This window comes from Pannonibacter sp. XCT-53, assembly GCF_009915765.1.
GTDB classification, from domain to species: domain Bacteria; phylum Pseudomonadota; class Alphaproteobacteria; order Rhizobiales; family Stappiaceae; genus Pannonibacter; species Pannonibacter tanglangensis.
In genome coordinates this window covers 3,115,349-3,170,323 of sequence record NZ_JAABLQ010000001.1, presented here as the reverse complement: position 1 = coordinate 3,170,323, position 54,975 = coordinate 3,115,349, and the positions used below count along the sequence as shown (strand labels likewise).

Here is a 54,975-nt window from a genome sequence, read left to right as displayed (position 1 = left end):
GGCAAGCAAGGCCATTGACGAGCTAGAGGAGCGCGGCTGGATTGTTGCGCAGTCGGTCGGAATGCAGATGAAAGGCCCGCTTGATAAGCGCGCGCCTCGTTACGCGCTAACGACTTGCTCCCCGGACGGAAAGTCCCCGGCTGAATTGAACTTCTACCAGTACCTGCCGCATCCCTCCTAAAGCATGCCGGTTAGACGGCCCAAATATGAACCGTCAACGGCCCAGATATGAACCGTCGACGGCTCAAATATGGACCACAGACGGCTCAAATATAAGCCAAAGACGACATGAGGGGAGGGCAGTTCGGAGCGTTCAAGCCATTGAAATAAAGGAAATTTCGCCTTTTGCTATGTCCCGGCCTGAACGGCCTTACGACACCTATAGTTATAGGCTACTGGCTTGCACCCAGACGGTTGGTCAACGCGCCGATGCAGGCAAACAGGCCGTCCATGTTATCAAGCGCCCCCATCTGAACGCCTTCGCCGGTCGTTTCTCTGACGGTAAGGTCGATGCTGACGAGTATGTCGGAGCGCCCATTGCCGACATTGAAGCCGATAACCAGCGGTCTTGAGACGGTAGCGTATCCCGATTGTCTGGTGACCAATCATCGCCGCAGGCATGAACTATGACAAGGCACGTTCTGGTTTAGGGACGGATTGAGGGACTGCCCCAAACTGGGCTCAAATATGCTAGCGAAATCAATAAAGTACTGAAAAATAATGGCGGAGAGGGTGGGATTCGAACCCACGGTACGGTTGCCCGCACAACGGTTTTCGAGACCGTCCCATTCAACCACTCTGGCACCTCTCCGCGGAACCTAAGATGAATGGGTCTCAAGTGGCGCGGAACATAGACAAGGGTTTTCGGGCCCGCAAGAGGCAATTTCGGATTTTTTCCGGATAAGCATCCGGGCCTGCGCGGCCAGTGGATAACCGGTGCACATCAGTGGGTTGTCGGCATCTGCGGGGCAGCCGGGCACCGGGGCGACGACGCGGGGCCAGCCCGCGCGGCGGGGCTGGCGGACGCCAGCGGCTGCGGCTCCGGCGTCATGCGCCATCCAGCAGCCCCATCAGGCGGCCTCCATCAGACTGCTTCCATCAAACCGGCCTCCTTCGGCACCGTCCGGCCAGAGCGCAGCCGGCCCGCCGACAGCATGGGCCGTGCCCCGGCCGCCTCCGACGCAGTCCGGCGGGCTTGGTCCGGGTGCCGGTTGCCGCCAGGATCCGTCTCGTGATCCGGCTGAAAAACCTGTGCCGGCGAAGGCTGTACACGTTGACTTTTGCCCCGGGGCGGGGGTATACAGCAACCGCTCGATGGACTGGGACACGTGTGCCCAGACTTTCGGCTGTCCGAATCTCCAGCCTTTGAGGCTTCTGCCGCGTGATCGGCAGCGCCTGAAAGTTCCCGAAAACCGGTTCTCGTCACAGACGCTCAGGAAACCCTGCGGCGTCGGAGACGCGGTCGACGGCAGTGGGTTGCGGATGCGTCATCAGAACGAAAAAAAGGACGTGCGAGACATGTTCGCAGTGATCAAGACCGGCGGTAAGCAGTACACCGTCGCCCAGGACGACCTCCTCAAGGTCGAAAAGCTCGACGCCGAAGCTGGCGCCACCGTGACCTTCGACGAGGTCCTGATGGTCGGCAACGGTGAGGAAACCACCGTTGGCGCGCCCTTCGTGGCCGGCGCCACCGTGACGGCGGAAGTGGTCGATCAGGCCCGTACCCGCAAGATCATCATTTTCAAGAAGCGCCGCCGCCAGAACTCGCGCCGTCGCAACGGTCATCGCCAGGCCTACACGCTCGTGAAGGTGACTGGCATCGTGACCGGCGACGCGAAGCCGGCGAAGAAGGCGAAGAAGGCAAAGGCCGAGGAAGCTGCTGGCGAGTAATCGCCGCCACTTCGGTTCCAACTGAACAGCAGAGACGAGGAGTTTCGTCATGGCACACAAAAAAGCAGGTGGCTCGTCCCGTAACGGCCGCGATTCCGCTGGCCGCCGTCTGGGCATCAAGAAGTTCGGTGGCGAGGCTGTCGTCCCGGGCAACATCATCGCACGTCAGCGCGGCACCACCTGGCACCCGGGCACGGGCGTTGGCATGGGCAAGGACCACACCATTTTTGCAACCGTCGAGGGCAAGGTCGTGTTCCAGCCGAAATCCAACGGCCGAACCACTATTAACGTGCTGCCGGTAGCGGTGGCTGCGGAGTAACGCCGAGTGAATCATCGATCGCCGGCGTCCTAATCGACCCGGCGGTTCGTGTGAACCGGTCAAAGTTCAAGGGGAGATGGGACGCCATCTCCCCTTTTTCTTTTCACTTTGACCGGAGGAAGCCATGGTTGTCGAAAGCGAAGGATACTTAGACGAAAGCAGTCTCAGCGCGGCCGTGATGCCGCAGGAAGGTGTCCGCGTGCGGCTCGACCTGCCGCGAACGGACGATCTGGCAGACATCGTCTTTCTCGCCAACAACCGCAAGATTGCATCCCACCTGGCCACCATGCCGCATCCCTTCTCGCTGGAGGATGCCCGGCGGCTGGTCCAGCGCAGCCAGCTGGTCAGCGCCGGCCATGCCAGCTTCGCGATCCGCATGAATGCCACCGGCCGGTTCATCGGTCAGGCCACCTGGTCCGCTCTCGAGCCGGGCGGTCCGGTTCACGTCGGCTACTGGCTGGGCGAACCCTTCTGGGGCCAGGGCTTTGCCACCGAAGCGCTGCAGAGGCTGGTCGATCATGCCTTCGGCCAGGGCGAAATGCGCGAGCTGCTGGCCGACTGCCGCGTCACCAACGCCGCCTCCCGCCGGGTGCTGGTCAAGTGCGGCTTCCAGTACAGGGACCAGAGCATGGCCCGCTCGCTCGGTGCCGGCGGCAGCGTCCCTGTCGAGCGCTATGGCCTGGAACGCTCGGTCTGGCTCGCGCTCAAGCGCTGGGGGAGGGCCGCATGACCCTGCCCGTGCTGCGCTCGCGCCGTCTGGTCCTGCGTCCGCTCGGGGACGGCGATGCGGAAGCCATCGCCACGCTCGGCGGCCGCGATTTCGAGATCGCCCGCTGGATGACCAGCTTTGCCTGGCCCTATGAAGAGGGCGCGGCCGAGCAGCTTGTCGCCCGCCAGCAGGGCATCAATCCGCTGACGGACCCGGCCGTCTTCGCCATCACGCTCGGGGGCGTCTTCATCGGGCTGATCGCCATTGACCCGCCGGGCGACCTGACCGAGGCGGCCGACTGCCCGACGCTCGGCTACTGGCTCGGGCGTCCTTTCCAGGGCTTCGGCTACACCACGGAAGCGGCCCAGTGCGTGCTGGCCTGGGCCTTCGAGACGCATCGCTGCGTTGCGGTGGCCGCCCGTGTCTACGAGGACAACGCGGCGTCGCGGGCGGTCCTGCGCCGGCTTGGCTTCCTGCCGACCGCCGTCACCGAGCGGTTCGCCCGGCCGCTGAACCGCAAGGTCCGCAACATCGTGGTGCGCCTCGACCGGGCGTCCTTCGAGGACCGGAGGCTGCCGGCATGACCCTCGGCATCGCGTCCGGGCGGCTGCGGCTGCGGCCGCTGGCCGCCACCGACATCGACCGGGTCGCCCGCTTCCTGGGCGACTTCGAGGTTGCCGGCATGCTGGCGCGGGTGCCGCACCCCTATGACCGCGCAGACGGGCTGGAGAAGCTGCGCGCGGCCGAGGCGGCAGCGGCCCGCTGGCCGGACGTCGAGGAAATCGGCTTTGCGATTGACCATGACGACGGACTTGTCGGCGCGATGTCCTTCCGGGCATTGCGTGCGACACCCGTCATCGGCTATTGGCTTGGCCGCCCTTACTGGGGGCAGGGGTTGATGAGCGAGGCCGTGCGGGCCGCGCTTGGCTGGCTGTTCACGGCAACCGGTGCGGCTGCGGTGGAGGCCTCCGTCATGCAGGACAACCCGGCCTCGTCGGCGCTGCTGCGCAAACAGGGCTTTGACGTCATCGGCCCGGACGCCTGCAGCAGCCTCGCGCGCTGCGGCACGGTGCCGGCCATCCGCATGCGCCTTGAGCGCGCGGCCTTTCTGGGATCAAGTAACGCCTGACGCGCGACGCGTCAGGGGAACGGACAGACGATGAAATTTCTCGACCAGGCCAAGATCTATGTGCGCTCCGGCAATGGCGGCGCGGGTGCCGTCTCGTTCCGGCGCGAGAAGTTCATCGAGTTCGGTGGCCCGGACGGCGGCGACGGCGGCCGCGGCGGCGATGTCTGGATCGAGTGCGTCGACGGCCTCAACACGCTGATCGACTACCGCTACCAGCAGCATTTCAAGGCCGGAACCGGCATCCACGGCATGGGGCGCAACCGCACCGGCGCCAAGGGCAAGGACGTGACCTTGCGCGTGCCGGTGGGCACCGAGATCCTGGAAGAGGACAACGAGACGCTCATTGCCGACCTGACCGAGGTCGGCCAGCGCCTGCTGCTGCTGCGCGGCGGCAACGGCGGGTTCGGCAATGCCCAGTTCAAGTCCTCGACCAACCAGGCCCCCCGTCATGCCAATCCCGGCCTCGAGGGCGAGGAAAAGTGGATCTGGCTGCGCCTGAAGCTGATTGCCGATGCCGGGCTCGTCGGCCTGCCGAATGCCGGCAAGTCGACCTTCCTTGCCTCCGTCTCCTCGGCCAAGCCGAAGATCGCCGACTATCCCTTCACCACGCTGCATCCGAACCTCGGCGTGGTCGAGCTGGATGGACGCGGCTTCGTGCTGGCCGACATTCCGGGCCTGATCGAAGGCGCCCACGAAGGCGTTGGCCTGGGTGACCGGTTCCTGGGCCATGTCGAACGCACCCGCGTGCTGCTGCATCTGGTCGACGGGTCGGGTGTGGAAGACCCGGGTGAAGCCTACCGGATCGTGCGCGGCGAACTGGAAGCCTATGGCAATGGGCTTGACGAGAAGCCCGAGATCGTCGCCCTGTCCAAGGCGGACGCGCTCTCGCCGGAGCTGCGCGAGGAACGGCTGGCCTCGCTTGAGGAAGCCTGCGGTCACAAGCCGCTGATCCTCTCTTCGGCCAGCCGCGAGAACGTGGACACGGCGCTCCGGATGATCATCCGCGCCATCGACAAGGACAAGGAAGAGGCGGCCAACGAGGTTCCGGCCCGCCCCGAGGAGGAATGGCGTCCGTGAACGAGTTGCGTCAGCTTGCGGACCACAAGCGCATCGTCGTCAAGATCGGCTCTGCGCTTCTGGTCGAACAGGGAGACCTGCGCCGCGCCTGGCTTGAAGCCATCGTCGATGACATCGCGGCCCTTGTCGAACGCGGCTGCGAGGTGCTGGTGGTGTCCTCCGGCTCCATCGCGCTCGGGCGTGGCGTGCTGGGCCTGCCCCGGGGCGCCCTGAAGCTCGAGGAAAGCCAGGCTGCCGCTGCCGTCGGCCAGATCGCGCTGGCCCAGGCCTATTCGGAGTATCTCGGTCGCAAGGGGATCCGTGCCGGCCAGATCCTTCTGACCCTTGGCGACACCGAGGAACGCCGGCGCTATCTCAACGCGCGCGCCACCATCGGCACGCTGCTGCGCCTTGGCGCGGTTCCGATCATCAACGAGAACGACACCGTCGCGACCTCGGAGATCCGCTACGGCGACAATGATCGCCTCGCCGCCCGCGTCGCCACGATGATGAGCGCCGATTGCCTCGTGCTGCTGTCGGACATCGATGGTCTCTACACCGCCCCTCCCGCGACCAATCCGGACGCCGTGTTCCTGCCCGAAGTGCCGCGCATCACGCCGGAAATCGAGGCGATGGCCGGCAGTGCCGGGTCGGAGCTGTCGCGCGGCGGCATGAAGACCAAGATCGACGCGGCCAAGATCGCAACCTCCGCCGGCACGATCATGGCGATTGCCTCGGGCAAGCGCATGAACCCGCTCAAGGCCATCGACGACGGTGCCCGCTGCACCTGGTTCCTGGCTGCCTCGACACCGGCGACCGCGCGCAAGGCCTGGATCAACGGGCATCTGGAACCGCGCGGCGAGATCCGTCTCGACCAGGGCGCCGTCGACGCGCTGAAATCCGGCAAGAGCCTGCTGCCGGCCGGGGTGACCGGCGTGACCGGAAACTTCTCGCGCGGCGACGCGGTCAAGATCCTGTCGCCGGAAGGTCGCGTGCTCGGTCGCGGACTTGTTGCCTATGATGCGGCCGAGGCCCGCATGATCGCAGGCCGCAACAGCCGCGAGATCGAGGCCATCGTCGGCTATCCCGGACGGGCGGAGATGATCCACCGGGACGATCTTGCCCTCGACGATGCGCCGTTCGAGCGACCGGCCTGAGGGGCAACCGGATGGGATGGGCCACGGGCGGCCCGCGCTGGCAGGAGCCCTCGGGGCGGGCCGGTTCTGACGAAGCGGATGGGGACGCAGGGATGCTGGACAAGGCAAGGGACGGAACCGGTGTGACGCAGGCGCAGCAGGATGTGCCGGCGCTGATGGCAGACATCGGCCGGCGGGCGCGCGCGGCCGCGCGGCGTCTGGCGCTCGCCACCACCGAAACCAAGAATGCGGCCCTGCGCCAGATGGCAACGGCAATCCGCGCCGCGACGCCCGACATCCTGGCCGGCAACGCCCTCGATCTCGAGGCGATGCGCGCCGCCGGTCAGACCGACGCCTTCCTGGACCGCGGCACCCTGACCGAGGCCCGTATCGAGGCAATTGCCCGGGCGCTGGAGGAGATCGCAGCCCTGCCGGATCCGGTCGGCAGCCGGATCGCGGCCTGGGACCGCCCCAACGGACTCAGCATCGAGCGCGTGCGCACGCCTCTCGGTGTCATTGGTGTCATCTACGAGAGCCGGCCGAATGTCACGGCCGACGCCGGCGGCCTGTGCCTGAAGGCCGGCAATGCCGTCATCCTGCGCGGCGGCTCGGACACGCTGCAGTCCAACCTGGCGCTGCACCGCGCGCTGCAGCAGGGGCTGGTCGCCGCCGGCCTGCCGGTGGATGCCATCCAGCTCGTGCCGGTCGCCGACCGGGCTGCCGTCGGCGAGATGCTCGCCGGCCTTGGCGGCACCGTGGACGTGATCGTGCCGCGGGGCGGCAAGAGCCTGGTCGCCCGCGTCCAGAGCGACGCCCGGGTCCCGGTGTTTGCGCATCTCGAGGGCATCGTCCACATCTTCCTCGACCGCGCGGCTGATGCTGCAAAGGCACGGTCGGTGATCGTCAACTCCAAGCTGCGCCGGACGGGGATCTGCGGCGCCCTGGAGACATTGCTCGTTGACCGCGCCATCGCCGCGACGCTGCTGCCGGACATCCTGGCCGACCTTGCCGGGCGCGGCTGCGAGATCCGGGGGGATGCCGAGGTGCAGGCCCTGTTCCCCGCCGCCCTCCCGGCCACGGAGGAGGACTGGTCGACCGAGTATCTCGACAGGATCCTGTCGGTGCGGGTGGTGGCCGGCCTCGACGCGGCGATCGACCACATCGAGACCTATGGCTCGCATCACACCGACTGCATCCTGACCGAGGATGCTGCGGCAGCGGAGCGGTTCCTGGCGGAAGTGGATTCGGCCATCGTCCTGCACAATGCCTCGACGCAGTTCGCCGATGGCGGCGAATTCGGCATGGGCGCCGAGATCGGCATCGCCACTGGCCGCATGCATGCGCGCGGTCCGGTCGGCGTCGAGCAGCTGACGAGCTTCAAGTACCGCGTGCGCGGGGATGGACAGATCCGGCCGTGAGGCCCGCGACCGCGAGGGGTGTTGCCGCGATGAGCGAACTGGCCGGTTCCGGTCTGCCGCGTCCGAGCTGGATGAACCTGCCGCATGCCGAGCCGGGCAACCGCGTCGGACTTTTCGGGGGCTCCTTCAATCCGCCCCACTCGGGCCATCGTCTGGTGGCGGAGACGGCGATGCGGCGGCTCGGGCTCGATCAGGTGTGGTGGCTGGTGACGCCCGGCAACCCGCTCAAGGATCATGCCGAGCTTGCCCCGCTCGCCCGGCGCATCGCGCTGACGGCGGCCACCGCCAACCATCCGCGCATGCGCGTCACGGCCTTTGAAGCCGTGCTCGGAACAAGCTATACGGCCAGCACGCTGGCCGGCATCCTGCAGCGACGGCCCGACCTGTCCTTCTGCTGGATCATGGGCGCCGACAATCTCGCCGGCTTCCATCGCTGGCAGAACTGGCGCGACATCGTCAGGGCGGTGCCGATTGCCATCGTCGACCGTCCGGGCGCCTCGCTTTCGCCGCTGTTTGCGCCTATGGCTCAGGCATTCGGCATGGCAAGGGTGCCGGAGCCGGAGGCGGCCACGCTGATGCAGCGCCGGGCGCCGGCCTGGGTCTTCCTGCATACGCCGCTGGACGCCGCATCGTCGACGGCCTTGCGCCGGAAGGCAGCCCGGGCGTAAACCGGCATTAACGACACGAGGGGCTCTGTCTTGAAATTGTCAGGCCCCGGTGACTATCCTTGTTGGCAGGTGGCAGGCAAGGTCTGAAACACTGCCACCCCGTTGGTGACTGGCGGCCCGCTTGATTGAACCGCCACAACTGTTTTGAAAGGCAGAACACCTGAACATGACCTTTGAAAGCGAGGGGCAGGCCGTGACCGCTCCTCTTCAGTCCGCCCTCGGCGCAAAAGCGAAGGGCACCCTGATCGAAACGGTCCTCGCCAGTCTTGACGACGCGAAGGCGGAAGACGTGGTCTCCCTGCACATTGCCGGAAAGAGCGCCCTGGCCGACTACATGGTCATCGCCTCCGGCCGGTCGCACCGTCACGTCGGCGCCATCGCCGATCACCTCCTGCGCGATCTCAAGGAAGCCGGTTACGGCAACCCGCGGGCCGAGGGCCAGACCCATTGCGACTGGGTGCTGGTCGACGCCGGGGACGTGATCATCCACGTGTTCCGTCCGGAAGTGCGCGGCTTCTACAATCTCGAGAAGATGTGGGCCGCCGATCCGAGCGACGCGCCGCATTACGCCGGCTGAGGCAGGGCAACGCCGGTCCGCAAGGCCGCGCTGCGGGAGCCCGGTGGCCCGGCCAGATGCAGGGCCGATGCAAGCCGGCTTCCGGCCAGCCTCACTCCGCTCTCAGGCCAGCAGTGGATCTGGAGCAGGGCAGGGTTGCCTGGCACCGGCGTGTGGACCCTGGCCAACCGGCACTGGACTGACATTGCCATGCGCTACGTGATTGCCGCCGTCGGCCGGATGAAGGCCGGGGCGGACCGGGATCTTCTGGACCGCTATCTCGACCGCGCCCGCAAGACGGGCAAGGGGCTCGGCGTCAGTGCCGTCGACATGCTCGAGCATGCCGAGAGCCGGGCCGCCCGGGCCGAGGATCGCAAGGCGGACGAGGCGGCAGCGCTGCTGCAGGCCCTGCCGGCACGCGCCCGGCTCGTGGTGCTTGACGAGACGGGAAAGACCATGACCAGTCCGGCGCTGGCCGAACGGCTGCGTGGCTGGATGGACGAGGGCACTCCGGAGATCGTCTTTGCCATCGGCGGTGCCGACGGCCATGGCGATGCCCTGCGCGACCGCGCCGATGTGGTGCTCGCGCTCGGCGCCATGACCTGGCCGCACCAGATCGTGCGCATCCTGATCGCCGAACAGATCTACCGCGCCTTCACGATCCAGGCCGGGCATCCCTATCACCGGGTCTGAGGGCATCGGCTGGCGCCTGCATGTTGCCGCAATTGCCGCCCATCACAGGAAACGGGGGAAAGACCGGCCTCCGCAGCCCGTTCTCAGCTTGGTAAACGCTTCGTTAACGACCATCGGCGGAAGCTGGCTGAAGCTCCGGCAACGGCAGTGAGTCTCCCGGCAAGGCCGGGACAAGCAAGGCACGGTAACACAGGGCGTGACACACGGGAGAGCACCGACCGGCGATGGGCCGACAGCGGGAGCACGGGCAGCGCGGCTTGCCACGTGGGGGCTCGCCTTTGGCCTGCTCGCGCCGGCTCTCATGCCCCGGACCGGGCTTGCGCAGGAGCCGGTGACCACGGCGGTCGAAACCGCGCCGGCCGCGCCGGCCACGTCGCCCGCCGAGGCGGAGGCGCTGAAACGCAAGGCAGAGCGCGAGGCCGAACTGGCCGCGCTCACACGCGATCTTGAAGTCTCTGCCTCGCGGCAGCGCGAGATCGAACAGGAAATTGCCGCGATTGACCGCGATACTGCCGACATCAATGCGGCCGTCCTGCGGACAGCGGGCCGGATCAAGGGTCTGGAAGCAGACCTTGCCAACACGGAGCGGCGCTTGCAGCGGCTGGCGGAGAACGAGGATGCGGTGCGCGCCTCCCTCTGGGAGCGACGCGGCACGCTGGCCGAGGTGCTGGCCTCGCTGCAGCGCATCGGTCGCCGTCCGCCGCCGGCCCTGGCGGTCCGCCCGGCCGACGCGCTGGCGGCCGTGCGCTCGGCGATCCTGCTCAATGCCATCATGCCGGACCTGCGCATCGAGGCCGAGGCGCTCGCCTCCGATCTGGAGGAGCTGACGCGGCTGAAGATCTCGATCACCGCCGAAAAGGACCGTCTTGCCGGAGACTCGATGCGCCTGGTGGAGGAACAGTCCCGTCTGGAACTGCTGATCTCGGCCAAGCGCCAGCAGCGCGTCACGTCGGCCGACACCCTGTCGGAGGAGCGTCGACGCTCGGAGGAACTGGCCGGCAAGGCCGGTTCTCTCAAGGAATTGATCGCGCGCCTGGAGGCCGAGATCGCCTCCGCCCGCAAGGCGGCCGAAGAGGCGGAGCAGGCCACGGAACAGCGCAACGCCAACGGCCGGCGCCCCGGCGATCCCTTCGCGGACCCCGGTCGGCTGGCGCCTGCCATTGCCTTTGCGGAGGCAAAAGGCCAGCTTCCCCGCCCGGTTGCGGGCACGATGCTCAAGGATTTCGGCCAGGCCGACGACTTTGGCGGCGTCACCGAGGGCCAGTCGATCTCCACCCGCGCCGGCGCAAGGGTGACGGCCCCAAATGACGGCTGGGTGGTCTATTCCGGACCCTTCCGGTCGTTTGGCCAACTCTTGATCCTGAACGCCGGCGACGGCTATCATGTCCTCCTGGCTGGTATGGACAGGATCGACGTGGAACTGGGGCAGTTTGTGCTGGCAGGAGAGCCAGTGGGCGTAATGGGCTCCACGCATTGGGCAAGCGCGTCGACCATCGGTTTGGGATCGACCGGCCCCGTCCTGTATGTTGAATTCAGAAAAGATGGCAGTGCGATCGACCCAACCCCGTGGTGGGCCCGCACCGAGGAAGAAAAGGTACGCGGATGATTCGGAAAGCTACCCTGCTGTGCACCGGTATCCTGGTCGGCGCCATCGCAGCATCGACGGTCGCCAACCTGCCTCAGTCGCTGAGCGGGACGGCCAACGCGGCTGCCTCTGACACCTACCGCCAGCTCAACCTGTTCGGCGACGTGTTCGAGCGCGTGCGCTCCGACTATGTCGAGGTGCCGGATGACGCCCAGCTCATCGAGTCGGCGATCAACGGCATGCTCACCTCGCTCGACCCCCATTCCAGCTACATGTCGCCGAAGACCTTCCGCGACATGCAGGTGCAGACGCGCGGCGAGTTCGGTGGCCTCGGCATCGAGGTCACCATGGAAGAGGGCCTGGTCAAGGTCGTCTCGCCGATCGACGACACGCCGGCCTTCAAGGCGGGCGTACTGGCCGGCGACTACATCACCCACATCGACGGCGAGCAGGTCCAGGGCCTGACGCTGAACGAGGCGGTCGAGAAGATGCGCGGCCCGGTCAACACCGACATCGAGGTGACCATCCGCCGCGAGGGTCGCACCGACCCGCTCGTGCTCAAGATCACCCGTGACGTGATCAAGATCCGCTCGGTTCGCTGGCGCGAGGAAGGCGACGTCGGCTACGTCCGCGTCACTCAGTTCAACGAGCAGACCTTTGACGGGCTGCAGAAGGGCATCGAGGAGATCACCTCCAAGATCCCGGCCGACAAGCTCAAGGGCTTCGTGATCGACCTGCGCAACAATCCCGGCGGTCTGCTGGACCAGGCGATTGCCGTGTCCGATGCCTTCCTGGAGCGCGGCGAGATCGTCTCCACCCGCGGCCGCAATGCCGAGGAAACCCAGCGGTACAATGCCCGCTCCGGCGACCTGACCAAGGGCAAGCCGGTGATCATCCTCGTCAACGGCGGTTCGGCCTCGGCCTCCGAGATTGTCGCCGGTGCGCTGCAGGATCATCGCCGCGCGACGGTGCTGGGCACGCGGTCCTTCGGCAAGGGCTCGGTCCAGACCATCATTCCGCTGGGCGCGAACGGGGCGATCCGCCTGACCACGGCGCGCTACTACACGCCGTCGGGCACGTCGATCCAGGCCAAGGGCATCACCCCGGACATCGAGGTGCTGCAGGACCTGCCGGAAGACATGCAGGGCCGCGCCGAGACCAAGGGCGAGGCCGGCCTGCGCGGCCACCTGTCCTCCGAGAACACCGAGGGCAAGGAAGAGTCCGGCAGCCAGGCTTACGTGCCGGCCGACCCGAAGGAAGACAAGCAGCTCAACCTGGCGCTTGATCTCCTGCGCGGCGTGCAGGCCAACAGCGCCTTCCCGCCGTCGGCCGGCAAGGCCGCCAGCGTTCCGAACTGAGAGGCTGCGGGCGCCCTGTTTCCCTGTGTCGCGTTCCGGATGCAGGGCCCCGTTCCGCATGAAACCGAAGGCCGGCGCAAGCCGGCCGATCGACCCTGAAGCCCGGCCGGCGGTAAACGGCCCGGTACGGGCCCCGAGGACTGGCAAGACGCGACATGGCCGGAAATGACCTGACAGCCCCACTTGGCATGGGCAAGCGGACCATCTTCCGCATGCCCTTCGGACTTATCGGGCTGGGCATCATGACCGTCATCGTCACCACGGGCCTGGTCTGGATCGGCGTGGTCGAGGATCCACTGGGCGGCGAGCCAACGGCCGTCGTCCCGCTGGAACGGACCGTCGAGGGCCTTTCCTCCCGCGACATCGCGGTGGTCGAGATCAACCCGGACATTGCCGGCGACTCCAAGCCGGACTCGCCCGAGAAGAGGCTGCCCACGCTCGGCCCCCGCTTCGAGGAGCCGCCTGTCGGCAGCGAACCCAATCTCGCCTCCCGCCGCGAACTGACCTCCCTGCCCGACGACCGCGTCGTCGAACGCGTCGATCATGGACTGATCCCGAAGGTCGGCATCGACGGCATCCGTCCGCTCGACCTCTATGCCAAGCAGATTGCCGCAGAACCGGCCTCCGCGCCCAAGATCGCCATCATCATCGGCGGCATCGGCCTGTCCGAGGCCGGATCCCGCAATGCGCTGGAGAACCTGCCCGCCGATGTGACCTTCGCCATCGCGCCCTATGGCGACCGGCTGGACCGCTGGATGCGTCAGGCGCGGGCCGCCGGACACGAGATCCTGCTGCAACTGCCGCTCGAGCCCTTCGACTTTCCCGACAACGATCCCGGGCCGCATACGCTGCTGGTCAGCCTGCGCGGCCCGGAGTTCCTTGACCGGCTCTACTGGCTGATGAGCCGCTTCACCAACTATGTCGGCGTGATCAACACCCAGGGGGCGCGGTTCACCGCGACGGAGCCCTCGATGCAGTATCTGCTGGAGGAGATCACCAAGCGCGGCCTGATGTATGTCGACGACGGCAGCTCGTCCCGGTCGATCGCCCCGACCGTGGCCAACGCGGCCCAGACGCCCTTCAGCCGGGTCGATGTCGTGCTGGATGCGGTCCCGAAGGCGGACGAGATCAACGCACGCCTGCTGCAGCTGGAGGCGCTTGCCCGGTCGCGCGGCATGGCCGTTGCCGCCGGATCGGCCCTGCCGGTGACGATCAAGGCCCTGGAAGACTGGTCACGCGATCTCGAGCAGCGTGGCCTCATGCTGGTGCCGATCAGCGCCACGGTGGACCGTCCGACCGAGGGCTGACCTCCTGTCACATATCGCAGCAGGATAACGGAATCCGGTGCCATCCGCCGGTATCGGGCAAGCGGAAATGCGGCTAGGGTAAGCGCGCGCCGGAGGCGCAGCTGCTTGCGAATGAGGTCTGACAGTGCAAGGTCCGCTCTACGATCCCGCCCGCCCCAAGGCCATCGAGGGCCTGCCCTATCGCCCCTGCGTCGGCATCATGCTGATCAATGCCGAGGGGCTGGTCTGGACCGGTCGCCGCCATGACGGCCATGGCAAGGTGGACCCGGGGTACGCCTGGCAGATGCCCCAGGGCGGCATTGACGCCGGCGAGGACCCGCTCGAGGCCGCGCGGCGCGAACTGTACGAGGAGACCTCGGTGGCGAGCGTCTCGCTGCTGGCCGAGGCGCCCGACTGGTTTCTCTACGACTATCCCGCCGATGTCATCGCCACGGCCCGTCGCGGCAAGTTTCGCGGGCAGGCCCAGAAATGGTTCGCCTTCCGCTTCGAGGGCGATGACAGCGAGATCAACATCCTCACGCCGCCCGAGGGGCATTCGCAGGAGTTCAGCGACTGGCGCTGGGAAGACGCCAGCCGCCTGCCCGGCCTGATCGTGCCCTTCAAGCGGCGTGTCTATGAGGAAGTCGTTGCCACCTTCGCCCATCTGACGCGTTGACAGCCGCGCGCCCAGGCTGAACCATCCTGCCGGGAGAGGCCGGACGGCCCGGGAGGAGAGATGGATCTGGGAGCGATGATGCGCGGCCGGCGCGTGCTGGTGACCGGCGCCTCCAGTGGCCTCGGCGCGCATTTTGCCCGCCTGTCGGCCCGCCATGGCGCCGCCGTGGCCGTGGTGGCCCGGCGGCTGGACCGACTGCACGATCTGGCAGGCGAGCTGCGCGCCCTCGGCGCGACAGCCGTTGCGGTCCGCGCCCTCGACATGGCGGATGCCGATGCGCTCGATCCGCTCGTTGCCGAGCTCCACGAAGAGCTTGGCGGCCTCGACGTGCTCGTCAACAATGCCGGCACGGCGGACGAGGCCCCGGCGCTGGAGGTCTCGGCTGCCGCCTTCGATGCGGTGATGGACGTCAACCTCCGCGGGGCCTTCCTGATGGCAACCGCCTGCGCCCGCGCCTGGACGGCAGCCGGCGAGCCGGGTGCCATCATCAACATCGCCTCGGTCCTCGGCATCGGTGTGACCCAGGGCGTGGCCCCCTATGTCATCTCCAAGGCCGGCGTGGTGCAGATGACCCGCGTTCTGGCGCTGGAGTTTGCCCGCCACCGGATCCGCGTCAATGCGCTCGCGCCGGGCTATTTCGAGACCGAGATCAATGCAGGCCTGTTCGAGACGGACGCCGGACGCAAGCTTCTGGCACGGGTGCCGCTGCGCCGTGTCGGCGACCATGCCGATCTCGACGGACCCTTCCTTCTGCTCGCCACCGAGGCCTCCCGCTTCATGACCGGGGCGATTGTCCCGGTCGACGGCGGGCACCTCGTTGCCTCCCTCTGAGCGTCCGGAGACCCTGATGGACTTTACCGCTTCCGACCGGATTTCCGCCCTGCTGCCCCGCCTGCGGCAATTCGTGGCCGAGGAAATCCTGCCGCTCGAGGCCGATCCGGCCAGCTATGACGGCCACGAGAACATCCGACTTGACCTGCGCGATGCGGTCCGGGCCCGGGCGCGGGCTGCCGGGCTCTACGCGCCGCAGATGCCGGAGGCGCGTGGCGGGCTCGGGCTGACCATGGCCGAACAGGCGGCGTTCTACGAGGAGACCAACCGCTCCATCTTCGGCCCGAGCTGCTTCAATTGCGCGGCCCCGGACGATGGCAACATGCGCTGCCTCGAGATGACGGCAACCGAGGACCAGAAGCGCCGCTGGCTGCAGCCCATCATCGACGGCACGGTGAATTCCTCCTTCGCCATGACCGAGCCGCATCCGGGGGGCGGATCCGACCCGGGAATGATCCGCACCCGCGCCGAGCGGCACGGCAGCCGCTGGCGCATCCATGGCCACAAGTGGTTCATTTCCGGCGCGGCCGTTGCACGGCATTTCATCCTGATCGCCCGCACCGATCCGGACATGGGCGAAACGCGCCGCCACCTCACGGCCTTCCTGTTTCATGCCGACCAGCCAGGCTGGCGGATCGTGCGGCGGATCGGCAATCTGGGGCCGGACGAGCATGGTGGCGTCTGCGAGCTGGAATTCGACGGGCTGGAGATCGACGATGGCGACCGTCTCATGCAGGTGGGGGACGGCCTGCGGCTCACCCAGATCCGCCTCGGCCCGGCGCGCCTCACCCACTGCATGCGCTGGCTCGGACTGGCCAAGCGGTCGATGGAGATCGCCAAGGCCTATGTCGAGACCCGCGAGGGGTTCGGCCTTCGGCTGTCCGAGCGCGAAAGCGTGCGCATCAAGCTTGGCGAGGTCGCCCACGACATCCAGATCGGACGCCTTCTGACGATGCATGCCGCCTGGAAGCTCGATCAGGGCGATCTGGCCCGCAAGGAAGTGTCCTCGGCCAAGATCCATGTGGCAGATACCCTGCACAAGGCAGTCGACACCGCGATCCAGCTGTGCGGTGCGCGGGGGTACTCCACCGACACGGTGCTGGAATGGATCTATCGCTACGCCCGGGCGGCCCGGCTCGTGGATGGTGCCTCCGAGGTGCACAAGATGGTGCTGGCCCGCTTCTACGAGAAGGAAGGGAGCGACTACTGGCGCTGGGGCTGACCCAGCACTGCGGCCCATTCGGCGAGGACATCCGCGTCGGTCTCGCCGCCGGCGCGGGCGGCCCCGAGCGCCGCGAGATCCCCAGCCGGCAGCAGCCGGCCGAGCGCCCAGACCGCAGCGCCCCGCACGAGTGCCATCGGGTCGTCCAGATGCACGGCGACCGCAGGGACCAGGGCGGCGCTGCCACTGTTGCCGGCCGCAATCAGACAGTTGCGCAGGAACCGGTCGCGACCGATCCGCTTGACCGGCGAGCCGGAGAACATCTGACGGAAGGTGGCATCGTCCAGCGCCAGCAGGGCCTGCAGCGGCGGGTCGACCAGCTCCGGCCGGGCCGCAAGCTTCGCCTCCCGCGCCACCTGCGCGAACTTGTTCCAGGGGCAGGCCGCAAGGCAGTCGTCACAGCCATAGATCCGGTTGCCCAAGGCAACGCGGAATTCTGTCGGGATCGGGCCGGCATGCTCGATGGTGAGGTAGGAGATGCAGCGCCCTGCATCGAGCCGGTAGGGTTCCGGGAAGGCATCTGTGGGGCAGGCGGCAAGGCAGGCGCGGCAGGAGCCGCAATGGTCCCGTTCGGCCGCGTCGGGCGCCAGCTCCGCCGTGGTGAAGATCGAGCCGAGGAAGAACCAGGATCCCAGCTCCCGGGACACGAGATTGGTGTGCTTGCCCTGCCAGCCGAGCCCGGCGGCGGCAGCAAGGGGCTTTTCCATCACCGGCGCCGTGTCGACGAAGACCTTCACGTCCGCGCCCGTCCGCGACACCAGAAAGCCGGCCAGTTCCTTCAGCTTGCCCTTGATGACGTCGTGGTAGTCGCGATTGCGCGCATAGACGGATATGCCGCCGCTGCAAGGGTCGGTCAGGTGCGTGAGGGGATCGCGGTCGGGCCCGTAGTTCATGCTGAGCAGCAGGATCGAGCGCACCTCCGGCCAGAGGACGCGCGGATCGGCACGCCGCTCCTCGGTCTCCGCCATCCATCCCATCGATGCATGATGCCCGGCATCGAGAAACTGCCGCAGCCGCTGCGGTGCCTCGGGGATCGCCTCCGGATGCGTGACGGCGAGCGCGCTGAAGCCGAGGGCGTGCGCCTTGGCCTCCAGCGCGGCCCGGAGCTTCGCTGGCGACAGGGGAGAGACGGGGGCGCCGGGCGTCCCGCTCAGAAGTCGAGATCCGCGTAGCTGAGCGAGGGCGGCATGCCGAGCATCTTTTCCGCCAGCAGCGGGCGGAAGCTCGGGCGCGACTTCACCCGCGCGTACCAGGCCTTGACGTTTTCCTCTTCCGCCCACGGAACCTCGCCCAGATAGTCGGCGCAGGAGAATTCGGCAGCCAGCGCGAAGTCCGCAAAGCTCAGGCGGTCGCCGGCCAGCCATTTGCGCGAGGCTGCAAGATAGCCGAAATAGCGCATGTGGTGGTGAATGTTGGCGCGCGCGATGCGCAGGATGGCCGAATCCGGCTCGCCGCCGCCGACCGAGCGCGGCATGTCCTGCTTGTAGATGCGCTCGCGCACGAAATGGCCCACGACCTCATCATCGAACTTGCGCAGCGCCCAGTCCACGAGGCGCCGCGTTTCCGCGCGCCGGTCGGGGTGGTCGGGCATCAGCCGCCGGTCGCCCATCGCATAGCCGCGGGTCTCGTCCAGATACTCCATGATCGGCAGCGGTCCGCAGATCGGCGGACCATCGTTCTCGATGAGCACGGGCACCGTGCCGGCCGGATTGAGCATCAGGAATTCGCGGTGCCGCTCCCAGGGGTTGACGGCTTTCAGCTCGAAGTTGGCGCCGTATTCGCCCAGCACCAGACGCACGAAACGGGAAGACGGAGAGAACGGATGATGATAGAGCGTGAGCATTAAAGTGATTTGGACCTTCAGCGCCGCGGCCCCCCAGCGCGCGGACACCAGCTTAGTAGGATAAGGTTAGCATCCTGTTTCTGGCGTGCCGCATGCAGGCCGCCGCGAAGCCCGCATAGATCACGCCGCGACCGCCGTTTCAATCCCATCTGTGAAAGTCTTTTCAAGGAGACCTTTGCCATGACCAGCGACACGATTGTCAGCGCCTTCATCCTCGGGATCGTCGAGGGTTTGACCGAGTTCATCCCCGTGTCCTCCACTGGTCACCTGCTGCTGCTCGGGCACTTCCTGGGCTTTGAAAGCACGGGGAAATCCTTCGAGATCCTGATCCAGCTGGGCGCGATCCTGGCCATCCTGTCGGTCTATTTCGGCCGGCTGTGGAAGGTGTTCGTGGCCCTGCCGCATGACCGGGCGGCGCGGCGTTTCGCCGCCAGCATCCTGCTCGCCTTCTTTCCGGCGGTGATCATCGGGATGATGGCGCATGACTTCATCAAGACCGTCCTGTTCGAGACCCCGGTCCTGATCTGCATCACGCTGATCCTCGGCGGTTTCGTGCTGCTCATCGTCGACCGGCTGCCGCTGACGCCGCGCTACACCAACGCGATGGACTATCCGCTCGGCCTGAGCCTTGCCATCGGCTTCTGCCAGTGCCTGGCCATGGTGCCGGGGGTCTCGCGCTCCGGCGCCACCATCGTCGGCGCGCTGCTGATGGGCACCGACAAGCGCTCGGCAGCCGAGTTCTCCTTCTTCCTCGCCCTGCCGACCATGGCCGGTGCCTTCACCTATGACCTCTACAAGAACCGGGACGCGCTCTCGATGGACGATGCCACCATCATCGCCATCGGCTTCGTCACGTCGTTCATTGCCGGTGCCTTCGTCGTCAAGACGCTGCTCGACTTCGTCAGCCGCCATGGCTTCGCGCCCTTCGCCTGGTGGCGCATCATCGTCGGCGGCATCGGCCTCGCCGCGCTCTACGCCTTCGGCTGAACCGGGACAGGGCCTGCCGCGTCGCACCGGGACGGGCGAGACGGCCCCCCGGATGTCAGGCGATGCCGAGCATCCGCAGGCCGGCCGTGGTCACCGCCGCGCCGATGACGATCACGGGAAACGGCATCTTCGCCAGACAGAGCCCGGCCGCCACGGCAACCCCCAGCGGTCGGGCCCACCCGGCGAACTGGTCCCCGTCCAGCATGGATGCGCTGACGACCAGCGACATCAGCATGACGACCGCCGCCGTGGTGAACAGCGTCTGCAGGGCCGGCGACAGGGTCAGCCGGTCGCGCAACAGCGGGCCGGTGACGCGGAACGCATAGGTGCCTGCAGCAAGGGTCAGGATCGCCGCCAGGGGCATGATGGTCTGGCTCATTCGGCCTGCTCCGGGGGCTGGTTCGTGGTGGGGGCCAGTGTCTTGGTCTTCGTCTGGGTCTGGGTCTGGGTCTGGGTCTGGGTCTGGGTCTGGGTCTGGGTCTGGGTCTGGCGTCGGCCGAGCAGGGCAACAAGCCCCACCAGCGAGACCAGGACCGGCACACCCGCCGGCAGGTAAGGGGTCAGCGCCAGACCGGCGGCCGCGCCCATGCCGGCCGCACGCCGTGTCCGCGGATCTTTCAGCGCCGGCAGCACCAGTGCCAGCAGCACGGCGGGAAAGGCGGCGTCGAGACCAAGGCTTGCGGCATCGCCCAGCGTCTCGCCCATCACCGCGCCGACGGCCGTGCCGGCATTCCAGGACAGGAACAGCGTCAGCGCGCAGGCCCAGTAGAGCGCGCGGCTGCGGTCCGGGTCGCTGTCCTTCAGCGCGAAGGCGAGGGATTCGTCGGTCAGCACATGCGCGCCCACCAGTCGTTCCAGCAGGCCGCCGCGCAGGTGGCCGGCGACGCTGAAGCCGAAGGGCAGGTGACGGGCATTGAGGATCAGGCCGGCCAGGACCGCAGCGAAAGGACTGCCGCCGGCCAGGATGACGCCGATGGCAGCGAACTGTGACGCGCCGGCGAAGACGACCAGCGACATCACGACCGGCACCCAGACCGGAAAGCCGCCGCCCGTGGCAATGGCCCCGAAGGACAGGCCGACGATGGCCGCAGCCACGCCGACGAGGCCCACGTCGCTCAGGTCCCGGCGGGTGAGCGGCCGGAACAGGTTTGGCACCCGGACTGTTTGAAATATCGTACGCATGTTTGCTAAACTGAACGAACGTGGATCGTTCGTCAATCAGAACGATCGTTCTACATAATGAACGGAGATTGCCGCTGACCGCCGCCGACAGTTCCCCTGCCGCGCCGCAGGGCCCCGACGACCTGATGAGCTGGATCTCCTGCGCGCTGCGGCAGGAGCGGGAGAAGGCAGGCCTCAGCCTGAGCGAACTCGCCCGCCGCGCCAGCCTGTCGAAGTCGACCCTGTCGCAGATCGAAGCGGGCACCGGCAATCCCAGCGTCGAGACGCTGTGGACCCTGGCGGTCGCGCTTGGCGTGCCCTTCAGCCGTCTCGTTGACCGTCCTCGCCGCAGTCCGGTCCGACTTGTCCGGGCGGGCGAGGGCCTTGGAACCCGCTCGGAACTCGCCGACTACACCGGAACGCTGCTGAGCGCCGGCGCGCAGGGCGTCCGTCGGGATCTCTACCGGCTGGATATCCAGCCCGGCCGCGCGCGCCGCTCGCCGGCGCATATTCCCGGCACCGTCGAGCATGTGATCGTCGCCACGGGGCGTGCGCTGGTTGGCCCGCTCGACGCGCCGGAGGAGTTGCGCCCGGGGGATTACTACAGTTATCCGGGCGACGTTCCGCACAGCTACGAGGCGCTGGAGCCGGACACGGTGGTCGTGCTGATGATGGAACATGCCTGAGGCGGCAGTCGGTTAACGCTGACCGCTAACCGTTTCTTGTCCTCTGCACGCTAGGGTGGTCGCCATCCTGCGGCGTATCAGCCGCCCCGCCCAAGCTGTCGAGGTCTTCCTTGCTGTCTGTCGTCCTGACCGCCCGCCGCCTGATCGCGGCCGCCACCGCCGCCCTTGCCCTGATGGTCGCGCCAGCAGGCGCAGTCGCCGCCGACACGGCTGCCAATGCCGCGCCTGTCGCCATCGGGGGTGGCATTTCCTATCAGCTGATCGGCCGCTGGGATGTCGACAAGCTGAACCAGATCCTGACCAAGGATACGCCAGCCTTCGCCGGCATCGCCGAGACCTATACCCCGGCCACCAATGCCGTCCGTCTCTACCGCGTGACCTATCCGTCGGTGATCCCGGAGCGCAACAGCCGGCCCACCGTCGCAACCGGCCTCGTCGCTGTCCCCGAGATCGCCGCGACGGCGCTGCCGCTGGTCTCCTACCAGCATGGCACCGTCTACGGAAAGCAGGAGGTGCCGTCCTATCCGGACCAGTCGCCCGAAACCCAGCTGATGATCGCGCAGTTCGCGGGGCAGGGCTATCTGCTGATCGGAGCCGATTACTTCGGCATGGGCGCCTCGACCGAGCAGGAAGGCTACATGGTCAAGGCAAGCCACCAGCAGGCAACGACGGACATGCTGACGGCCAGCCGGGCGGTGCTGGCCGACATGAAGCTCTCCGACACCGGGCTCTATCTCGCGGGCTGGTCGCAGGGCGGGTTCGTCACCATGGCGATGCTCGAAAAGCTTGAGCGGGACGGTGTGCCGGTCAAGGCAACCGCCACCGCCAGCGCGCCGCTCGACGTCTTCGCCGCGCTGAACGGGTTCCTCAACTTCCCGCGCCAGAACGACGCCGTGTGGGTCAACAGCCTGTTCATCCTCTCGAGTTTCTCCTTCGAAACCTACTACGGGATCCCGGGTCTCGCCCGCTCGCTGTTCACCGATGACACCTACGAGCTGGCGAAGAAGGCCTATCTGCGGGAACCCTTCGATCCGGCCGCCATCCCGACCGACCTGAAGAAGCTGATCCGTCCGGAGTATTTCGACGCCCAGTTCTTTGCCGCCTCCGCCTATGGCCGTCTGATCGCCGAGACCCAGGCCTATCGCTGGGTCATCCGCACGCCGGTGCGCAACTACTACGGCGAGGCCGACGAGGCGATCACCGTGGGTGTGGCGAAGATGGCGGAGACCTGGCAGCGGGCCATGGGCGCCGGCAACCCCATGGCCGAGGCCGTGTCGACCGGGCCCACCAGCCATCGCGGCACCTTTGCGCGCGCGGTGCCCCAGTGGAAGGTCTGGTTCGACGGCAAGTAAGGTCAGGTCGCCAGAGCGTTTGCCAGACCGCTTGCCAGACCGGTTGCCAGACCGGTTGCCAGACCGGTTTCCAGGCCCCTTGCTGGCCCAGTCGGCGCTTGACGGCGATTGGTTACATTTGCAATCAATCTCTCCCTGTCCAGCCAGACCGGGAGAGCGCCATGGGCGAAGTGGTCCTGCATACCTATTTCCGCAGCTCGACGTCCTTCCGGGCGCGCATCGCGCTGAACCTCAAGGGGGTCAGCTACCGTCCGGAGTTCCATCACCTCCGCCTCGGCAAGCATCGGGATCCGGCCTATCTTGCGGTCAACCCGCAGGGGCTGGTTCCGACGCTGGTGTGGTCAGATGGCATGGTGCTGGCGCAATCGCTGGCGATCATCGAGTTCCTCGACGAGGTGATCCCCGAGCCGGCCCTGCTGCCGCGCGATCCGGCGGGTCGTGCCCGCGTGCGCGCGCTGTCGCAGATGATCGCCTGCGACATTCATCCGGTGAACAACCTGCGCATTCTCAACGCCCTGCGCAGCCGCTTCGGTGCCGATGACGCCGCCGTCACCGACTGGTTCCGCACCTGGGTTGCCGAGACCTTCGGACCGCTGGAGCAGCATCTCGCCAATGATCCGCAGACCGGCCGCTTCTGCCACGGCGATACACCGACGATGGCCGACATCTGCCTGGTCGCGCAGGTCGCCAACAATGGCCGCTTCGGCGTTGACATGGAGCCCTACCCGGTGATCCGGCGCATCCACGCCGCCGCCATGGAGCTCCCTGCCTTCATCGCCGCCGCGCCGCAGAACCAGCCCGACGCGGAGTGATCCGCGTCAGTCTGCAGTGGTCTGGGCCGGACGGCGTCCCGCAGCCTTGCGAAGATGCGCAAGCACAGTCTGGCGGGCCCTGATCGGGGTCAGGTTGTGATCGGTCCCGTCCAGGAAGGTCACGCTCAGTCCGGGATAGCGGGCCGCATCGCGGCCGTCCGGTCCAAGCGCCGGGGCAAGGAAGGCAAGCCCCGGGTCGCCCTCGCTGTAGATCAGGTCGAGGCGCAGTCCACGCCGCGCCAGGCCGGCGAGCTCCGACTGGACCTGGCGCCGCAGCCGCGACGACAGCGTCAGCCCGAGGGCATAGGGAGCCGTGGCCCGCTCCAGCTTGGTCCATGCCCGGCTGACAAGGAAGCCGAGCAGGGCCGCCACCGGCACCTCTCCCTTGATGAGCCGCAGCAGCCTCTCCCGGTCGAACAGCTTGCGGGCATAGGCGACCGTGTTGTCATGGTCGAAGCGCAGCAGGTTGCCGATCTTCTCGCGCGGATCCCAGAGGAACCGCTGCAGGTTGACGCAGACCGCCGCTTCGATGCGCGGATCGGCGATGGCCCCGCGCAGGGCGAGATAGGCCCCGCTGCAGGCGCCCGTGGCAATGACGCGGGCATGGCCGCGCGCCGCCAGCAGGTCAAGCGCGTCGGCCAGGTCCTCCAGCTGGCGCGGGTGATAATGCTCCGGAACCTGGGCGCCGGGGACGGCCGAACTGTCGCCGATGTCGGCAAGATCCAGCCGCAGCGAGGTAATGCCCTCCCGGGCGAGCGCGCGCGCACTCTCCCGCATCGACAGCGCCCACCCGGCGCGCGGCGTGCCGCCCGCTGTCAGGAACAGCACCGCAGGATCTTTCGCCGTTTCGGCGCCCGAGCCCGGAAGGGTCGGAAGGCACAGGGTGCCGACGAGATTGCCGCGCCGGCCAAGGACAAGGACTTCTTCCTCGTACCCCTCTCCGCCAATCCTGCCGCTGGCGCTCACCTGTGCCAGAGACGCGGACGGCGCCCGAGACGGTGCGGGCGCGGCGGGCAGGGGCTCGGGCGCGTGATGGCGCAGCAGCCAGTCGCGCACGACCGCAAAGTCGGCCAGCGGCGGCTCGGCGAGGGTCGGGTCGGTGATCAGGTCGTCATAGCCCGAGAAGCCGTGCGAGGCGGCATTCGGATTGCCGGCCAGCAGGGCGGCGGCAAACTCCTCCTCGCCGCTGCGGCCGGGGCGCGGCAGGATGAGCACAGGGAAGCCGTCGGGAATGGCAGCCTCGCCGAAGCTGCTGCCGCGGATGTCGGCGACAAGGCCCGGGCCCATGCTCAGTCCGGCAACGGTCACGCTGCCCGCCTGCCCGGCCTCGACAGGCACGCGCGTGCGCTCGGCAATCATGGCGGACCGGATCTGGGCCTCGCGCAGCGCCAGCCGTCCGGAAATCATCGGCGCCATCAGGACAAGCGCGGCAACATCGCTGCGGTTGCGCACCGCACGCCGGACGGCCAGCAGGCTGCCCAGACCCATGCCGGCCAGCACGATCCGTCGGCAGCCGCCCTCTTCCTTCAGGGTGGCGAGGGCGGCATCCGTTGCCAGGTCCAGATCCGCAATGCCGACCAGCGCCTCCGGTGCGCGGGTCGAGCCGCCCATGCCCGGCAGATCGGCGCGCAGCACCGGATAGCCTGCATCGGCCAGCAGCTCGGCGAGCATGCGGAAGCTGCGCCGGGCGCAAAGGCCCTCATATCCCCAGTCCTCGATCAGCAGCACGCCGGTCTGCCCGGGGTCTCCGAGCAGCAGGCCGGGCTCCTGCCCGATGAGGACCGGCCGTTGTCGCCGGCTGACGTTACTGAGGGCGTCCATTGGGTGCATCCGGACGGTTTGGACCGCGCAGCGGCCAGAAGGTGAGCGGGTCGAGCGACGGACACTCGGCGATGACTGGTTGTCCGTCACGGATCAGCGGTTCAAGAACTTTCATCTGCGGCCGGTCCCGGCCAGCCTCGTCCGGCTGGATCGACAGCGGGTAGTCCCCCCACCAGTCACCGGCGGCCCAGTAGGTCCAGCCGATCCAGGTGTCCGGATTGCGGTTCACGAACACGGCCATGTCGCGGATCGCGTCCAGGCAGTCGGGCGACGCGGTGCCGCCGAACTCGCTGAGGATGGCCCTGTTGCCGGTGGCCTTCAGCCAGTCCGTGACCCGGGCCAGCGCCTCGAGGGCGGTGTCCTTCGCCGGGCAGGTGCGGTTGGTGCCGGAGAAGTCCGCGTCCGGATACTGGTGGATGTCGATGGCATAATTGTTCAGCGGGTCGATGATGCCACGCATCACCTCGGCGTTGCTGCCCCCGTTCTGCTCGGCAAACCAGTGATAGGCGCTGGTCCAGATCGTGCCGGGAACGAGGATCAGGTTGTCGGCGCCGGTCCGGCGGATGGCGGCGATCCCCGCGTTGGCCGACGGCAGCCAGAAGGCAGCGTCCATGTAGTCCGGCTCGTTCTGCAGCAGGAAGATGATGTCGCTGTCACCGGCATAAAGCTTGGCAAGCCGCGTCCAGAAATCCTCGAAGGCCGAGGTCGGCACCTCGGGCGAGCCGATCTGCTTGCCGGAGTGGCGCGCGTTGGTATGGGGCGACAGGATCACCTTGAAGCCCATGCGCTTGGCTGCGGCGATGCTGTCCACCAGCGGCGTCAGCTCGGCGAGATCGAAGGGCTTGTAGAGCACCGGCTGCAGGCGCTCCCACTTGAAGGGGAAGCGGACCACGTTCATGCCCTTGCCCGCGAGGTAGCGCAGCGTCTTTTCGGTCGGATAGAAATGCGTATGGCCAAGGCGGCCGATGGTGTCTCCGAACTCGGCGCCGGCGACATTCGCGCCGCGCAGGCACGTCAGGGCCTGTGCTTGCCCGGCGGTCAGCAGCAGCGCCGACAGGCTCGCAGCCGCAGCCAGGCCGCGCCCCGCCGCGCGCAGGCGTGCCCGCGTCCTCGTGCCATGATCCTGTGCCTCATCCATCGGATCGCTCCCCTGCCGCTTCCGGTCCCCCACGGCCGCGCCAGTGCCGGATGGCCGCGATCACGGTCGTCGCCATGTTGTCGACCCCGACATGCGCCAGCGTCCAGTTCCGGCAGAGGAGCAGGATGACGAAGCTGTGCACAAGCCCGACGACCGCGATGCCGATCATGCCGAAATAGACACCGAACAGGATCAGCGCCGCGATGTAGACCACGAAGATGAGGCTGCGCATCCAGAGGAAATAGCGTTCACCGCCGCCGATCATCATCAGGTTGGTGCCGGGCCCGAAGAAGGCGTGGGCGACAGGCGACAGGCACAGCACCACCAGGACCGCGTAATGGTCGGCAAAGGAGGGCTCGAACAGCGACAGGGCGAGCTTGCCGATGGCGATCATGAAGCAGAAGGCCAGCAGTGTTCCGGCAAAGCTGCCGGCCGACAGCACCGAGATCAGATGCTGCGCGCCGGGAATGTCGCGGGCCTGCAGCCTGGCCGACACCATCGGGATGCCGATCGTGTCGATGATCGACACCGGCAACATGAGCAGTGCCGCAAGCCGGAACGCCACGAAGTAGAAAGCGGCCGCCTCGAGGCTGAGGAAGATGCCGATCAGGATCGTCTCGAGATAGAGTGCTGCGGACACGAAAAAGGCATTGGCGGTGAAGAACAGGCTCTCGCGCGACCAGATCGACCGTGTCTCCGCGTCCATGTCCACGCGGCGGCTGCGCAGGAAAACGCGACCCTCGATGCCGACCATCCGGATCGCCTGGTAGCCGACGACAAGCGCAAGCAGCACTGTCGTCACCTCCATCGCCCTTGCGCCGGTCGTCATGAAGCCGGTGTAGGCAGCGACCGGGAAGGCGGCGAGGGTTAGGATGCGCCAGATGTTCTCGCGCGGTGTCAGCGCCAGTCCGATGTTGCCGCGCACCCGGAAATAGTACTGGAAATACTCGCTCAGGGCGAAGACGCAGGAGAACACGAAGGCGATCGGCAGCGCGTCATAATGGTGCGGAAAGTCGACCGCAAAGATCTGGATCGCCCCGGCCACCAGCAGCGCAACGGCAATTCCGCTGGCGATCCAGCGGAAGTTCATGGCCAGCAGGGTCCGGTTGGCCTCTTCCTCTGCCGTGTCGGGAGACGTGCGGAAATGCTTCATCAGCAGCACGTTCTGGCCGAGCACGAGCACAAGCCCGACCGAAGAGCCGACCGAGAACAGGAAGTTGTAGAGGCCGTATTCCTCGATGGAGAGCGTGCGGCTGGCCATCAGCAGCACGGCGAAGCTCAGCAGCGGAGATGCAATCCGGCTGAAGAAGGACCAGACGAATTCCTTCAGATCGACCTTCGCCAGTAACTGCCGGGCCAGTGTCATGCAGGATGAACCTCTGTCTTGCGCTGCAGCCGTCGTTCGCTGCGGGCACGGACCGTTTCCAGGAAGGAAGAGAATTCGCGGCCCAATGTGTCAGGAAGATAGCCATGCGCCGCCGCAAGCGCCCCCGCGGAGAGGCGCTCGTAGGTCGCCGGCGCCAGCGCCATGCGCAGGATTGCCTCCCGGATGGCTCCGGCATCGCCAGGTGGCACGTGATAGCCGTTCACGCCATCCGTGATGTTCTCTGCCACGCCGCCGATGCTTGTCGATATCACCGGAACTGCATGCGCGAAAGCCTCGATCGAGGCCCGGCCGAAGGCCTCGCGGCCGATGGACGGATAGACAAGCACGTCGATCTCGCGGAGGTAGTCGTCCGCCTTGACCCAGCCGTAGAAGCGGGTGCTCGCCGCGGGAAAGCGACGGCGGACTTCCTCGCCGAAATTGTCCCGCTCCGCGCCTTCGCCGGCGATATGAAACTCGACATCGGGCATGTCTGCCATCATCTGCGCCGCATCGGCCAGATGGGCAATGCCCTTGAAATGACTGTGCAGCCCGAGAAAGCCGACCCGGAAGGGCCGGCCCGCCGGGAAACGGCGACCGGCCTCGGCATGGAGGCGCGGCAGCACCGCCGGAATGCGCTTCATGACCGCATTGGGGAAATAGCCTTCCGCCATGTGGCGGTTCAGTACGTCCTGGCTTTCGCCAATCACCCCATCGACGTAGCGCGTGAAGAATTTCTTTCCAAGCGAGGTCGTGCGGCAAGAGCTGCACTGGCGGCTGCAGTTTTCCGAGTCGCGCTGCATCACCGAGTTCCAGCACATCAGGAACGAGTTGAATGACGTGTGCGCGACCGGCAGGCCGGCGAGCTTTGCCGCAGCCCAGCTGGCGACATTGATGTTCTCGATGCTCACGGTGAGCAGCAGGTCCGGCCGGACGGTCCTGATCTGCCGGCGCATGGCCGAAAAGGCGAAGGGGTTGCCGTTCTCCAGAAGGTGCCAGATCGGCTTCTTCCAGTTGGGGCGGCGCTTCAGGTAGTCCCAGTAGATGTTCGGGCTCTTGATCCGGTGAACCCGCAGCCCCTGGACGTCCTCGACGCCTGCAACATCGCCCACATTGACGACGGTGATGTCGGCCCCCTGGGACTGCAGCATCCTGGCGAGCATCAGCGACGAGGTCTGCGCGCCGCCGGGGAGGTTTGGCGGAAAAGCGGCACAGGCCATCAGGATACGCATTGGACACTCCCACCCATCGTTGTTTCGGTTCTTGATAGGAGTGCTTTCCTTGAAGAACGGTAAGTTCCCGAGTGATGGACACAAATTGAACCAAATGCGACCAAGCCTTGGTTACAGAAGAATGAGGCTCCGACGATGAGGTCCGTGCTTCGTTAATCTTACCGCCAAATTAAGGTGCACCCGGTCTGCAGCGGGAAGCAATCCTTAAAAGCACCCACCGAGAATGCGGCCCACACACAGGAAATTGATCACCATGGCGCGCGCCGGCCGCCATGCCCCGGGAGCCCCAGATGCTGACCATCGTCCCCAAGCCGTCCGGATCCGCCGGTCTGAAGGAGATGGTGCGCGCCGGGCTCTCGGTGGCCGCGACCGCCTCCGGCGTCTCGCGCCTTCTGGCGCGGCGTTATGCCGGCCGGGGCGTCATCCTGATGTTCCACGAATTCACCCGTTCGCCGCGCGCCCTTCTGGGGCAGGGCTGCCACATCGACGACTTCGATGCGATCCTCACGGCGCTGCGGGCGGCGGGGCGCGACTTCGTCTCGCTCGACGAGGCGCTGGAGCGCTGCGCCGATCCCGCTGCCGCGCCCTTCGCGGTCCTGACCTTCGACGACGGCTACCGGAGCAACATTGAGCTGGCGCTGCCGGTGATGGAGCGACATGGCGCGCCTGCCACGATCTTCGTGCCCACCGGCATGGTCACCCGTGACATCAATGCCTGGTGGCTCGGTCTCCGGCAGCTCGCCCTCGACCTGGCGCAGATCGACATGGAGCCGATGGGCGAGCGTCTCGTGACCGGCACCTGGGCGGAAAAGAAGGCGGCGCTCGACCGGATGACGGCCTGGGTCTGGGCGGATTTCGCGCGGGCATCGCTCTTGCCCGAAATCTTCCGGGGGCACGGCATCGCACTGGCCGATGTCGTCGACCTTCATGTCCTCGATGCAGCCGGGATCGTGGCGGCCGACCGGCACCCGCTCCTGCGCATCGAGGCCCATACGACCACGCACCGGGCGCTGCGGCTGCTGGACGAGGACGCCCTGCGCGCCGACATCGGGGCCAACAAGATCTTCCTGGAGGAGCTGCTCCAGCGCCCGGTCCGCTGGTTTGCCTACCCGTACGGCCGTCCCTCCATCGGCGGCACGCGGGAGGCGGAGGTCGTGCGCAGTCTCGGCTTCCGCGGCGCCGTCACCACCGATCCCGGCGGGCTGTTTCCAGCCCATCACACCCAGTCCTTCCTGCTGCCGCGCCAGAACGGGGAAGTCCGGCTTGCCCCCGTGGCCCATGCCCGTGCCGGCGCGGATGGCCTGTTCCGCGCCCTTGCCAGCCGCGGCGGCACCCCCTGCCTTCTGCCCGGAGACTTCTGATGATGCATGAGCGCATCCTTCCCGTCGCACCGGCCGCCGATGACGGCGCCACGGCCCCTTTCGCCGACCGGTCCATCGTGCATGTCGTGCGCCAGTTCTACCCGATGATCGGCGGACTGGAGGATTTTGTCCGCAACCTGGTCGGTCGTCAGGTCGGCCGCTTCGGCAGTGTCCGCGTGGTCACGCTCGACCGGCTGTTCATCGAGCCCGACCGGCAGCTGCCGGCCCGTGACCTGATCGACGGGGTCGAGGTCTGGCGCATCCCCTTCCGCGGATCGCCGCGCTATCCGATCGCCCCCTCTGTCCTGGGCTGTCTTGGCGGTGCCGACATCATCCATGTGCATGCGGTCGACTTCTTCTTCGATGTGCTCGCCGCGACCTCGCTCACGCGGCGCACGCCGATGGTCGCGACCACCCATGGCGGGTTCTTCCACACCGCCAAGTTCCGCCGTCTCAAGTCGGCCTGGTTCAACACGGTCACCCGCGCCACCGCCAGCCGCTACCGCGGCATCGCCTGCTGCAGCGAGAGCGATCTGGCCACCTTCCGCCAGATCGCGCCCTCCCGTGTCCGGCTGATCGAGAACGCGGCCGATCTGGACAAGTTCGGCGATGCGGCTGCCCGCCGGCCGGCCCGCAGCCTCATCACCATCGGCCGCTTCTCGCGCAACAAGCGGCTCGATCATCTGCTCGACATGATGCAGGTGCTGACGGCGAGCGATCCGGCCTGGCATCTCCACATCGCCGGCTCCGCCTCCGACTGGAGCGAGGCCGACATCCGCGCGATGATTGCCGCGCGCGACCTCCACTCCGCCGTGACCTTGCATGTGGGGCCGTCGAATGCCGACATCCGGGCGGTCATGGGCGCCTGCAGCCTGTTCGTCAGCGCGTCCGAGTACGAGGGCTTCGGCATTGCGCTTATCGAGGCGCTGAGCGCCGGGCTCCTGCCAGTCGTCGAACCGAATGCCGCCTTCCGCTCGCTGTCGCGCAAGCACGACATGGTCCGGCTGGCCGGTTTTGCCGACCCGGCCGGCGCGGCAGCGGCCGTCGAGGCCGCGCATTCGGCGCTTTCGGAGCGTCCCGAGGCCTTGCGCCAGGCGGCAATCACCTCCGCCCGCCAGCATGGCTGGGAGACGACGGCCCGGCTTTACGAGGATCTGTACCGCGACGCGCTCGGCTGAGGCAGCGCGCCGACCCGGGCGGTCACCCGCCGCCGGCCCGGGTCTCGCCCGGCCAGGCGCTGCCAGGTGCCGGCTGCCGCCAGTCGCGCCGGCCCCCCGACCGGCGGGGAGCTCCTTGGCGTCGCGCTCCGGGCGGCCGGATCGTGGCCCCGTCGCCAGGCATCGACCGCGCCGGCACAGAGCCAGAGAAGTCCGCCCGTCTTGATGGTCGACAGCGAGTAGGACACGATCATCAGCAGGCAAATGTAGACCACCAGCAGGACCTTGAACTTCCAGGCCTCGTCCGTGTTGATCGGGGCATAGACATAGAGCGCCCAGAGAGCGAGCAGTCCGATCGCCCCGGTCTGGAACAGGGCAAAGGCATAGCCGCTGTCCGACAGGTAGGTGGTGTTGGTCGAGATGCCGAGGATGCCGCGCCAGTCGAGTTTCATCAGCAGCTGGCCGGAAAACAGCCACCGCCCCGTCAGCGTGTCATCCCAGCCGATGCGGTTGGCGGCGGTGGCATAGATCATCAGCGCCACCACGATGGCCACCGGCGCCAGCAGCATCAGCACGCGCGGCGCGGCGCGGTAGAACGGCGCCACCGCGAAGAACAGCAGCGACACGAACATGCCGAAGCGGGCATCGCACAGGATGATCAGCGTGAAGGCAATGGCCAGCAGCAGCCAGCGACGGGCCATGTCGCGGCGGAACACGCCCCACAGGACCAGGAAGGCGCCGAAATTGCCCATCGAAACCGGCTCGAGGAAGACCGACGAGACCCGGTGATTGCCGAGAAAACCGAAGAAATTGCGTCCGCCATACCGCACGCCGCTGTGAAACAGGGCGTTGTCCTCGCCGAGGAAGTTGGTGTCCGCCGTGATCGTGCCGCGCGCAACGTAATAGTCGAAGATGTTCACGTTCGCGGTGTAGAGCTCCAGGAAGAGGAACTCGAACAGCCCCACCACCAGCACGGCAATGGCCGACCAGAGCACGATCAGGTCGACCTGCCGGATGTCCTGGATCTGCCGGCCGACGAAGTAGAAGATGATCGGCACCAGGGCGTCGCGGATCGACTTGAGGTCCATCTCCGCGCGGATCGCCATCAGCATCAGCATGTAGGTGATGTAGAGGGTGATGACCACGTAGAGGCTGGCGCGCCGCGTCATCGCCAGCCCCAGCGCCAGTCCCGTCAGCGCAAGCTCGCACAGCACCACGTGGTTCTGGGAAATGCCCATGACCCGGGTGTTGAGGAAGGCGAGCCCGAGGTTGAAGAACAGCGTTCCGGCAATCACCAGCCAGACAAGCGCCATCCACTCCGGGCGCCGCTCGTCCAGCGGTTTCAGGCGGGGCGACAGCAGCAGTCGGTCAAGCGGCCTCGAGAACGACATTGCCGATCACCCGTTCCTGCCAGGGCTGCAGATAGGCCAGCGTGCGGTCCAGATCGGTCATGCGCGTGCTGCCGATCTGGCTGACCAGAATGATCGCGTCGCAGTTCTTCAAGAGCACCGGCAGGATCGGGTTGCTCTCGGTCGAGCCGCAGTCGATGACGAGGAAATCGCGTGCATCCCCGTCGAAGTCGGCCGGACCGGCGTATTTGCGGGCATCGTTGACCCGCTCGACGCTGACATATTTCGACAGGGCCTGGCCGCGACCGGGACCGAGCTCGCGACCTCTGCTGCCCCGTCGTCCGCCCTGGCGGCCGCGATCGTCGAGCTGACGCATGTCGGTCTCGCGGCTGGCTCCGGGCAGCGCGCGGGCCAGCAGGACCTCTTCGTTCATGTCGTAGAGCGACGTGGCGATCCCGCGGGTCACCGGCAGGGTCTCGATGCGGTCGGTGGTCTTCAGCACCAGCACGTTTGCCGGAAGATCCTCGCCGAGCGCATAGCGCAGCGCATAGGCGACCCGGGTCAGTCCGAGTTCCGCCTCTTCCGGCAGCCGCTCCGGCCGGGACGCCTCTCCGCGACCGAACAGGCCCTTGCGGGTCGAGGGCTGCGCCAGAGCCGGCAGGTTGGTCAGCACGGGAGCCCCGGTCCATTCGACCAGCTCGCGCTCCGAGTTCAGGCGGCCGCTGACGATTTCAAGCCCGACGGCACCGCCGGCTGCCAGCGCGAAGCCGAAGATGCCGGCGGCGGCAATCAGGATCAGGGCAGACGGCCCGCCCGGCGACAGGGGCGGCTGGGCTGCCGAGAGGATGCGCGAGTTCGTGGCCTCCACGTCCTGCTGTTCGGACAGTTCCTGCGCCCGCTTGAGGAACAGCTGGTAGACGCCGCGCTTGGTTTCCGCATCACTTTCCAGCTGCCGCAGCTCGATCTGCGCCTTGTTCTGGTCGGAGTTGGCGACCTTCAGCTGGGCGATGCGGTTCTCGAGGCCGGAGAGATTGGCCTGGGCCCGCTCGAAGTCGGTGCGGATGTTGCGCTGGATGCGCGACAGCTCGTCCGAAATCAGGCGGCGCGTGTTCTGCATCTGCGCTGCCAGTTCCCGCATCTGCGGGTGGTTGGCCCCGAGCGTGGTGGAGGCGCGGGCCTCCCGTTCGGCGAGCGTTGCATACTGGACGCGCAGGGAACTGAGCACGGTGTTGTTCACATCGACGGGAATCCCACCGGCTTCCACGTCGGAGGCACTCAGCCCGCGCACCAGATCGAAGGTGTTCTTCGCCTTCTCGAGATCGACACGGGCCTGGGTCAGCTGCGTGTTCAGGTCCTGCAGCTGCTGGTCCTCGACCAGGCCGCGCTGGGTGGTGGCGATGAGGCCGTTGTCGGCGCGGTAACGCTCGACAGCCGCCTCGGCGCGTTCCACCTGCTCGCGCAGCTGCTGCGCCTGCGCCTGCAGCGACTGGCTGGTGCGCTGGAACCCTTCCGAGCGGGACTTTCGGGTCTCCGCCAGATAGGCCTCTGCCGTGGCATTGGCGATTTCGGCCGCCCGGATCCGGTTGGGATGCGTGGCCACGATCTGGAACACGAAGGTCTTCTCGATGCGGCCGACCTGAAGCTTCTTGCGCAGGGCCTCGATCACCGAGGCACGCTGCTCCTCGTTCGGCTTGGCCGGAAAGAGGAAGGGCAACAGCCGCTGGCGCAGGCCCGGGCCGGTGAAGGCCGGATCGTTCTCGAGGTCGAGCTTCTCGACGACGTCATTGAGCACCGGGTTCGACATGACCACCAGCGCCTGGCTGTCGATGTCGAGGCTTTCCAGCGGCGAGGCGCCCTCGCGGCCGGAGAAGTCGCGACCGAGGATCTGCAGGCTCGGCGGCTCGACAAGCAGCTCGGCGGTTGCGCTGTACTGCGGCGAACGCACCAGAACGAAAGCCACCGCCAAGGCCATGAACAGCGCAGGGACAAGGATCAGCCACCGGAGTCTGCGGGCCAGAATTGCTGGAATGTCAGAGACTTCGACCATTGTCCGTGACCGCTCGTGCAAGAGCCCCGCTTCGCTTTCAGGACTACCGGAATGTCATGACGGACCGCAGGCGACGCTGCGTCCGATTGCCGGTGAGAATGGGGAAACATGATTAACAAGTGGCAAATGAACGTCTGCCACGCTTCCGATCTGGAAATTGTCACACTGCAAATGTAGACAATGGAATTAATCGTTAAACGAAAGTTAACGTGACAGATAAAATGCCACCAAATAAAGTGACAGAAAGATAATGGTAAATCTCCTGGATTTGTGGGTTTAAGCACTTATTCAGCCATCATGGGCATGATGTCATTCGAGATAAAAAATAAAAATCGGTGCGAGGCGCGTAATGCTCATGTCTACTTTGCAGCTTGGAACGCCTGTGGGATCTGGGATGACCCGGATCGGGCCGCTTGGTATCCATAAGCTCACGCGCCCGCAGGCTGTGGACATGATCCGCAGCGCCATGTTGCTTCGACTGAAGATGGATATCGGCATCTGCAACGCCAACACGGTGCTGCAGGCGATGGACAGTCCGGCCTACGCGCGCACCTTGTCGCGCATGACGCTGTTCAATGACGGCATCGGCGTCGATATTGCCAACCGGGCCCTGACCGGCGCCCCGTTTCCGGCCAACCTGAACGGCACCGATCTGGTTCCCTTCATCCTGCACACGATCGGACTGCCGCTGCGCATCTATCTCCTCGGGGCAAAGCCGGAGCCGGTGGCCCGGGCGGCGGAGCACATCGAGGACAATTATCCCGGCCATCACGTTGCCGGCTTCCGCGACGGCTATTTCGGTCCGGACGAGCTCGACGACGTGATCGCCGACATCAACGCGGCCAAGGCTGACCTCCTGCTGGTCGGCATGGGCAACCCGCGGCAGGAACAGTTCATCGTCGACAACCGGGCCCGTCTCAACCCGACGGTCTGCATCGGCGTCGGAGCCCTGTTCGATTTCATGTCGGGCGAGGTGGTGCGCGCGCCGCAGGTGCTGCAGGCGGCCGGTCTGGAATGGCTGTTCCGGCTGATGCAGGAGCCGCGCCGTCTCGGCAAGCGCTACACGATCGGCATCTACCGCTTCCTCGCCGCCGTCTACCGCCTGCGCCAGGAAACGCGCCGGGCTGCCGCGCTCGAGGCCGAGCGCACGCGGCCGCCGATGCTGTGACGCCGGCCTGACCCCTCCCGGAGCCCGGCCGGACGGCGCATCTGGCCCGGACGGGGCAGGCCGACCTGTCATCTTTTTTCCTTCGGGCCGCTTGTCCTGGCCGCGCACCTGTCGCTTTGGCGGAGGGCCGATGCCGCATCCAGACTTGGCCAGCCGCGCGCGCGCGGCTAAAACATCAGGATGAGCACTGCCCTGACCGGATTCTCCCTGCCAGACAGCCTGCCGGTCCTTGAACCGGGATGGGTCTGGCTGGCCGGTGCCGGCCCGGGCGATCCGGGACTGATGACCCTGCATGCCCTCAACGGCCTGCGCCAGGCGGACGTGGTCGTCTACGACGCGCTGGTGGACACGAGCATCCTGTCCTTCGTCCGCCCTGGGGCCCTGCTGGACTATGCCGGCAAGCGTGGGGGCAAGCCCAGTCCGAAGCAGCGCGACATCACGCTGAAGCTGATCGACTATGCGCGGGCCGGCCGGCGCGTGTTCCGGCTCAAGGGCGGCGATCCCTTCGTGTTCGGACGGGGCGGGGAAGAAGCGCTGGCGCTGGCCGGGGCCGGCATCCCCTTCCGTGTCATTCCGGGCGTGACGGCCGGCATCGGCGGTCTCGCCTATGCGGGCATCCCCGCCACCCACCGGGACGTGAACCAGGCCGTCACGTTCCTGACCGGGCATGACCAGACCGGACTGGCTCCGGACGCGATCAACTGGAAGGGCATTGCCGAAGGCTCGCCGGTCATCATCATGTACATGGCGATGAAGCATCTTTCCCAGATTGCCGGCGAACTGATGGCCTGTGGACGATCCGGGCATGAACCTGTGGCCATCGTGTGCAATGCGTCCCTGTCGGCCCAGACCGTGCTGGAGACGACGCTGGCCACCTGCGCTGCCGATGCCGAGGCAGCCGGTCTGGCGCCGCCGGCCATCGTCTGCGTCGGCGAGGTGGTGCGCCTGCGCGCCGGGCTGGACTGGCTTGGGGCCATGTCCGGCCGCGTGCTCACCGGCGATCCCCTTGGCCATGGCGATCCGCTGCGCAGCCTGGGCGCGGCCGAATGACCGGTTCCCTGCCGCCGGCCCTGCTGCTGGCCGCACCCACATCCGGATCCGGCAAGACCACGCTCACCCTGTCGCTGCTGGCCGCCCTGCGTGCCACGGGCCTCGTCGTGCGGGCGGCGAAATGCGGTCCCGACTACATCGACCCCCGGTTCCACGAGGCGGCGAGCGGCGCGCCGTCGGTCAATCTCGATCCCTTCGCCATGACCCCGGAAACCCTTCGTCAGGTGGCTGCCGCACAGGCCTCCGGGGCGGACCTCCTGCTGATCGAGGCGGCGATGGGCCTCTTCGACGGGGCTGCCGACGGCAAGAGCAGCGCTGCCGACGTGGCCGCCGCGCTGGGCGTTCCGGTGATCCTCGTCGTCGACTGCGGCCGCCAGGCCCAGTCGGTTGCCGCGCTGGTGCGCGGGTTCCGCGACCACCGTGCCGACGTCCGGGTGGCCGGCGTCATCCTCAATCGCATCGGCAGCGCCCGGCATGCGGATCTGCTGACCTCGGCACTGGCACCGCTCGGCATGCCCGTGCTCGGCCTGATGCCGCGCAAGGCCGCGCTGGCCCTGCCAGAGCGCCATCTCGGGCTCGTTCAGGCCGAAGAAACCGCCGACCTCGCCGGGTTTCTGGCGGGCGCGGCAGAAGCGGCCCGAACGGCCGTTGACCTTGCAGCCCTCGTCGCCCTGGCCGGGCCGCTTGCCGGTGCGGCGGCGCAGCCGGCGCCGGTGCTGCTGCCGCCGCCGGGGCAGCGCGTGGCCATCGCGCGCGATGTCGCCTTTTCCTTCGCCTATCCGCATCTGCTTGCCGGCTGGCAGGCGGCTGGCGCCGAGATCCTGCCCTTCTCGCCGCTTGCCGACGAGGGGCCCGATCCGGCTGCCGACGCGGTCTATCTGCCCGGCGGGTATCCGGAGCTGCATGCCGGGCGCCTTGCGACCAACGCCGGCTTCCGCTCCGGGATGAAGCGGGCCGTGGCTGCAGGCCGGCCTGTCTTCGGCGAATGCGGCGGCTACATGGTTCTGGGCGAGGTGCTGGTCGATGCGGAGGGGGCGTCGCATGCGATGCTGGGGCTGCTGCCATTGCGCACCAGCTTTGCCGCCCGGCGCCTCCATCTCGGCTACCGCCGCCTGACCGCCAGGGCAGACCTGCCTTTTGCCGGCCTGCACCGGGGAACGGAGCTTGCCGCGCACGAGTTCCACTACGCCACGATCCAGCATGAGGGCGCGGCCGACCGGCTGTTTGCCGCCTGTGATCCGGCTGGCGCGCCACTGCCGGACATGGGGCTGGTGCGCGGCCGCGTGATGGGCTCCTTCGCCCACCTCATCAGCGCCTGATCCGCGACCGGGAACGCCCGGGTCCGGCCGCTCGCCCCATCGGGACGGGTGTCAGGGCCGCTCGTTCCCGCCGCAGACCGCAACCGCGACCGTTGCCTGTGCGCTCTGGCGCCGGGACAGCCGCAGCAGGCTTCCCGGGCCGGCGGCCGCCAGCGCCGCTGCCTCGCAGACGCTGCCGCTGCCGGTCAGGGCCCGCACCCGGTCCGACCCGGAGCGGATGCGGTCTGCCTGCGCCTGCAGGTCGTCGGGACTGAGGCCTGTCACTGCCCAGCCGCGCGCGGCTGCCAGGGCCTGCAGCGCGGGGTGCCCGGTCCGCCGGTCAAGCGTCGCCAGACCGGCAACGGCCAGCGGGCCGGCCTCCGTGAGCGCGGCGGCGACGAGCGTGGCGAGTTCCTCCGCGCTGCAGCGGCTGCTCAGCCCGATGCCGACGAACGCCTTCGGTTCCCTCACGTCTCAGCCCTCGTCCTTGCGATCCTCGCGCAGCGAGGGAAGGCGCTTTGCCCGGATCGCATAGTCGCCGGGCTTCGGGGCGGCGCTGTCCGTGACCGGCTGCCTGACCACGTCGGCATGGATCTTCTTGCCGCGCGCCTTGCGCGGGGCTTCGCCGGAGGGGCTGCCGCCATGCGACAGGAACCCGCGCGAGCGCAAGCCCTTGGCGGCCGGTGGACGGTCCGTCGCCTCTGGCGGCGAGACCGGAGCCCGCGCCGGACGGGAACGCAGCGGCGGGGACGGGCGCTCCGGGGCCGGGCGCTCCGGGGCCGTGGCAGGCAGCTCCTGCGGACCGGCGGCGGGTGAGGACGCGCGCGGCGGCCGCTGGCCAAGCGAGCCCGGGGTCACGGGCACCCGACGTGTCATCCTGTCTCAACTCCGAACGGTGTGTTTCAAGCCCCCAACCTCTTCGGCGGGATGCAGTGGCGAGCCGAGACTAGAGAGCCGGGGACGGTCCTGCAACCGCCCCGCTCTCCCGCATTGCCGCAGCCGGCAGCTTCCGCTAGGGAACAGGCATGAGGGACGGGGTGTTGCGCAGTCTTTGCGCCAGGACAGGCAAAGCGGCTGGACCGCGCGGCAGTGCCGCGTGGCTGACGATGCTTGCCGTCCTGCTGTGGTCGCTCATCCCGACAGGCTTCATGCCCGCGGTCAGCACAGACGGTGGCTTCACCATCGTCATCTGCAGCCCGGACAGTCCGGACGGGGTCCGCACCATCCAGGTGGATGCGGACGGCCGGGAACTGCCGGCGTCCGCACCGGATACAGACCCTGGTTCCGGTGACGGGCACCGCAGCGGCGACCACGGCAATCCCTGCATCTTTGCCGCCGTGCTGGCTCTCGGACTTCCGGCCTCCGGCGTGCTGCCCGCGCCGGCGCCGGACCTTGTGGCACAGGCAGCTAGCCCTGTTTCCGACAGCGGGCCACCCTCGCTCTTCCTGCGCCCCGTCGGGGCCCGGGCTCCCCCGGTCGTCGTCTGATCCCAACCCCACCACATCCGTGATCCGACTGCCCTGCGTCGCCGTGCCCGCACGCGCGCCCGCATGGTCATCCGAGGTTCAGACATGACTGACATGACTTCCGAAACCGCCGCCGGCACCGGGCGCGCGGGCACCGACCATACCGCAAGCTTCTACCGCGCCGCCTGGCGCTGGCACTTCTACGCCGGCCTCTACGTGGCTCCGTTCCTGATCATGCTGGCCGTGACCGGCCTGATCATGATGTGGACGGCCGTCATCGAGGGACGCGACGGTGAGTACCGCTACGCGGTGACACCGGCCGCCAGCGTTGCGCCGGTGTCGGCGCAGGTTGCCGCCGCAAGCGCGGCCAACGGTGGCGCGCCGGTTCGCCACTACATCGCCCCGCGCAACGCCGACGGCACCGCGCTCGTCCGCGTCGACGGGGCCGAGGGCCCGACCGTTGTCGCCGTCAACCCGTACACGGCCGAGGTCATCGAGAGCTGGCCCCGGCGCGCCGGCCTCTATGATCTGGCCTCCGACATCCACGGCACGCTGCTGATCGGCGACCTCGGCGACCGTCTGATCGAGATTGCGGCCAGCCTTGCCTTCGTCCTCATCGTCACCGGCCTCTACATGTGGTGGCCGCGCGAGGAGGGGGCTGGTCGCGTGCTGCTGCCGGATCTCCGTGCCTCCGGGCGCAAGCTGATGAAGTCGCTGCACGTGTCGGTCGGCTTCTACAGCGCCCTGCTGCTTGTGGCCTTCCTGCTGTCCGGCCTCGCCTGGGCCGGCATCTGGGGCGACCGCTACGTGCAGGCCTGGAGCACCTTCCCGGCCGAGAAGTGGGACAACGTGCCCCTGTCCGACGCCACCCACGCCTCGATGAACCACGGCGGGCAGGACGTCGCCTGGGGCATGCAGAAGACCCCGATGCCGGAATCCGGCTCCGCTGCGGGTGTCACCGGCGTTCCGGCCGGGACGCCGGTCACGGCCGACAGCATTGCCGCGCTGGCCCGCGCCATCGGCATGGAGGGCCGCTTCCAGATGGCGTTCCCGAAGGGGGAGACCGGCGTCTGGACCCTGTCCCAGGACAGCATGAGCAACGACACCGGCAACCCGGCCGATGACCGCACGGTCCACATCGACCAGTACACCGGCAAGATCATCGCCGTTGCCGCCTATGCCGACTACTCGATCCCGGCCAAGGCCATGGCGATCGGCATTGCGCTGCACGAGGGCGACATGGGCTGGTGGAACATCACGCTCAACACGGTGTTCTGCCTCTCCATCGTGTTCCTGTCGGTCTCCGGCCTCGTCATGTGGTGGCAGCGCCGGCCGAAGGGCGCTGCCCTGCGCCTGCTGCCGCCGCAGGTGCCCGTCGACATGCCGCACTGGCGCTCGGCAATGCTGGTCATGCTGCTGGTCGCCTTCGCCTTCCCGCTGGCGGGTCTGACCATGATTGCCGTCCTGGCGCTCGACCTGCTCGTCATCTCGCGCCTGCCGGCCCTGCGCCGCGCCCTGCGCTGAGCCTGGCCCTGCCGGCGCGTCGTGACCGGGCGGCGCGCCGGCAGGGAACCGCCTGCGCAGTCTCCACCCGCACGGACGGGTCCGCCGCGCCCGCGACGGGGTGATGCCAGGCGGCAGAATCCGCTAGACTGTCACCGAAAAACGGGTCGGGAGGACAGAATGGCCACCGTGACACTCATTGGCGATGCCGACGCGTCGCCCCGCGTGGCAGCCGTCTTTGCGGACATCCGCGCCACGCGCAAGTCTGATTTCGTCAACAACTTCTGGCGCGCCCTGGCCGTCGATCCCGACGGGCTCGAGCGCACCTGGGCCGAGGTCAAGGCGGTGATGGTCGCCCCCGGCAGCCTCGATCCGCTGACGCGCGAGCTGATCTACATTGCAGTCTCGATTGCCAACGGCTGCTCCTACTGCGTCCACTCGCACACGGCTGCGGCCCGCGCCAAGGGCATGACCGGCGCGCAGCATGGCGAGCTGCTCGCCATTGTCGGGCTGGCCGGAAAGACCAACCATCTGGCGACGGCACTGCAGGTCCCGGTCGATCCGGCCTTCGACGCGGCTGCCCCGGGCTGATGCCTCGCCGCAGCCTGGACGCCCGGATGGTCCGGACTGCTGTCCACGCGTGCGGGGGCAACTGAAAAAATTTACAAGGACCGGATGCCCCGGTCGCAATCCGCGGCTATGGTCAGCACAGATCGCGCCTGCAGCGCGTGCAGTGAGAAGGAAGCAGCCGATGGGTCGTCATATGGTCTTGACCGCAATCGCAAAGGACCGCCCGGGCCTCGTGGATGCGCTTGCGGATGTGATCGCGGCAGCCGGGGGGAACTGGCTCGAAAGCTCCATGGCCCGTCTTGGCGGTGAATTTGCCGGCATCGTCAGCTTCGAGGTGCCGGAAGACCGGGCGGCCACGCTGGAAAGCGCGCTCGCCGCGCTCTCGGGCGAAGGGATTGCCGTGACGCTGCGCACCGGCGCGCCGGAGGCCGAGGACAAGGGCCGCAAGATCCGGCTGGATCTCGTCTGCCAGGATCAGCCGGGCATCCTGCGCGCGGTCACCCGCGTCATTGCCGCCGAAGGCATCAGCATCGAGACGCTGGAAACGCTGGTCGGACCCGGCTCCATGTCGGGCGAGATGCTGTTCCGTGCCTCGGCCGACCTGCGGTTGCCCGCCGGGGCCAGCGTCACGCGTCTGCACGAGGCCATCCAGTCGATCGCTGCCGACCTGATGGCCGACATCGACATGAACGAGGAAGACGACTGAGCCGCTGCGGCAGTCGCGCACGCGCCCCCGGCGGATGCGCCCGCCCGCCCGGGCTGGCCTCGCCTCTGCCGGGATCTCAGATCGCGATGCTCGGCAGGCGCCCGCCGCCGATCTGGATCTCGCGCGTGTCCGGGTCGAAGGCGAAATGGGACGCGTTGTTGACGAGCAGGGCGATGTGGCCGAAGGCGGCAGCGTCGCTGAAGGCGATCCGGTGCTTCTCCCGCGTCCGCGCCAACGCGAACTCGATCACGTAGGAGTTCGCCTCGACGTTGATGTAAAATCCAAATCCCAGGATCGGCTCTGCCGCCATTGCACCCTCGCTTCCTGTGAGGTGTGTTAAACCTGTGCGTGCAGAAGGCTTAATGTTCGCCCGGGTTGTTTTCAAGTCAAATGTCGGCCGTGGGCAAGGCCCCGGGGGCAGGTGTGGGCAGGCGTGGGTCGGGCCCCGGTCGGACCCCGGTCGGGTCCGGTTTGGGGCCAGTTCGGGGCCAGGTCGGGTCTGGGCCTACTCCGCCACGGTCCAGCTGCGCGCATCCTCGCGGGCCCCGATCAGCGCCAGACCCTTGGCCACGGAGGAGAGTTCCTCGCCGCCGCTGAGACGCTCGGGGCCGAACCGCCTTGCAAAGAGCTGCCGGATCGCCGGGACGAAGGACGTGCCGCCGGTGAGGAACACCTGGTCGACCTCGCCGGCCTGAAGGCCAGCCTGATCGAGCGTGCGGGTCAGGGCCTCGTCGATGCGCTGGAGATCATGCTCGATCCAGGTCTCGAAGTCTGCCCGCGTCACGGTGGCCACGAAGTCCTTGCCGATCGGCGCGAAGCGGATCTCGGTTTCCTCGGCGAAGGACAGCCGCGCCTTTGCTTCCGACACCGCCTTGTAGAGCGGGTAGCCCTGGTCGGTCTCGACCAGCTCGATGAACAGCTCGATCTTGTCCTCGTCGATGCAGTAGGGGAGCATCTTCTTCAGGTCGCGGTAGTCGGCGGAGGCCTTGAACACCGACAGGAGGTGCCAGTGGGCGAAGTTGGAGAAGAGGTTCGGCGGCACCTCCAGCGTCTTGCCCATGCTGCGGTACTGGCTGCCCTTGCCGAGATGCGGCAGGATCACCTTGTCGACGATGCGGTAGTCGAGCGTGTTGCCGGCGATGCCGAGACCGCCGTGACCGAGCGGCTCCGCCTGCAGGCGTCCGCCATCGCGGGAAAAGCGCATCAGCGAGAAGTCGGTGGTGCCACCGCCGAAGTCGGCGACCAGCACCGTTGCCGAGCCCTCCAGCCGCTGCGCGAAGGCGAAGGCAGCGGCCACCGGCTCGTAGACGAACATGACGTCCGAGAAGCCGAAGCGCGACAGGGCGTTGCGGTAGCGCTGCATGGCCAGCGCCTCGTCCGGCGCGCCGCCGGCGAAGGTCACCGGGCGGCCGATCACCAGCCGCGCCCCGCCGGCATCCAGAGGCGCATCGCGGTGGCTGCCCGCCCGTCGCAGGAACACCTCCATCAGCGCCTCGAAGTCGAACTGGCGACCGAAGATGCCGGTGCCGCGGAACAGCCGGCTGGCGACGAAGGTCTTCAGCGACTGCAGGAACCGGCACTCGCCGGTGTGGTCGAGGAACTGGCGGATCGCCCAGGGTCCCACGTCGGCGCGCGCGTCGGCCTGCTCGGTGCGCCCGGGCTCGAGAAAGCACAGCACCGAGGGCAGGCTGTCCACTTCCTCCGCACCCTTGCCGAAGGTCAGGGTTGTTGCCTGGCCTGAGGCATCCACGCCGGTCAGGACGGTGTTGGACGTGCCGAAGTCAAGGCCGAGAGCCGGACGCATGGGGAACCTCTTCGCGGAAACAGCGGGCGGATGTCGGCATGGCCGGACGGGACAGTCTGCAGCACCGGTGCGCAGGCCCGGGTCATCGGGCCGATCTGCAGGGGTGTGCGCAATAACCGATAAGCCCTGCCGGCGCAATCCCCGCCGCCGCCAGAGACAAGCGTCAGCCTCGTGCAAGCTTGGCCCGGTAGTCCTGTAGGCCGAACGACACCGTTGCGGAGACTTGCCGTGGAACCGGTCTACCTTACCCGTCTGGCATCCCAGCACAACGACTGGCTCGCCGTGCGTCAGGCGACAATCGCGCAGAACGTGGCCAACTCCGACACGCCGGGCTATGCCGCGCGTGACATCGAGCCCTTCGCCTCCGTGTTCAACGAGACCCGCCTTTCGATGATTGCGACCCACGGCAGCCACATGGGCAGCGCTGCGGAGACGCCGGAGGCGGCCGAGGTGGAGAAGGCGGACACCTGGCAGGTTTCCCATTCCGGCAACAGCGTCAGCCTCGAGCAGGAGCTGATGAAGGCGGGCGAGGTCGCCCGCGAGCACGCGCTCACCACCACGCTCGTGAAGTCCTTCCACCGCATGTATCTGGCCAGCCTGAAAGGCTAAGCGATGATGATCGACCCGTTGACCGCCACCCTGAAGATCTCCTCCTCCGGCCTGCAGGCCCAGTCCGAGCGCCTCCGCGTCGTGTCGGAAAACCTGGCCAATGCCCAGTCGACCGGCAAGACCAAGGGGGCTGATCCCTACCGTCGCAAGACCATCACCTTCGAGAGCGAGCTGGACCGCGCCTATTCGGCCGATCTGGTCAAGGTGAAGGACATCGGCACCGACAAGGGGGACTTCACGGTCGAATATGACCCGGGCCATCCGGCCGCCGACGACAACGGTTACGTGAAGCTGCCCAACGTCAACATGCTGGTCGAGATGGCCGACATGCGCGAGACCAACCGCTCCTACGAAGCCAACCTGAAGATGATGACGCAGGCCCGTTCCATGGTCATGCGCACCATCGACCTGCTGAGGACCTGACCATGATCGACCAGATCTCTTCCCTGAACTCGGTGTCGTCGGACGGCATCCTCTCCGGCGTCTCGCAGACCCGCTACGTCGGCGGTCCGGCTCCGGTCGGCGGGGCCGAAGCCACGCCCGGTGTCAGCTTCTCCGAGACGATGGCCCAGGTGTCGCTGGATGTCGTCGACCGCATCAAGGACGGCGAGGCCGCCGCCATTTCCGGCATCAGCGGCAAGGCCTCTGCGCAGCAGGTCGTGGAGGCGGTCATGGCCGCCGAGGCGTCGCTGCAGACCGCCATCGCCATCCGCGACAAGGTGGTCTCCGCCTACCAGGAAATCAGCCGCATGACGATCTGAAGCCACCGGCTTCCGGTCCCCGGACACGGAGAATGACATGAAAGCCCTTGCCATCGCGGCCACCGGCATGAGCGCTCAGCAGCTCAACGTCGAGGTGATCGCCAACAACATCGCCAACATGAACACCACCGCCTACAAGCGCGCGCGGGCGGAGTTCACGGATCTTCTGTACCAGGCCGAACGCCTGCAGGGCGTGCCGAACCGGGGCGGCGAGGATCCGGTGCCGGAAGGCGCACAGCTCGGGCTCGGCGTCCGTTCGGCGGCCATCCGCAAGCTGCACATGCAGGGCACCCTGACCAACACCAACAACAAGCTCGACGTCGCCATCGACGGCCGTGGCTGGTTCCAGGTCACTGGCCCCGAAGGCGAGACCCTCTACACCCGTGCCGGCGCCTTCAACAAGAACGCCGAGGGTCGCCTGGTCACGCTGGACGGCTACACGGTCGAGCCCGCGATCCTGTTCCCGCCGGAGACCACCGAGATCATCATCAATGAATCCGGTCAGGTCTTTGCCCAGATCGACGGCGAGGTGAACCCGCGCGAACTCGGCCAGCTGACCCTGACCAATTTCGCCAATGATGCCGGCCTCGAGCCGATCGGCGGCAACCTCTTCCGCGAGACGGCCGCCTCCGGTGTGGGCATCGGTGGCGTGGCCGGCGAGCCCGGCTTCGGGATCATCCGCCAGGGCTACACCGAAGCCTCCAACGTCGATCCGGTGAAGGAAATCACCGAGCTGATCTCCGCCCAGCGGGGCTACGAGATGAACTCCAAGGTGATCCAGGCGGCCGACGACATGGCGGCGGTCGTGACCAAGGGCATCCGCTGACCGCGGAGCTGACAGGGAGGCGCGCCATGTTCGTGCGACTGTTCATCGTCATGCTGGTCGCCGGCCTCGCCGCCAGCGCCGCGCTGACCGGGGCCCGGGCCGGCAACATCGACCTGCCCGTGCCGCGCGCCACCATCCATCCCGGCGACCTGATCACCGAGGACATGGTGATCATCCGCCGCTTCCCGGACCAGACCACCCGCCGCTTCCAGGTCGTCGTCAGCCGCAGCGAGCTGGTCGGAAAGATCGCCCGGCGCACGCTGCAGCCGGGTCATCCGGTGCCGGCGACCGCGATTGCCCCCGACATCGTCATCAAGCGCGGCGAGCCTGCGCGGCTGGTGTTCCAGGAGGGCTCGCTCTTCATCATCGCCCAGGCCGAGGCCCTGCAGAACGGCACCGTCGGGTCCTTCGTCCGGGTGCGCAACATCGACAGCGGTCTGATTGTCACCGGCAAGGTCCAGCCGGACGGCTCCGTCCTGATAGGAAACTGAACATGCGCCGCCTCCTTCTCGCGCTGGCTGCCGCCGTGGCCCTGGTTGCCGGCGCGGCTCCGTCCGCCGCCATGGTCCGCATCAAGGACATCGCCTCGTTGCAGGGCGTGCGCGACAACCAGCTTGTCGGCTATGGCCTTGTCATCGGCCTGCAGGGCTCCGGCGACACGCTGCGCAACTCGCCCTTCACCGAACAGTCGTTGCAGTCCATGCTCGACAGCATGGGGGTCAATGTCCGGGATGCCCGGTTGCGGACCCGCAACGTTGCCGCGGTGGTCGTGACGGCGACATTGCCCCCCTTCTCCAGCCAGGGGGCCCGCATCGACGTCAGCGTCTCCTCGCTCGGCGACGCTGCCTCGCTGGCCGGCGGAACGCTGGTGGCCACGCCGCTGATGGGGGCTGACGGTGCGGTCTATGCCGTGGCCCAGGGCGCGGTCGCCGTGTCCGGCTTCTCCGAGAGCGGCCAGGCCGAAAGCCTCAGGCAGGGCATTCCGACCGTCGGCCGCATTCCCAACGGCGCGCTGATCGAGCGCAACCTGCCGGATCGCTTCTCCAACATCCCCGCCCTGGTGCTGGAACTCTCCAACCCCGACTTCCGCACGGCCGTGCGGGTGGCGGATGCGATCAACCGGCACACCAAGGCGACCTATGGCGTCAATGCCGCCAAGGAGCGCGACTACCGCTCGATCGACCTCACGCCGCCGGCAAGGATCAACGTCACCCGCTTCATTGCCGAGATCGAGGGGCTGCTCGTGCAGCCGGACACGCCCGCCCGGGTCGTGATCGACGAGCGCACGGGCACGGTGGTGATCGGCCGCGACGTGCAGGTCTCCACCGTTGCGGTCACCCACGGCAACCTGACGGTCCGCATCACCGAGGCGCCCGAGGTGTCGCAGCCGCAGCCCTTTGCCCTGAACGGCGAGACCACGGTGACGCCACGCACCTTCATCGATGCCGAACAGTCCGGCGGCCAGCTGGCCATCGTCGGGGGCACCGACCTGCAGACCCTGGTGCGCGGCCTCAACCGCATCGGCCTCAAGCCCACCGGCATCATCGCCATCCTGACCGCGATCAAGACCGCCGGAGCGCTCCAGGCCGACCTCGTCATCCAGTAGCCGCTTGCCCGTCTGCCTCCCGCAGCACCTTGGCCCCGCTCCGCGCACCGGAGCGGGGCCTTCTGTTTGTGCCGTGCCTCTCGTCCGGCACGGGTGGCACAGCCCCGCGCAAGCCTCGCGCGGCATAGTCGGCAGCAACAGTGACCGGACAGGACCTCCCGAAAGGATCCCCATGCCCAAGGCTCTCTCGTCATGCCTGACCGCCCTGCGGCGCCGTCCCCTTCCGTTGCTGGCAAGGCTTGCCGGTGTCGTGACGCTGGCCGGCGTCGCGATCCTGGCACCGGCGGGGGCCGCGCTGGCCCAGTCGGCGCCCATGCCCAAGCCGGACCAGACCGCCGGCGCCGACACGCCGATGACCGACGCCGAACGGTACTGCCGCAACACCGGCAGCGCCGCCAACGATGCCCGTCTTGCCTGGCAGACCTGGAACCTCGTTGCCCTGGAGGAAAAGGTCCAGGTCCGCATCCGGGAACTGGAACAGAAGCGGGCCGAGTACCAGGCCTGGGTCGAGCGCCGGGAAAAGGTCCTGAGCGAGGTCGAGGGGCATGTGGTCTCGATCTTCCAGCGCATGCGCCCGGAGGCGGCAGCCGCCCAGCTTGCCACGCTCGACGAGGACACCGCCGTCGCCGTTCTCGTGAAACTGAATGCCCGTGCCGCCAGCCAGATCCTGGACGAGATGGAGCCCGCCCGCGCGGCTCAGCTGACCAATTCCATGGCCGGCCTCACCAAATCCGAAGCCCAGGGAAGCCTCTGATGCATCGTCTTTTTCGCCCGCATGCCGCCCTTGCTGCCGTTGCCCTGCTGGCTGGCGGCTGCACCAGCCAGTTCCAGGATCTTGGCCGCGAGCCGACGATGTCGCCGGTGGGCTACGGCCTTGCGGTCCAGCCGGCTGCAGTCTATCCGCTCAACACCTTCAGCCCCTCCGCGCGAAAGGACTACAATTCGCTGTGGGTCGGGGGCCGCGAGGACTTCTTCTCCGATCCGCGCGCACGCCGCGTCGGCGATGTCCTGACCGTCCGGATCGCCATCAACGACAAGGCCACGCTCGACAACAACTCCAACCGCGGCCGCAACTCGTCCATCGGCCTTGGCGGCGAGCTGTCGGCCGGATGGGACGGGCGCTCCACCGGAGGCGAACTCTCGCTCGACGGCACCTCCGGTTCCAACTCCACCTCGCGCGGCTCGATCGACCGCAAGGAGGAGATCGAGCTGTCCGTGGCGGCCGTGGTCACCGACCGGCTGCCGAACGGCAACCTCGTCATCTCCGGATCGCAGGAGGTCCGCGTCAACTACGAGATGCGCGTGCTCAACGTCGCCGGCATCGTCCGCCCGCGCGACATCGCCGGCAACAACACCATCGACTACGACAAGATCGCGGAGGCGCGGGTGTCCTATGGCGGTCGCGGGCGCATCTCGGAGGTGCAGCAGCCGGCCTGGGGGCAGCAGCTCTATGACGCCGTCGTGCCCTACTGAGCGCCCGTGCTGAAGGAGCCCCGCCATGTCTGACTCCGGCTTTTCCTCCTCCGGCCGCGGCCCAACGGGGGCCAGCCTGTTCGGATCGCTCGTGATCCTCACCCTGCTTGCGGCCGGCGTCGGTGCGCTGGCAGGCATGCATCTGGCCGACACCGTGCGCCGGTCCGTCAACGCGGAAGCGGCCGCCACCCCCGCGCCGGCGGCTCCGGTCTATCCGGCGCTGTCGCGTCTGCGGCAGCTGAAGCCGCTGGTGACCAACCTCGCCGCGCCCAAGGACGCCTGGATCCGCGTGCAGGCCTCGATCATCCTCGACGAAAGCGATATCGACGATCCCGGCATCCTGGCCGGTCACATCGAGGAAGACATCCTCGCCTACCTGCGCACCATCACGCTCGAGCATGTCGAGGGCGCGGCCGGACTGCAGCACCTGCGCGAGGACCTCAACGAGCGCGCCATCACCCGCTCGGGCGGCAAGGTGCGTGAACTCATTCTCGAATCCCTGGTGGTGCAATGAACGGTGCCCTGACGCGCCTCGGGCTTGCCAGCCTGCTCCTTCTGGCCGGAACGGCGGTGGCCGCGGCCCAGTCCCAGCCGGCCCTGCCGGATCTGTCCACGCTGATCCCGGAGGGCGACGGCAGCCTGGCCGGGCGGATCATCCAGGTGATGGCCCTGCTCACGGTGCTCTCCGTGGCGCCGGGGATACTGATCATGGTGACGAGCTTCATCCGCTTCTCGATCGCCTTCTCCTTCCTGCGGTCGTCCATCGGCCTGCAGACGACGCCGGGCAACCTGATCATCATCTCGCTCGCCATGTTCATGACCTTTTACGTCATGGCCCCAACCTTCGACCGCGCGTGGAAGGAAGGCGTCGTGCCGCTCATGAACAACGAGATCAACGAGGTCGAGGCCTACGAGCGGATCACCGACCCGTTCCGCGACTTCATGCTGAGCCAGGTGCGCGAACAGGATCTGGTGCTGTTCGACGAACTTGCCGCCGGCCGCGTCACCACCGGCGAGGCGACCTCGCCCGAGGAAATCGAGATGCGGGTGCTGATCCCGGCCTTCATGATCTCCGAACTCCGGCGCGGCTTCGAGATCGGGTTCCTGATCGCCTTGCCCTTCCTCGTCATCGACATGATCGTGGCGACGATCACCATGTCGATGGGCATGATGATGCTGCCGCCGACCGTGATCTCCCTGCCATTCAAGGCGCTGTTCTTCATCCTGATCGATGGCTGGAACCTGCTGGTGGGAAGCCTCGTCCGGTCATTTATGTAGCCTGCAAACAAAAGACGCGACCCGGATCGGGGGCGAGGCAGCAGTGCCTCGCCCTTCGTCTTTTCTGCCCGGGGCATCGCGCCTCGCGGCCTCGCTGCATCGCCGCGGACGCCGGGCGCCAGCGCCCTGGCCGGGACGGGCCATGAGGCGCCTTGCCGTGGATCCGCCATCCTTCTGCCGGCAGGCCCGGGAGGCGGCGGGGGCACTGCATCTCCCGTGACGAGGGCAAATGCCCGGCGTGTCCAGAAGGTCAGCCTCGCGCAAGCAAGCGGGTCTAGGTTGAAGTCACGACAGGTTGGACGGAACCCAACACGAAGTCCAAAGGCATGACGCCGCCCTGTCGTACCGGTGCAAGTCCGGTATGTCCCCTTCAAGATCTTCCAACATGAAAGGGACTAATCATGTCCAGCTTGATGACCAACGCCTCCGCCATGACGGCGCTCCAGACGCTGAACGCCACCAACAAGTCGATGGCACAGGTGCAGAACCGCATCTCCACCGGCTACCGCGTGGCCTCGGCCGAAGACAACGCCGCCTACTGGTCGATCGCGACCACCATGCGGTCCGACAACATGGCTCTTTCCGCAGTGAAGGACGCCCTGGGCCTCGGCGCCGCGACGGTGGACGTCATGTACACGGCCATGGACAAGACCGTTGATGTCGTTAACGAGATCAAGGCCAAGCTCGTCGCCGCCCGCCAGCCGGGCGTTGACCGCGGCAAGATCCAGTCCGACATCACCGAGCTGCAGGGCCAGCTTCAGACGATTGCCGACTCGTCCGTGTTCAACGGCGAGAACTGGCTGTCGGTGAACTCCGGCGCTGCCTCCTACAACGGCACCAAGACGGTTGTCGGCTCGTTCACCCGCTCTGCCGGTGCGATCACCATCGACACGATCGCGATCGACATCACCCAGACCGAGCTGTACGACAGCGCCGACCAGTCCGGCATTCTCGACCGGGACCGCACCGTTGGTGGCACCACCGCGAAGGTGTCGACCATCAACATCTCGGCCCTGACCGACGCTGCCGCTGACCTGACCACCCTGGAGAACCAGATCTCCATCGTGGACCAGGCCCTTGGTGACATCACGGACGCAGCAACCCTGCTGGGTTCGGTGAAGAAGCGCGTTGACCTGCAGAAGGACTTCGCCAGCGCCCTCACCGATGCGATCGACCGTGGCGTCGGCCAGCTGGTTGACGCCGACATGAGCAAGGAATCGACCCGTCTGCAGGCTCTCCAGACCCAGCAGCAGCTCGGCATCCAGGCCCTGTCGATCGCCAACTCGAGCAGCCAGAACATCCTGTCGCTCTTCCGCTAAGACCTTCGGCCGCACGGCCGGGATCTCGATGGGGCCGCGTCCGCAAGGACGCGGCCCCTTTCGTTTTCCGGAACGGCAGTCCGCCGGAGGCATGCCGCAAGCCTCGCGCCAGCCAGCCCCGCGATAGTCGCAGTCATGTTCTGACCGAACGAGCACAGGGGTATGGAATGCCGGGCCGTGAACACGCCGAAAAACTCTTGGCCAATCTGATGGAACTGGGCATGAAGCGCCTCATCGCGCTGGCCTTCATCGGACTCGCGACCGTCCTGACCGTTGGTCTGGGCGCCTACTATCTGAGCCGTCCGCAGATGACGGCCCTCTACACCGGCCTGCAGGGCGACGATGTCAACCGCATCGGCTCGGCGCTGCAGGATGCCGGCATCCCCTACGATGTCAGCTCCGACGGCACGGCCGTGATGGTCAGCACCGGCTCCGCTCCCCGGGCCCGCATGTTGCTGGCCGAGCGCGGCCTGCCGCGCGGCGGCAGCTCCGGCTACGAGCTCTTCGACGATCTGGGCTCGCTCGGTCTCACCTCCTTCATGCAGGAGGTGACGCGCCTGCGCGCGATCGAGGGTGAGCTGGCCCGCACGATCCAGCTGATGCAGGATGTCCGGGCCGCGCGCGTCCACATCGTCATGCCCGAAAAGGCCTCCTTCCGGCGGGACCAGCAGCCCCCGTCGGCCTCGGTCGTCATCCGGTCCGATGCCCCGAACGACTCCCGCACCGCCGATGCCATCCGCCACCTCGTCGCGGCCTCCGTGCCGGGCATGACGCCGGACAAGGTCACCGTGCTCGATACCTCGGGCAGCCTGCTCGCCAGCGGCCAGGATCCGGCCAATGCCTCGGCCGGCCAGATGGCAACCCTGGAGGCGGCCGTATCCAGCCGCATCCAGGAGAACATCCGCAAGACCCTGACGCCCTATCTCGGTCTCGACCATTTCCAGGTCAGCGTTGCCGCCGACCTCAACACCGACAAGCGGCGGATTTCCGAGACCGTCTTCGATCCCGAGACCCGCACCGAGCGGTCCGTCCGCACGGTCCGGCAGAACGAGACGTCCCAGAACGCCAGCACCGAGACACCGACCACCGTCGAGCAGAACCTGCCCGAGGCGACGGTCGAGGCGCAGAATGGCGAGCGCTCGTCGGAGGAAAACCAGCGCCGCGAGGAAACGGTCAACTACGAGATTTCATCCAAGACCATCGAGACCTCGCAGGAAGGCTATTCGGTCGAGCGTCTGTCGATCGCCGTGCTGGTCGATCGCGCGCGTCTGGCCGATTCTCTCGGCGGTTCGCCCGACGAGACCGCCTTGCGCGAACAGCTCACCGAGATCGAGCAGCTGGTGGCGTCCTCGGCCGGGGTCAGCGCGGAGCGGGGCGACAACATCAAGGTCTCGGTTGTCGACTTCTTCGAGGGGGCCGGCGACCTTGCTCCGACGCCGCCGCTGTCCATCACCGAGTTGCTGCTGCGCCAGTCCGGCAATGTCATCAACGCCGTCGCGATCATGACGGTGGCCGGTCTGCTGATCTGGTTCGGCCTGCGTCCGGCCCTGGCCGTGCTCCTGCCGCAGCGCACCGAGCGTCCGGCGGAGATCGCCGAACTGTCGATGACGGGCGAGGCCGAGCAGCTGGCCCAGCAGTTCGCCGAACCGCGCGCCCTCGCGGCCCCGGACCATACGGCCCTGCTGGCCGACATGACCAACAAGATCAACCAGTCCTCGATCAAGAAGCTGGAATCGCTGCTCGAGCTCGACGAGGAACAGTCGGCCGCGATCCTCAAGCAGTGGCTCTATGAAGCGGAGCGCGTGTGATGACTGTCCGCTCCATCGCGGCCCATATCCCGGAGTTTGCCGCCGGGCATTTTCCCCGCCTCAGCAAGGATGACGTGCTCATTGCCGACGTGATCATCGGCGAGGACCGCCAGCCGGAGCCCACGCTCGAGGAGCGTCTTGCCGCCGAATATGCCCGGGGCGTCCGGGCGGGGCGCCAGGAGGCCCGGCTCGAGGCGGAGGAGGACCTCGAGGCCCGTGTCACCGCCCTGCGCTCGGAGATCGAGGCAGCCCGGGCCCGGCACCAGCTGGACGAGGCGGACCGGCTCGGACGGACCCTTTCCGCCGCGCTGGATGGCCTGGAACTGCGGCTGGCCGACACGGTGGCCCGTATCCTCGCCCCCTTCGTCGAGCAGCTTGTTCTGGAGCGGGCGGTCAGCCACTTCCGCGCTGCCCTTGGCGAGGTGATGACCGGCGGTGGCAACGACCGGCGTCCGGTCGAGGTTGTCGGTCCGCCGGACCTTTTGGCACTGGTCGAACGCGGTCTCGGTCCGATGGCCGAGCGCGTTGCCCTGGTGCCGGGTCCGGGGCCGGAAGTCCGCGCCAATCTCGAGGACACGGTGATTGAAACCCAGATCGCGGACTGGCTTGGCCGGGTCCGCAGCGCGCGGGAGCAGATGGAATGAGCGCGGATCTCCAGCCCAACGAGATCGTCATTGTCCGCCGGCGGGCGTCGCTCGACAGCGAGCAGGTGAAGAACGGCGTCTGGAAGATCGCCTTCGCCGACTTCATGACCGCGATGATGGCCTTCTTCCTGGTGATGTGGCTCATCAACGTCACCGACGACAGCGTGCGCCGGGGCGTTGCGCAGTACTTCAATCCGGTCAAGCTGTCCTCGACCACCCAGACCCGCAAGGGCCTGAACGATCAG

58 protein-coding genes and 1 tRNA gene (1 of these 59 running past the window's edge) are annotated in these 54,975 nt (G+C 67.4%); 44 read left to right on the top strand and 15 right to left on the bottom strand.

From position 1 onward, the window contains the following. Positions 1–721 precede the first annotated feature (721 nt). A tRNA-Ser gene (locus GWI72_RS14185) sits at positions 722–811 on the bottom strand. 707 nt (positions 812–1,518) lie between these two features. Here GWI72_RS14185 and rplU point away from each other — a divergent pair. The 17 genes from rplU (at position 1,519) to GWI72_RS14100 (ending at position 16,532) form a co-directional block, all read left to right on the top strand. Then, positions 1,519–1,890: a 50S ribosomal protein L21 gene (gene rplU / locus GWI72_RS14180; RefSeq protein WP_161676857.1), complete on the top strand. Its 372-nt coding sequence runs from the start codon at positions 1,519–1,521 to the stop codon at positions 1,888–1,890. A gap of 49 nt (positions 1,891–1,939) precedes the next feature. Then, the gene (gene rpmA, locus GWI72_RS14175) at positions 1,940–2,209 is read left to right on the top strand and encodes a 50S ribosomal protein L27 (protein WP_161676856.1); all 270 of its coding nucleotides are present in this window, start codon (positions 1,940–1,942) and stop codon (positions 2,207–2,209) included. Between the two features lie 124 nt (positions 2,210–2,333). Further along, positions 2,334–2,939 (top strand): GNAT family N-acetyltransferase, encoded by a 606-nt coding sequence (locus GWI72_RS14170; protein ID WP_161676855.1) that lies wholly within the window; start codon positions 2,334–2,336, stop codon positions 2,937–2,939. Then, on the top strand, positions 2,936–3,502 hold the full coding sequence (locus tag GWI72_RS14165; RefSeq protein ID WP_161708989.1) for a GNAT family N-acetyltransferase: 567 nt from the start codon (positions 2,936–2,938) through the stop codon (positions 3,500–3,502). Before GWI72_RS14170 ends, GWI72_RS14165 begins: the two co-directional genes overlap by 4 nt. Beyond that, positions 3,499–4,047: a GNAT family N-acetyltransferase gene (locus tag GWI72_RS14160; protein WP_161708988.1), complete on the top strand. Its 549-nt coding sequence runs from the start codon at positions 3,499–3,501 to the stop codon at positions 4,045–4,047. Before GWI72_RS14165 ends, GWI72_RS14160 begins: the two co-directional genes overlap by 4 nt. Before the next feature lie 30 nt (positions 4,048–4,077). After that, positions 4,078–5,124 (top strand): GTPase ObgE, encoded by a 1,047-nt coding sequence (obgE, locus tag GWI72_RS14155; protein ID WP_161676852.1) that lies wholly within the window; start codon positions 4,078–4,080, stop codon positions 5,122–5,124. After that, the gene (proB, locus tag GWI72_RS14150) at positions 5,121–6,260 is read left to right on the top strand and encodes a glutamate 5-kinase (RefSeq protein WP_390806539.1); all 1,140 of its coding nucleotides are present in this window, start codon (positions 5,121–5,123) and stop codon (positions 6,258–6,260) included. The genes obgE and proB overlap by 4 nt, the downstream gene beginning before the upstream one ends. 92 nt (positions 6,261–6,352) lie before the next feature. Continuing rightward, on the top strand, positions 6,353–7,657 hold the full coding sequence (locus tag GWI72_RS14145; RefSeq protein ID WP_161708987.1) for a glutamate-5-semialdehyde dehydrogenase: 1,305 nt from the start codon (positions 6,353–6,355) through the stop codon (positions 7,655–7,657). Positions 7,658–7,686: 29 nt separating this feature from the next. After that, a complete protein-coding gene (locus GWI72_RS14140) occupies positions 7,687–8,325 on the top strand; it encodes a nicotinate-nucleotide adenylyltransferase (protein ID WP_208995863.1) in 639 nt (212 codons plus the stop codon). Positions 8,326–8,491: 166 nt separating this feature from the next. Next, complete coding sequence (gene rsfS / locus GWI72_RS14135) at positions 8,492–8,902, top strand: ribosome silencing factor (protein WP_161676849.1); 411 nt, start codon at positions 8,492–8,494, stop codon at positions 8,900–8,902. Positions 8,903–9,091: 189 nt separating this feature from the next. Beyond that, positions 9,092–9,574 (top strand): 23S rRNA (pseudouridine(1915)-N(3))-methyltransferase RlmH, encoded by a 483-nt coding sequence (rlmH, locus tag GWI72_RS14130; protein ID WP_161677032.1) that lies wholly within the window; start codon positions 9,092–9,094, stop codon positions 9,572–9,574. A gap of 331 nt (positions 9,575–9,905) precedes the next feature. After that, complete coding sequence (locus GWI72_RS14125; RefSeq protein WP_348272680.1) at positions 9,906–11,180, top strand: murein hydrolase activator EnvC family protein; 1,275 nt, start codon at positions 9,906–9,908, stop codon at positions 11,178–11,180. Then, entirely contained in the window at positions 11,177–12,517 is a 1,341-nt protein-coding gene (locus tag GWI72_RS14120; protein WP_161676847.1) for a S41 family peptidase, read from the top strand. The genes GWI72_RS14125 and GWI72_RS14120 overlap by 4 nt, the downstream gene beginning before the upstream one ends. Positions 12,518–12,672: 155 nt before the next feature. Next, positions 12,673–13,824: a divergent polysaccharide deacetylase family protein gene (locus GWI72_RS14115; RefSeq protein WP_209000117.1), complete on the top strand. Its 1,152-nt coding sequence runs from the start codon at positions 12,673–12,675 to the stop codon at positions 13,822–13,824. 124 nt (positions 13,825–13,948) lie between these two features. Beyond that, positions 13,949–14,479 (top strand): RNA pyrophosphohydrolase, encoded by a 531-nt coding sequence (locus tag GWI72_RS14110; protein WP_161708985.1) that lies wholly within the window; start codon positions 13,949–13,951, stop codon positions 14,477–14,479. Positions 14,480–14,539: 60 nt separating this feature from the next. Next, positions 14,540–15,310 carry an SDR family NAD(P)-dependent oxidoreductase gene (locus GWI72_RS14105; protein WP_161708984.1) on the top strand — a complete coding sequence of 257 codons (771 nt, stop codon included), beginning with the start codon at positions 14,540–14,542 and terminating at the stop codon, positions 15,308–15,310. A gap of 16 nt (positions 15,311–15,326) precedes the next feature. Next, positions 15,327–16,532: an acyl-CoA dehydrogenase family protein gene (locus GWI72_RS14100; RefSeq protein WP_161708983.1), complete on the top strand. Its 1,206-nt coding sequence runs from the start codon at positions 15,327–15,329 to the stop codon at positions 16,530–16,532. On the opposite strand, the gene queG is transcribed toward GWI72_RS14100, so the two are convergent. Further along, positions 16,514–17,653: a tRNA epoxyqueuosine(34) reductase QueG gene (gene queG, locus GWI72_RS14095; RefSeq protein ID WP_161709193.1), complete on the bottom strand. Its 1,140-nt coding sequence runs from the start codon at positions 17,651–17,653 to the stop codon at positions 16,514–16,516. The two genes, GWI72_RS14100 and queG, sit on opposite strands and share 19 nt — an antisense overlap. 29 nt (positions 17,654–17,682) lie before the next feature. Then, a complete protein-coding gene (locus GWI72_RS14090) occupies positions 17,683–18,375 on the bottom strand; it encodes a glutathione S-transferase family protein (protein WP_161676842.1) in 693 nt (230 codons plus the stop codon). Between the two features lie 180 nt (positions 18,376–18,555). On the opposite strand from GWI72_RS14090, the gene GWI72_RS14085 reads away from it, so the two are divergent. After that, positions 18,556–19,362 carry an undecaprenyl-diphosphate phosphatase gene (locus GWI72_RS14085; RefSeq protein WP_161676841.1) on the top strand — a complete coding sequence of 269 codons (807 nt, stop codon included), beginning with the start codon at positions 18,556–18,558 and terminating at the stop codon, positions 19,360–19,362. Positions 19,363–19,417: 55 nt separating this feature from the next. Here GWI72_RS14085 and GWI72_RS14080 read toward each other — a convergent pair whose 3' ends face one another. Together GWI72_RS14080 and GWI72_RS14075 are read right to left on the bottom strand one after the other, a co-directional pair. Next, positions 19,418–19,741: an AzlD domain-containing protein gene (locus GWI72_RS14080; protein WP_161676840.1), complete on the bottom strand. Its 324-nt coding sequence runs from the start codon at positions 19,739–19,741 to the stop codon at positions 19,418–19,420. Continuing rightward, positions 19,738–20,517 carry an AzlC family ABC transporter permease gene (locus GWI72_RS14075; protein ID WP_161708982.1) on the bottom strand — a complete coding sequence of 260 codons (780 nt, stop codon included), beginning with the start codon at positions 20,515–20,517 and terminating at the stop codon, positions 19,738–19,740. Before GWI72_RS14075 ends, GWI72_RS14080 begins: the two co-directional genes overlap by 4 nt. A gap of 95 nt (positions 20,518–20,612) precedes the next feature. On the opposite strand from GWI72_RS14075, the gene GWI72_RS14070 reads away from it, so the two are divergent. From GWI72_RS14070 to maiA, 3 genes are all read left to right on the top strand, one after another. Next, the gene (locus GWI72_RS14070) at positions 20,613–21,209 is read left to right on the top strand and encodes a helix-turn-helix domain-containing protein (RefSeq protein WP_209000116.1); all 597 of its coding nucleotides are present in this window, start codon (positions 20,613–20,615) and stop codon (positions 21,207–21,209) included. Between the two features lie 173 nt (positions 21,210–21,382). Next, on the top strand, positions 21,383–22,561 hold the full coding sequence (locus GWI72_RS14065) for an alpha/beta hydrolase family protein (RefSeq protein ID WP_244314357.1): 1,179 nt from the start codon (positions 21,383–21,385) through the stop codon (positions 22,559–22,561). 161 nt (positions 22,562–22,722) lie between these two features. Further along, complete coding sequence (gene maiA, locus GWI72_RS14060) at positions 22,723–23,373, top strand: maleylacetoacetate isomerase (RefSeq protein ID WP_161676838.1); 651 nt, start codon at positions 22,723–22,725, stop codon at positions 23,371–23,373. Between the two features lie 6 nt (positions 23,374–23,379). On the opposite strand, the gene GWI72_RS14055 is transcribed toward maiA, so the two are convergent. Genes GWI72_RS14055 through GWI72_RS14040 form a run of 4 tightly spaced genes read right to left on the bottom strand, consistent with a single transcriptional unit; the run spans position 23,380 to position 28,927 of the window. Continuing rightward, on the bottom strand, positions 23,380–25,194 hold the full coding sequence (locus tag GWI72_RS14055; protein WP_161708981.1) for an alpha/beta hydrolase: 1,815 nt from the start codon (positions 25,192–25,194) through the stop codon (positions 23,380–23,382). Then, entirely contained in the window at positions 25,178–26,332 is a 1,155-nt protein-coding gene (locus GWI72_RS14050) for a glycoside hydrolase family 5 protein (RefSeq protein ID WP_161708980.1), read from the bottom strand. Before GWI72_RS14050 ends, GWI72_RS14055 begins: the two co-directional genes overlap by 17 nt. Continuing rightward, positions 26,325–27,698: a lipopolysaccharide biosynthesis protein gene (locus GWI72_RS14045; protein ID WP_161708979.1), complete on the bottom strand. Its 1,374-nt coding sequence runs from the start codon at positions 27,696–27,698 to the stop codon at positions 26,325–26,327. The genes GWI72_RS14050 and GWI72_RS14045 overlap by 8 nt, the downstream gene beginning before the upstream one ends. After that, a complete protein-coding gene (locus GWI72_RS14040) occupies positions 27,695–28,927 on the bottom strand; it encodes a glycosyltransferase (protein ID WP_161708978.1) in 1,233 nt (410 codons plus the stop codon). Before GWI72_RS14040 ends, GWI72_RS14045 begins: the two co-directional genes overlap by 4 nt. 290 nt (positions 28,928–29,217) lie before the next feature. Between GWI72_RS14040 and GWI72_RS14035 the strand changes: the two genes are divergently transcribed. Next, positions 29,218–30,288 (top strand): polysaccharide deacetylase family protein, encoded by a 1,071-nt coding sequence (locus GWI72_RS14035; protein ID WP_209000115.1) that lies wholly within the window; start codon positions 29,218–29,220, stop codon positions 30,286–30,288. A 2-nt stretch (positions 30,289–30,290) separates the two neighbouring features. After that, positions 30,291–31,466 (top strand): glycosyltransferase family 4 protein, encoded by a 1,176-nt coding sequence (locus tag GWI72_RS14030; protein WP_161677027.1) that lies wholly within the window; start codon positions 30,291–30,293, stop codon positions 31,464–31,466. Here the strand turns inward: GWI72_RS14030 and GWI72_RS14025 are convergent. Both GWI72_RS14025 and GWI72_RS14020 read right to left on the bottom strand, forming a co-directional pair. Further along, entirely contained in the window at positions 31,433–32,836 is a 1,404-nt protein-coding gene (locus tag GWI72_RS14025) for a UDP-phosphate alpha N-acetylglucosaminyltransferase (protein ID WP_179956078.1), read from the bottom strand. The genes GWI72_RS14030 and GWI72_RS14025 overlap by 34 nt on opposite strands. Beyond that, positions 32,814–34,841, bottom strand: a complete 2,028-nt coding sequence (locus GWI72_RS14020; RefSeq protein WP_161708977.1) for a GumC family protein — start codon at positions 34,839–34,841, stop codon at positions 32,814–32,816. Before GWI72_RS14020 ends, GWI72_RS14025 begins: the two co-directional genes overlap by 23 nt. A gap of 466 nt (positions 34,842–35,307) precedes the next feature. On the opposite strand from GWI72_RS14020, the gene GWI72_RS14015 reads away from it, so the two are divergent. From GWI72_RS14015 to GWI72_RS14005, 3 genes are all read left to right on the top strand, one after another. Further along, the gene (locus GWI72_RS14015) at positions 35,308–36,009 is read left to right on the top strand and encodes a WecB/TagA/CpsF family glycosyltransferase (RefSeq protein ID WP_208995859.1); all 702 of its coding nucleotides are present in this window, start codon (positions 35,308–35,310) and stop codon (positions 36,007–36,009) included. 180 nt (positions 36,010–36,189) lie between these two features. Next, a complete protein-coding gene (gene cobA, locus GWI72_RS14010; RefSeq protein ID WP_161676831.1) occupies positions 36,190–37,059 on the top strand; it encodes a uroporphyrinogen-III C-methyltransferase in 870 nt (289 codons plus the stop codon). Beyond that, positions 37,056–38,378, top strand: coding sequence for a cobyrinate a,c-diamide synthase (locus GWI72_RS14005; RefSeq protein WP_161708976.1), 1,323 nt, complete (start codon positions 37,056–37,058; stop codon positions 38,376–38,378). The genes cobA and GWI72_RS14005 overlap by 4 nt, the downstream gene beginning before the upstream one ends. A 51-nt stretch (positions 38,379–38,429) precedes the next feature. Here GWI72_RS14005 and GWI72_RS14000 read toward each other — a convergent pair whose 3' ends face one another. Further along, the gene (locus GWI72_RS14000) at positions 38,430–38,828 is read right to left on the bottom strand and encodes a cobalamin biosynthesis protein (protein WP_161708975.1); all 399 of its coding nucleotides are present in this window, start codon (positions 38,826–38,828) and stop codon (positions 38,430–38,432) included. Positions 38,829–38,831: 3 nt separating this feature from the next. Further along, the gene (locus GWI72_RS13995; protein ID WP_161708974.1) at positions 38,832–39,233 is read right to left on the bottom strand and encodes a hypothetical protein; all 402 of its coding nucleotides are present in this window, start codon (positions 39,231–39,233) and stop codon (positions 38,832–38,834) included. A gap of 230 nt (positions 39,234–39,463) precedes the next feature. Here GWI72_RS13995 and GWI72_RS13990 point away from each other — a divergent pair, with 230 nt between their 5' ends. From GWI72_RS13990 to GWI72_RS13975, 4 genes are all read left to right on the top strand, one after another. Next, on the top strand, positions 39,464–39,844 hold the full coding sequence (locus tag GWI72_RS13990; RefSeq protein WP_161676827.1) for a DUF2946 family protein: 381 nt from the start codon (positions 39,464–39,466) through the stop codon (positions 39,842–39,844). A gap of 84 nt (positions 39,845–39,928) precedes the next feature. Continuing rightward, positions 39,929–41,347 (top strand): PepSY domain-containing protein, encoded by a 1,419-nt coding sequence (locus GWI72_RS13985; RefSeq protein WP_161708973.1) that lies wholly within the window; start codon positions 39,929–39,931, stop codon positions 41,345–41,347. A gap of 159 nt (positions 41,348–41,506) precedes the next feature. Then, on the top strand, positions 41,507–41,917 hold the full coding sequence (locus GWI72_RS13980) for a carboxymuconolactone decarboxylase family protein (RefSeq protein ID WP_161676825.1): 411 nt from the start codon (positions 41,507–41,509) through the stop codon (positions 41,915–41,917). A gap of 172 nt (positions 41,918–42,089) precedes the next feature. Continuing rightward, a complete protein-coding gene (locus GWI72_RS13975) occupies positions 42,090–42,602 on the top strand; it encodes a glycine cleavage system protein R (RefSeq protein WP_209000114.1) in 513 nt (170 codons plus the stop codon). Between the two features lie 76 nt (positions 42,603–42,678). On the opposite strand, the gene GWI72_RS13970 is transcribed toward GWI72_RS13975, so the two are convergent. Together GWI72_RS13970 and GWI72_RS13965 are read right to left on the bottom strand one after the other, a co-directional pair. Further along, entirely contained in the window at positions 42,679–42,912 is a 234-nt protein-coding gene (locus GWI72_RS13970) for a hypothetical protein (RefSeq protein WP_161676823.1), read from the bottom strand. A gap of 195 nt (positions 42,913–43,107) precedes the next feature. Next, positions 43,108–44,406 (bottom strand): Hsp70 family protein, encoded by a 1,299-nt coding sequence (locus tag GWI72_RS13965; protein WP_161708971.1) that lies wholly within the window; start codon positions 44,404–44,406, stop codon positions 43,108–43,110. Between the two features lie 228 nt (positions 44,407–44,634). On the opposite strand from GWI72_RS13965, the gene flgB reads away from it, so the two are divergent. The 14 genes from flgB to GWI72_RS13895 all read left to right on the top strand — a co-directional run. Further along, on the top strand, positions 44,635–45,015 hold the full coding sequence (gene flgB, locus GWI72_RS13960) for a flagellar basal body rod protein FlgB (RefSeq protein WP_161676821.1): 381 nt from the start codon (positions 44,635–44,637) through the stop codon (positions 45,013–45,015). 6 nt (positions 45,016–45,021) lie between these two features. After that, on the top strand, positions 45,022–45,438 hold the full coding sequence (gene flgC / locus GWI72_RS13955; protein WP_161676820.1) for a flagellar basal body rod protein FlgC: 417 nt from the start codon (positions 45,022–45,024) through the stop codon (positions 45,436–45,438). A 2-nt stretch (positions 45,439–45,440) separates the two neighbouring features. After that, entirely contained in the window at positions 45,441–45,776 is a 336-nt protein-coding gene (locus GWI72_RS13950) for a flagellar hook-basal body complex protein FliE (protein ID WP_161676819.1), read from the top strand. A 37-nt stretch (positions 45,777–45,813) separates the two neighbouring features. Next, on the top strand, positions 45,814–46,602 hold the full coding sequence (gene flgG / locus GWI72_RS13945) for a flagellar basal-body rod protein FlgG (RefSeq protein WP_161676818.1): 789 nt from the start codon (positions 45,814–45,816) through the stop codon (positions 46,600–46,602). Positions 46,603–46,628: 26 nt separating this feature from the next. Then, entirely contained in the window at positions 46,629–47,093 is a 465-nt protein-coding gene (gene flgA / locus GWI72_RS13940; RefSeq protein ID WP_161676817.1) for a flagellar basal body P-ring formation chaperone FlgA, read from the top strand. A gap of 2 nt (positions 47,094–47,095) precedes the next feature. Further along, the gene (gene flgI / locus GWI72_RS13935) at positions 47,096–48,208 is read left to right on the top strand and encodes a flagellar basal body P-ring protein FlgI (RefSeq protein ID WP_161676816.1); all 1,113 of its coding nucleotides are present in this window, start codon (positions 47,096–47,098) and stop codon (positions 48,206–48,208) included. A gap of 172 nt (positions 48,209–48,380) precedes the next feature. Beyond that, positions 48,381–48,962 (top strand): MotE family protein, encoded by a 582-nt coding sequence (locus GWI72_RS20335; RefSeq protein WP_179956075.1) that lies wholly within the window; start codon positions 48,381–48,383, stop codon positions 48,960–48,962. Further along, positions 48,962–49,681, top strand: a complete 720-nt coding sequence (gene flgH / locus GWI72_RS13925; protein WP_161676815.1) for a flagellar basal body L-ring protein FlgH — start codon at positions 48,962–48,964, stop codon at positions 49,679–49,681. The genes GWI72_RS20335 and flgH overlap by 1 nt, the downstream gene beginning before the upstream one ends. 25 nt (positions 49,682–49,706) lie before the next feature. After that, entirely contained in the window at positions 49,707–50,195 is a 489-nt protein-coding gene (locus GWI72_RS13920; RefSeq protein ID WP_161676814.1) for a flagellar basal body-associated FliL family protein, read from the top strand. Next, entirely contained in the window at positions 50,192–50,959 is a 768-nt protein-coding gene (gene fliP / locus GWI72_RS13915) for a flagellar type III secretion system pore protein FliP (protein WP_161676813.1), read from the top strand. Before GWI72_RS13920 ends, fliP begins: the two co-directional genes overlap by 4 nt. A 401-nt stretch (positions 50,960–51,360) precedes the next feature. Beyond that, the gene (locus tag GWI72_RS13910) at positions 51,361–52,278 is read left to right on the top strand and encodes a flagellin N-terminal helical domain-containing protein (RefSeq protein WP_161676812.1); all 918 of its coding nucleotides are present in this window, start codon (positions 51,361–51,363) and stop codon (positions 52,276–52,278) included. Between the two features lie 167 nt (positions 52,279–52,445). Continuing rightward, positions 52,446–54,086: a flagellar basal-body MS-ring/collar protein FliF gene (fliF, locus tag GWI72_RS13905; RefSeq protein ID WP_161676811.1), complete on the top strand. Its 1,641-nt coding sequence runs from the start codon at positions 52,446–52,448 to the stop codon at positions 54,084–54,086. Continuing rightward, entirely contained in the window at positions 54,086–54,730 is a 645-nt protein-coding gene (locus GWI72_RS13900) for a hypothetical protein (RefSeq protein ID WP_161708970.1), read from the top strand. Before fliF ends, GWI72_RS13900 begins: the two co-directional genes overlap by 1 nt. Continuing rightward, positions 54,727–54,975: the start of a MotB family protein gene (locus tag GWI72_RS13895; protein ID WP_161708969.1), read on the top strand. 1,215 nt of this gene lie beyond the right edge of the window; the window shows 249 of its 1,464 coding nt (coding positions 1–249); it begins with the start codon at positions 54,727–54,729; the stop codon falls past the right edge of the window. Before GWI72_RS13900 ends, GWI72_RS13895 begins: the two co-directional genes overlap by 4 nt.

Excerpts from the sequence above, each read along its gene's own strand:
- rplU (WP_161676857.1), top strand. The coding sequence starts at position 1,519 with ATGTTCGCAGTGATCAAGACCGGCGGTAAGCAGTACACCGTCGCCCAG.
- rpmA (WP_161676856.1), top strand. The coding sequence starts at position 1,940 with ATGGCACACAAAAAAGCAGGTGGCTCGTCCCGTAACGGCCGCGATTCC.
- GWI72_RS14170 (WP_161676855.1), top strand. The coding sequence starts at position 2,334 with ATGGTTGTCGAAAGCGAAGGATACTTAGACGAAAGCAGTCTCAGCGCG.
- GWI72_RS14165 (WP_161708989.1), top strand. The coding sequence starts at position 2,936 with ATGACCCTGCCCGTGCTGCGCTCGCGCCGTCTGGTCCTGCGTCCGCTC.
- GWI72_RS14160 (WP_161708988.1), top strand. The coding sequence starts at position 3,499 with ATGACCCTCGGCATCGCGTCCGGGCGGCTGCGGCTGCGGCCGCTGGCC.
- obgE (WP_161676852.1), top strand. The coding sequence starts at position 4,078 with ATGAAATTTCTCGACCAGGCCAAGATCTATGTGCGCTCCGGCAATGGC.
- GWI72_RS14145 (WP_161708987.1), top strand. The coding sequence starts at position 6,353 with ATGCTGGACAAGGCAAGGGACGGAACCGGTGTGACGCAGGCGCAGCAG.
- GWI72_RS14140 (WP_208995863.1), top strand. The coding sequence starts at position 7,687 with ATGAGCGAACTGGCCGGTTCCGGTCTGCCGCGTCCGAGCTGGATGAAC.
- rsfS (WP_161676849.1), top strand. The coding sequence starts at position 8,492 with ATGACCTTTGAAAGCGAGGGGCAGGCCGTGACCGCTCCTCTTCAGTCC.
- rlmH (WP_161677032.1), top strand. The coding sequence starts at position 9,092 with ATGCGCTACGTGATTGCCGCCGTCGGCCGGATGAAGGCCGGGGCGGAC.
- GWI72_RS14120 (WP_161676847.1), top strand. The coding sequence starts at position 11,177 with ATGATTCGGAAAGCTACCCTGCTGTGCACCGGTATCCTGGTCGGCGCC.
- GWI72_RS14115 (WP_209000117.1), top strand. The coding sequence starts at position 12,673 with ATGGCCGGAAATGACCTGACAGCCCCACTTGGCATGGGCAAGCGGACC.
- GWI72_RS14105 (WP_161708984.1), top strand. The coding sequence starts at position 14,540 with ATGGATCTGGGAGCGATGATGCGCGGCCGGCGCGTGCTGGTGACCGGC.
- GWI72_RS14100 (WP_161708983.1), top strand. The coding sequence starts at position 15,327 with ATGGACTTTACCGCTTCCGACCGGATTTCCGCCCTGCTGCCCCGCCTG.
- GWI72_RS14090 (WP_161676842.1), bottom strand. The coding sequence starts at position 18,375 with ATGCTCACGCTCTATCATCATCCGTTCTCTCCGTCTTCCCGTTTCGTG.
- GWI72_RS14085 (WP_161676841.1), top strand. The coding sequence starts at position 18,556 with ATGACCAGCGACACGATTGTCAGCGCCTTCATCCTCGGGATCGTCGAG.
- GWI72_RS14080 (WP_161676840.1), bottom strand. The coding sequence starts at position 19,741 with ATGAGCCAGACCATCATGCCCCTGGCGGCGATCCTGACCCTTGCTGCA.
- GWI72_RS14065 (WP_244314357.1), top strand. The coding sequence starts at position 21,383 with ATGGTCGCGCCAGCAGGCGCAGTCGCCGCCGACACGGCTGCCAATGCC.
- maiA (WP_161676838.1), top strand. The coding sequence starts at position 22,723 with ATGGGCGAAGTGGTCCTGCATACCTATTTCCGCAGCTCGACGTCCTTC.
- GWI72_RS14055 (WP_161708981.1), bottom strand. The coding sequence starts at position 25,194 with ATGGACGCCCTCAGTAACGTCAGCCGGCGACAACGGCCGGTCCTCATC.
- GWI72_RS14050 (WP_161708980.1), bottom strand. The coding sequence starts at position 26,332 with ATGGATGAGGCACAGGATCATGGCACGAGGACGCGGGCACGCCTGCGC.
- GWI72_RS14045 (WP_161708979.1), bottom strand. The coding sequence starts at position 27,698 with ATGACACTGGCCCGGCAGTTACTGGCGAAGGTCGATCTGAAGGAATTC.
- GWI72_RS14040 (WP_161708978.1), bottom strand. The coding sequence starts at position 28,927 with ATGCGTATCCTGATGGCCTGTGCCGCTTTTCCGCCAAACCTCCCCGGC.
- GWI72_RS14035 (WP_209000115.1), top strand. The coding sequence starts at position 29,218 with ATGCTGACCATCGTCCCCAAGCCGTCCGGATCCGCCGGTCTGAAGGAG.
- GWI72_RS14030 (WP_161677027.1), top strand. The coding sequence starts at position 30,291 with ATGCATGAGCGCATCCTTCCCGTCGCACCGGCCGCCGATGACGGCGCC.
- GWI72_RS14025 (WP_179956078.1), bottom strand. The coding sequence starts at position 32,836 with ATGTCGTTCTCGAGGCCGCTTGACCGACTGCTGCTGTCGCCCCGCCTG.
- GWI72_RS14020 (WP_161708977.1), bottom strand. The coding sequence starts at position 34,841 with ATGGTCGAAGTCTCTGACATTCCAGCAATTCTGGCCCGCAGACTCCGG.
- GWI72_RS14015 (WP_208995859.1), top strand. The coding sequence starts at position 35,308 with ATGTTGCTTCGACTGAAGATGGATATCGGCATCTGCAACGCCAACACG.
- cobA (WP_161676831.1), top strand. The coding sequence starts at position 36,190 with ATGAGCACTGCCCTGACCGGATTCTCCCTGCCAGACAGCCTGCCGGTC.
- GWI72_RS14005 (WP_161708976.1), top strand. The coding sequence starts at position 37,056 with ATGACCGGTTCCCTGCCGCCGGCCCTGCTGCTGGCCGCACCCACATCC.
- GWI72_RS13995 (WP_161708974.1), bottom strand. The coding sequence starts at position 39,233 with ATGACACGTCGGGTGCCCGTGACCCCGGGCTCGCTTGGCCAGCGGCCG.
- GWI72_RS13990 (WP_161676827.1), top strand. The coding sequence starts at position 39,464 with ATGCTTGCCGTCCTGCTGTGGTCGCTCATCCCGACAGGCTTCATGCCC.
- GWI72_RS13985 (WP_161708973.1), top strand. The coding sequence starts at position 39,929 with ATGACTGACATGACTTCCGAAACCGCCGCCGGCACCGGGCGCGCGGGC.
- GWI72_RS13980 (WP_161676825.1), top strand. The coding sequence starts at position 41,507 with ATGGCCACCGTGACACTCATTGGCGATGCCGACGCGTCGCCCCGCGTG.
- GWI72_RS13975 (WP_209000114.1), top strand. The coding sequence starts at position 42,090 with ATGGTCTTGACCGCAATCGCAAAGGACCGCCCGGGCCTCGTGGATGCG.
- GWI72_RS13970 (WP_161676823.1), bottom strand. The coding sequence starts at position 42,912 with ATGGCGGCAGAGCCGATCCTGGGATTTGGATTTTACATCAACGTCGAG.
- GWI72_RS13965 (WP_161708971.1), bottom strand. The coding sequence starts at position 44,406 with ATGCGTCCGGCTCTCGGCCTTGACTTCGGCACGTCCAACACCGTCCTG.
- flgC (WP_161676820.1), top strand. The coding sequence starts at position 45,022 with ATGATCGACCCGTTGACCGCCACCCTGAAGATCTCCTCCTCCGGCCTG.
- GWI72_RS13950 (WP_161676819.1), top strand. The coding sequence starts at position 45,441 with ATGATCGACCAGATCTCTTCCCTGAACTCGGTGTCGTCGGACGGCATC.
- flgG (WP_161676818.1), top strand. The coding sequence starts at position 45,814 with ATGAAAGCCCTTGCCATCGCGGCCACCGGCATGAGCGCTCAGCAGCTC.
- flgA (WP_161676817.1), top strand. The coding sequence starts at position 46,629 with ATGTTCGTGCGACTGTTCATCGTCATGCTGGTCGCCGGCCTCGCCGCC.
- flgI (WP_161676816.1), top strand. The coding sequence starts at position 47,096 with ATGCGCCGCCTCCTTCTCGCGCTGGCTGCCGCCGTGGCCCTGGTTGCC.
- GWI72_RS20335 (WP_179956075.1), top strand. The coding sequence starts at position 48,381 with ATGCCCAAGGCTCTCTCGTCATGCCTGACCGCCCTGCGGCGCCGTCCC.
- flgH (WP_161676815.1), top strand. The coding sequence starts at position 48,962 with ATGCATCGTCTTTTTCGCCCGCATGCCGCCCTTGCTGCCGTTGCCCTG.
- GWI72_RS13920 (WP_161676814.1), top strand. The coding sequence starts at position 49,707 with ATGTCTGACTCCGGCTTTTCCTCCTCCGGCCGCGGCCCAACGGGGGCC.
- fliP (WP_161676813.1), top strand. The coding sequence starts at position 50,192 with ATGAACGGTGCCCTGACGCGCCTCGGGCTTGCCAGCCTGCTCCTTCTG.
- GWI72_RS13910 (WP_161676812.1), top strand. The coding sequence starts at position 51,361 with ATGTCCAGCTTGATGACCAACGCCTCCGCCATGACGGCGCTCCAGACG.
- fliF (WP_161676811.1), top strand. The coding sequence starts at position 52,446 with ATGCCGGGCCGTGAACACGCCGAAAAACTCTTGGCCAATCTGATGGAA.
- GWI72_RS13900 (WP_161708970.1), top strand. The coding sequence starts at position 54,086 with ATGACTGTCCGCTCCATCGCGGCCCATATCCCGGAGTTTGCCGCCGGG.